This is a genomic window from Ruegeria sp. HKCCD8929 (assembly GCF_013031405.1).
GTDB lineage: Bacteria > Pseudomonadota > Alphaproteobacteria > Rhodobacterales > Rhodobacteraceae > Ruegeria.
In genome coordinates this window covers 106,327-162,516 of sequence record NZ_WPZY01000010.1, presented here as the reverse complement: position 1 = coordinate 162,516, position 56,190 = coordinate 106,327, and the positions used below count along the sequence as shown (strand labels likewise).

Sequence of the window (56,190 nt, the reverse complement as noted above, 5' to 3'; positions counted from 1 at the left end):
CTGATCAGCGGCGCGGAGATATCTGCGCGCCACAACATCCCCACACCGGTTTTGGCTGCAGCGACCGCAACCTATCAGCAGGCCCTGTTGGAAGGCCATGGCGACAAGGACAAGGGCGGCATGATCCTGGTTTATGAACGCCTGCTGGACGCCACCTTTCGCGCTGCATCGACACAAGGAGGCAAAGAATGAGTGGAGAACACGGCATTCGCGGCGGGCTGACCAACTACGGCGACAAGGATTTCGCCGAATACCTGCGCTCGTCCTTCGCGCGGTCCATGGGTTTGTCAAAGGATATGCTCCGCAAGCCGATTGTCGGCATCGCCGAAACGGGATCAGGTTTCAACAATTGCCACCGCACAATGCCCGAACTGGTCGAGGCCGTGTCGCGTGGTGTGTTGGCGGCGGGCGCGTTGCCAAGACCCTTTCCCACAACGTCCCTGGGCGAGGTGTTCCTGAACCCCACCAGCATGGTCTATCGCAATCTGATGTCCATGGACACCGAGGAAATGGTGCGCGCGCAACCCATGGATGCAGTTGTGCTGATCGGTGGCTGTGACAAAACGGTGCCCGCCCAGTTGATGGGGGCCGCATCGGCAAATATCCCAGCGGTGCAACTGGTTACAGGGCCTATGATGACAGGTCGTCACAAGGGCGAGCGGCTGGGTGCCTGCACCGATTGCCGCCGGTTCTGGGGCAAATACCGCGCGGGCGAGGTCGAGCGCGAAGAAATTGACGTTGTCGAAGGGCGTTTGGCTACGACTGCGGGTACTTGTGCCGTTATGGGTACGGCCAGCACGATGGCCTGTATTTCCGAAACGCTCGGCATGTCACTGCCCGGAAGTGCGGCGATCCCGGCGGTGCATTCGGACCGGCTGGTCGCGGCAGAATTCAGCGGAAAAACTTCGGTTGATCTGATCGCCAATCCGCGCCTGCCCAGCGAGATCATAACCGAGAAATCTGTAGAAAATGCCTTTCGGGTTCTGATGGCTGTCAGCGGCTCGACCAATGCGATTGTGCATCTGACAGCGGTGGCCGGGCGGTTGGGCATTCGCATTCCGAACGCGCGTCTAAACCAGATTTCTGACGAAACCCCGGTGCTGGTCGACCTGAAACCGGTGGGCGACGGCTATATGGAAGATTTCTTTGCAGCTGGCGGTGTGGGCGCGATCCTGCGTGAAATCCGCCATCTGCTGCATCTTGATACGGTTGACGTGACGGGTCAGGTTCTGGGGGATCGACTGGAACCTGAAATGTCTTGGGTTGATCGGCGGGTGATCCGCGAATTTGACACACCTGTTTCGGATCAGGGCGGGTTGATCGCGCTTAAAGGTAATATCGCCCCGGATGGTGCTATTTTCAAACGCGCGGCGGCCACACCGGCTCTTTTCGAAACCGAAGGTCGCGCCATTGTTTTCGAAGGTCTGGAAGACCTTGCCAAGCGGGTTGACGACCCTGACCTTGATATCGAAGCGGGCGACATCATGGTCCTGAAAGGCGCCGGCCCGATCGCCGCAGGCATGCCCGAAGCTGGTTATTTGCCGATTCCGAAAAAACTGGCGCGGGCTGGTGTGAAAGACATGGTGCGCATTTCGGACGCGCGCATGTCGGGCACCGCCTTTGGCACCATCGTTCTGCATATCTCTCCCGAGGCAGGTGCGGGCGGGCCATTGGCAGCTGTTCGAAACGGTGATCGGATCCGCCTTTCGGTGAAAGACAAATCCATCGACCTATTGGTGTCAGATCAGGAAATCGCCAGCCGGCTTGACGAATTTGCCCCAGTCGAAGGGCACAAACGTGGCTACCGCGCGCTTTATGAACAGACGGTCCTTCAGGCTCCCGATGGGTGTGATTTTGATTTCCTTACGCATTCCGGAAAATCCAGCAAGCAAGGTGATCAATGAATCTCTTCAAGAAATTGCAGGAACGTGCGGCCGCCGGGAACCCAATTCGGGTAGGCATGATCGGGGCTGGAAAATTTGGTACGATGTTTTTGGCGCAAGCCGTTCGCATCCCTGCCATCCACGTCGTGGGTGTGGTTGATCTGTATCCGGCAAACGCGAAATCCAACATGCAGCTGGTCGGCTGGTCCGATGAAGCCTGCAGCGCGGCAAGCCTTGATGACGCGGCGATCTCGGGCAAGACCTATGTGGGCGATAACTGGCAGACGCTGGTTGCCCATCCGGCAGTCGACATTGTGATCGAAGCGACCGGCAATCCGCTGGCCGCTGTGACGCACTGTCTGGCGGCCTTCGCGCAAAGCAAAAACGTGATCAACGTAACCGTCGAAGCGGATGCGTTCTGCGGTCCCGGTCTGGCGCAGAAAGCCACCGAGGCCGGTGTGATTTATTCCATGGCTTATGGGGACCAGCCTGCATTGGCCAGTGACCTGGTCGATTGGGCGCGCACCTGTGGCTTTTGCGTGGTGGCAGCCGGGCGCGGCCATAAATGGTTGCCGCATTTCCGCCAGTCCACACCTGACACGGTTTGGGATCACTGGGGCCTGACCCGTGAACAGGCCGAACGTGGGCGCCTGAACCCCAAAATGTTCAACGCCTTTCTTGACGGATCTAAACCGGCCATCGAGTCTGCCGCTATCGCCAATGCGACCGGGCTGGAAGCGCCCGAAAATGGGTTGGTGTTTCCTCCTGGTGGGATTGACGACATCCCCACCTTGATGCGTCCAAAATCTGAAGGTGGTGTGTTGGAGCGCAAAGGGCTGGTCGACGTGGTGTCCTGCCTAACCCGTGAGGGCGAGCAGATCCCCTATGACATTCGCAAAGGCGTCTGGGTCGTGTTCGAGGCCGACACCGAGTATCTGAAAAACTGTTTCGAAGAATACAAGGTCGTGACCGACCCCTCGGGCAAATATATGACGCTCTATAAACGCTGGCACATGATCGGACTGGAACTGGCTGTGTCCGTTGCCTCGGTTGCGCTCCGGGCCGAGGCGACCGGCGCCGCGATTTGCTTTAATGCTGATTGCGCCGCGATTGCCAAGCGTGATCTGGCCGTGGGCGAGATGTTGGACGGCGAAGGAGGCTATACGGTGTCGGGCGGTTTGCGGCCCGCCGATTCCTCGGTTCGACAAGGCAATGTGCCCTTGGGACTGGCCCACAACGTGCCGCTGATCCGGGCCGTGAAAGAAGGCGCTGCGATCACCTGGGATGACATCCAAATCGACAGATCCACGGATGCCTATCAGCTGCGCACCCAAATGGAAGAACAGTTGTTGAAATGAGCAAGATGCGTGCAGCGCTTATCGTGATTGAGAGAAACCATCATGGCCAATAACGCAGATATGTTCGACTACGTGGTTGTCGGTGGCGGCACTGCCGGGTCTATCATGGTGAACCGTTTGAGTGCCGATGGTGCCTCTGTCTGTCTGCTTGAGGCAGGCCCCACGGACCGGCATCCATTCATCCATATCCCTGCCGGGTACATCAAAAACATTTATTCGCCCAGATTGACCTGGGGTTTTAAATCCAAGCCTGAACCGGCAACTGCAAACCGAAGCTTCCCCCTGCCACAGGGCCGGGTGCTCGGCGGTTCAAGTTCGATCAACGGGCTGAACTATGTCCGCGGCCAGCCTGCGGACTATGACAACTGGGCGCAATTGGGCAACGCGGGTTGGAGCTACGACGAGGTACTCCCATACTTCAAACGCTCAGAGCGGCGCATTGGGCCGGGTGACGACGCGGTGCGCGGGCGCAACGGCGAGCTGCCGATCACCGATCTGGATCTGATCCATCCGGTCTGTGAGGCGTTCATTGAAGGCGCCGCGCAAATGGGTATCCCGCGCAATCCTGACTACAACAGCGGCGATCAGGCCGGGACCGGGTATTTCCAGCGCACCGTCCACAAAGGCTATCGCTACAGCGCGGCCAAGGCATTCCTGCGCCCGGCGCGCAAGCGGCCCAATGTCGATATTCGTACCGATGCGCAGGCAGCTGAAATTCTCTTTGACGGAACCCGTGCCAGCGGCGTGCGGTATCATCAGAGCAAGCAAGACAGTGCCACAATCAATGTCAACGCGCGTTGCGAAGTCGTCTTATGTGCCGGGGCGCTGAACACGCCCAAACTGCTACAATTGTCGGGCATCGGCCCTGCCGAGGTTCTGGGCGATCTGGGCATCAAGGTGCGGGCCGAACTGCGCGGCGTCGGCAACAATCTGCGCGACCACTATGGCGTGCGCATGGTGTCGACCCTGAAAGATGTCAAAACTTTCAATTCAATGGCAGAGGGTCTTCCGCTGGGTCTTGAGATAGCGAAATGGCTCTTGGGACGTCCCAGCGTCTTATCTGTCAGCCCGTCGCTAACGCACCTTTTCTGGAAGTCTTCAGACGCGCTGGAAACCCCGGATCTTGAATACGTGATGACGCCCGCCAGCTTCCGCGAAGGCACCGTTGGCCTACTGGATAAAATGCCAGGTATGACCGTTGGCGTCTGGCAGATGCGCCCTGAAAGCCATGGATATGTACGCCCGGTGTCGCGCAATCCGTTTGATCCGCCAGAGATCAATCCAAACTACCTATCCGATCCGCGCGATCAACGGGTGCTGCTGCGGTCCATCCGGCTGGGGCGAAAGCTGATGACCACGACGCCTCTACAGCCTTGGCTGACCGGCAAAACCAACCCCGATCAATGCCTGCAAAGCGATGATGAGCTGCTGGATTGGGCACGGCGCGAGGGCATCACGGTTTACCACATGATCGGAACCGCCCGGATGGGGCCAGACGGCGACCCGGGTGCGGTTGTCGACAGCCAGCTTCGCGTGCGTGGCCTGCAGGGTCTGCGTGTCGCAGATGCCTCGGTCATGCCGGTCATGCCTTCGGGCAACACCAATGCGCCTGTGATGATGGTCGCGGAAAAAGCCGCTGACATGATCCTTGGCAAAATACTGACACCCGCGGACCTCTGACGGGTTTTCAATAGGAGAGAACACATGAAAGCCTATCAGATGTATATCGACGGCGCGTGGACTGATGCCGCCAGCAAAAAAACACTCGAGAGCAAGAACCCCTACACGGGCGCGCCTTGGGCGATGATCCCTCGCGGGCAGCAAGAGGATGCAGACCGCGCCGTTGCTGCGGCCACGCGTGCCTTTCACTCGGATGATTGGGCAGGAATGACCGCCACCAACCGCGGACACCTGTTGCGCAAGCTGGGTGATCTGATTGCCGAAAACGCCGAGGCGCTGGCCCGTACCGAGGTTCAAGACAACGGCAAGCTGTTCAACGAGATGTTCTTTCAGCTGAAATACGTACCCGAGTGGTTCTATTACTATGCGGGTCTGGCCGACAAAATTGAAGGCAGCGTGATCCCGATTGATAAGCCGGACATGCTGAACTTTACCCGGTTTGAGCCGCTTGGTGTCTGTGTTGGCATCACCGCGTGGAATTCGCCTTTGCTGCTTTTGGCCTACAAACTCGCTCCGGCATTGGCCGCTGGCAACACGTTTATCGTGAAGCCGTCCGAGTTTACATCGGCCTCGACATTGGAACTGGCAAAGATCGTTGATCAGGTCGGGTTTCCCAAGGGCGTTTTCAACGTAGTGACAGGGTTTGGTGTTGAAGTGGGTGCCAGCCTTGTCGAACATGAAGGTGTGGCCAAGGTGGCCTTCACCGGCTCCGAACAAACCGGACGACATATCGCAGAGGTCGCTGCACGAACATTCAAAAAAGTGACGCTGGAACTGGGCGGCAAGTCCCCCAATATCGTATTCGCTGATGCCGAATTGGACAATGCCGTGAACGGCGTAATCTCGGGAATTTTCGCTGCCTCGGGCCAAACCTGCATCGCCGGGTCGCGCCTGCTGGTCGAGCGTAGTGTCCATGACGCGTTCCTCGACAAACTTCTCAAGCTCGCCAAAACCGCGCGGATCGGCGATCCGATGAACACCGATACCCAGGTGGGTCCGGTCACAACGGAACAACAGTTGGAAAAGGTTCTGGGCTATATCGACGTCGCCAAAGGCGAAGGCGCCGAGACCTTGATCGGCGGCGGCAGGCCGGACCGACCCGAGCTAGGCAATGGTTGGTTTGTAGAGCCCACCATCTTTGGTGACGTGCGCAACGACATGCGCATTGCACAGGAAGAGGTGTTTGGCCCGGTCCTGTCTGTCATTCCCTTTGACAGCGCTGATGAAGCGCTGAGCATCGCCAATGACAGCAAATATGGCCTTGCTGCAGGGGTGTGGACGCAGGACATTCGCAAGATCAAACACTTCGCAGAGCGACTTCAGGCGGGGACCGTTTGGGCGAATACTTACCGGGTCATCAGCTACATGGCCCCGCTCGGCGGCTACAAAAGCTCAGGGTTGGGGCGAGAAAATGGGCAGAACGCGATTTACCAATACCTACAGACAAAAAGCGTGATGATTTCAACGGCCGGCGAAGTGGCCAACCCCTTCATCATGAGATAACTCTTTTCGTAGCCAAAAAAGCCGCCTGTGTATGTGCACCGGCGGCTTTGTTTTTGTCACGCGACTTGCCTTGCCCACAGAGCTTGGCAAACCTCGAAGCGCTGACCAGTGGGCGCGGAGCTCAGTTGAGCAGAGCCCTCGGAAGCCAAAGCGCGATCTCCGGAAACAGGATCACCAGGATCAAGCCGAAAAGCTGCAAGAGAACGAAGGGGATGATGCCGCGATAAATCTGTTGGATCCTAACCTGTGGGGGGGCGACAGCCTTGAGGTAGAACAGCGCAAAGCCAAAGGGCGGCGTCAGGAACGAGGTTTGCAGGTTGATCGCAATCAGGACTGCGAACCAATAAACGACGTCAATTCGTGCGACGTGATCGCCGAAGTCCAATTGCGCAATAATGGGTGCGAACACGGGCAGAATTATCAGGGTGATTTCAATCCAGTCAAAGAAGAACCCCAGCACAAATACCAGGCCAAGCAGCAGGAACAACAGACCCCAAGGGCCAAGGCCCATCGCTTCGACAGTGCTGATTACCAGTTCATCGCCGCCAAGCGCGCGGAATATGTAGCTAAAGAAGGTCGCTCCAACAAACAGGCCAAAGATCATCGCGTTGGTTTGCGCGGTACTGTCGACCACACCGGACACCGTGCGACCAAACTGCGTCAGTTTCTTCGACAGACCTGAAGCAACAAAATTGGCGGATTGCGGGGTGGCACCCGATTCCTCAAGCGCGAATTCCTTCACCCCCATCGAAGGCAGGATCACCAAATTTAAGAACCCCAATACGATGGCGCCAAGCGCACCAACCCCAGCCGCCTCTGTTGGAGTTGCCACGCCACCAAGTATCGAACCAAGCACCATGCCGATCAGGATTACAGGTGGTACAAAACTACGCAGGATCATAACCGCCACACCGCTTCGAGTCTGCGGGCCCAGAGCGTCAGAAATAGGAGGAGCCAAAGACGGGTTAAGCTTACAGCGAATAACGATGTAAGCCATGTAAAGCGTCGCCAGAATAAGGCCCGGAAAGATCGCTGCCACAAACAAGTTGCCCACCGAGCGCGACAGCAAATCCGCCATGATCACCAGCATGATGGATGGCGGAATCAGGATGCCCAACGTCCCTGATGCTGCAATTGTACCCGTTGCAAGAGCGTGATCGTATTTGCGTTCGACCATGATCGGCAGGGCAAGCAGGCTCATCATGATAACCGAGGCGCCAATGATACCGGTGGTGGCCGCCAGAATGGTGCCCATGATGGTCACAGACAAAGCAAGGCCGCCCGGGACACGCCGCATCAGAACCTGAAGACAGTTTAACAAGTCGCGCGCAACTCCGGATTTCTCCAGCATCGTGCCCATAAAAACAAACATCGGAATTGCCGTCAGGATCAGGTTTTCCATGACACCGCCAAAAATCCGTGACGGCAGAGTAGAGAACTGAATGAAGGCAAGTTCATCTGCAGCAATGCCAATGAGACCGAATGCCAGACCGACCCCGCCCAAGATCCAGGCAACAGGAAATCCGGAGAACAGTAGAAAGGCGAGCGCTGCAAACATTAGCACCGGGAGAAGTTCGACAATATCCATCAGTGCTCGCCCCCGATAGTCGTTGGTTTCAAGTCGCCCGGTAGCCTTCCGGCCAGTCCCGCGATAGATTTGATGAGTTGGGAAATCCCGGCCAGTCCGATCAAAACGAACAGAATGATCAGCCCGCTTTTTAGGATCCACAGATCAGTCAAACCGGTTTGAGATTTCGAAATCTCGCCAGAGGTGTAGGATCGGACAACGTAGGGCCAGGACAGCCAGACGCCCAGCATGGCATAAGGGATCAAGGCCAGCAGAATGCCAGCTATTTCAATTATGTACTTTGCCCGTTCCGATAGGTTCTCGCGGATCAGGTCAATGCGCACGTGGGATTGCCTAGTATAGGCGTAACCCACCACTAGTACGATCAGGAAACTGTGCAGCCAGTATTCAGACTCCTGCAACATGGTTGAGGTCAATCCAAACACCTTAGGCACCCCCAGATATCGGGTGAACACATCGTAGGTTACAACGGCCACAAGCAGCACAGCGCACCAGGCTCCGATCTTGGCCACCGACCAAAGAAAACGGTCGATCGCGCGGCTGGCCCCCAAAGCTAAATCCATATTTTTCCCCCGGTGAATCATTTTATGTGTGCTTTTTTGGGTCTGACCGAATTCCGGTCAGGCCCCAAGTGCACGTCGGTTGGTCGACTTAGTCGAGGTAAGCCAGATCTTTCCAAACAGCGTATTCCGCGCGGAAGGCTTGGAGGTTTTCCCAAACTCTTGCAAAGTCGGGATTTTCCGCAGCCATTTCAGCGGCAATGCCGTTCCACTCGGCCTCAAGAGCATCGAGGAATTCACTGGGCCAACGGTGGGTTGTTACGCCCTCGGAGCGCATTTCAAGCAGTGCTTTGCCCTGGATCGCTTCACCCTCGGCCAGTTGCGTTGCAACATTCGCGCGGCAGGCAGTAGTGATGATCGCTTGCTGCTGCGCGCTCAAACCATCCCAGACCTCTTTGTTGATCATAAGCTCCTGAATGGTCGATTGCTGGTGCCAGCCGGGAAAATAGTTGTGCTTGGCAAGGTTGTAGAAGCCCAGGTTCTGGTCAATGGCAGGCATCGAAAACTCAGTCGCGTCAATGGTGCCGCGTTCAAGAGCAGGGTAGATATCCCCCCCCGCGAGAAGCTGGGTGTCGACGCCCATCCTTTGCATGACCAGCGCGCCAAGGCCATAGAAGCGCATCTTGAGACCTTCGAGGTCTTCCGTCGAGGTGATCTCTTCCTTGAACCAACCGGAGGTCTCCGGTGCATGAATACCACAGGCCTGCGCGTGGATGCCAACAGGGTGGTAGATCTCGTTCAACAGCCTTTCGCCATCGCCGTACCACATCCACGCCAGATACTCGCCCGCACCCGGCCCGAAGGGCACCGCCGCGAAGAGGTTGAGCGCCGAGTTCTTGGCGCCCCAGTAGCCAGACGTACCCCAACCGGCATCCACCGCGCCAGTTGACACGTTGTCGTAGATCTCCAGCGCGGGGATAAGGGCGTTTGGGTCGTAGAACTTGACCTCAATGTCACCGCCCGAAATCAGGTTCACAGTTTCTGCGAACCGCACGCCAGCAGTACCCAGCTGGGTCAGCGACCCGGCGAATGTTGAGGGCATGTTAATTTTGACCTCTTCCGCGGATGCCGAAGCGGCCAAGGCACCTGCGAGCATTGCAGCGCCGGTGATCGCCTTGATTTCTTTTCTCATGGATTTCCTCCCATAAACTACGTTCGTTGTGCAAACTATGGGTAACGCCTGTATCGCTGCTTTCAGGAGTCTTGAAATCCGAATGGGGGTATCACCGTTCGGGATGGCAATTTGCAAATACAAAAAAACCGGCCAATACAATGTACTCCGGCTGCTTTATGATGCCCCGGCTTGGCGCTTGCCCCGGATTAAAACGAGATACGTACTATTTGTCAGCCAAATTTTGGGAGATCAAATGTTCCACCAAAGCGCGGACAGGGCGCGACACTGCGTTAAGGTCTTTCACAGCGAGCTTGAGTGTCCGAACGGCCCAATCCTCGTCAATTTCCTGCATTCGTAATTGAGCACTTTCAAGGTAGGGTTCAACCGCTCCGAGGGGAAGCACCGCAACCCCCAGACCCGCTTCGACCATCCGGCGCACACCATCGAAGCTAAGTGTTTCGACACGTGTATGGAGTGTCAGCCCCTGTTCGACGGCCCGCGCTTCCAGGAACGCCTGCAGCGAACTGCCCGCTTGCAAACCCACCATATCAAGCTTGGCGAACTCAGCGAATTTCACTGGATGGTCGGGCCGGTAAGGATGATACTTCCCCATGACCACGACCAATGTGTCGCGACGATAGGTGAGAACTTCCAGTTCCGGTTCTTCGACCAAGCCCGAGAATATTCCAAGATCCGCCAATCCATCCCGCACGGCCGTAAGTATTTCGTCAGAGGTCTGCTCGCTGAGGTCGATCCGCACATCTGGGTAATCCTCTACGAAACCGGCCAGATCCTCGGGGAGAAACTGCGTAATTGCCGATGTATTCGCCGCGATGCGAACCGATCCTTTTGCTCCGGATGCGAAATCGAGCATCTGGGTTTCCATGCGCTCTACCAAACTGAGCACATTCGAGGAATGTCGGGCGAGTTCACGACCCGCCGGCGTTAGCTCTACGCCACGCGTTTGCCGATAAAATAACGGCGTTCCGATCTTATCTTCCAAATCCGAAATGCGTTTGCTGATGGCGGATGCCGCGACGTTTTCCAATTCAGAAGCCTGCGCAATGCTGCCGGATCGGGCGACGGTCAGAAACATCTTCAATGTTATCAGGTTATACGACATGGCCCTCCCACAAAGATTTGCGAAAATTGGGACTGGCTCAAACGCTTGAGACATTCCAGGCAGCAAAGCTGGCGGCCTGATCTCACCCTACACCTGTTTGGATCTTTGTGCGCAAAAAAGTCTTAGAGCTTGCTTCCGATATACCCACAGATTTCGAATTGCACTTATATGTGCGGCTCGTTTGCCGTTATGCGACCGCGCTCGGCTCGCCTGTCGCCAATGCAATCTCAACGATACTCAGACCCGCATCCGTTATTCTTGATGGGTAATAGCCGGGCAAGCGCTCCTCGTGCGCAGCGATGACACGTTTGCGATCACCGCCCACTGCTTTCACCATCCGATCCATCGTCATCAGAATGTTGGTTTGTGAGCCAGTCGCCAATCCGACGGGAATGTAGTGCGGGTCGTCCGGGTCGCCACCTGTAAGATTTTCATCCCGGTACACCAAATCGCCAGCCAGAACATAACCGTCAGAGCTTTCACGCAAGCCATCATTGCGGACCACCACATATTGCGACCCAGGCGTGTGGGATTCCTTGGACAGCATGACATCAACTCCCGGAAACAGGTCTTCGTGATCGCCCGACAGGCTGACAAGACGTCCCTGTTCAGCCAAAGCCACGCAGCGCAGGATATCTGCCGGATCCGTGGCGACCATCAGCCAGCGGAATTGCCGGGGAAGCGACATGATCTGGATCCATTTGGACAATTCCCGTTCCTGAATATAGAACGTCGCATTCGGGAAAAACTGAATGCCGCCCATATGGTCGAAATGCGCGTGGGTTATGATGACATCGGTAATGTCCGCAGGTGTCACATCCACTTCGGCCAATACGTCCGCCGGGCTGCGCCAGTTGATTACGCCGAACCGGTCCGACAATGTTTTCCCGTATGCCGCATAGTCATGGCCACAATCGACAAGGATGTTGTGCCCGTTGCCCTTGATCAGGACATACCCATAAGGCAGCTTGCAGGTTCCCTGATTGTGTGCGCCATAGACGAGTCCACTCAACGGGAATTCTTCAACAAAAGCATATTCCAGCACATGAATTGAGTATTTACTCATAAGATAGCTCCCGGTCCGGATTTTCGGTTGAGGTCAGCATCGGGAAGTGCACAGCACGCACAGGTTAAGTCCACCATTGACAGACCCGGGGTCATGGACGCCGCGAACCGCAGTTCCCGAATGGCTGCCGCAAGCGCGTTTTTGCAACTTTCAGCACCAGAAAACAGGTCATCTGAAAGAGCGTCCATTGAGATTTGTAACAGGGAGACTGCCCGGTCGATATGCGACAGAGCATGCTGATCCGAACTGTTCGCGTCGTCGAGGGATGCCCTTTGCGATTTGATTTGATCGAAGGTCTCCTGGCAGGCCGATCTCAAGGGCTGGAGAGGGACCTTGCCTTTCATGACCGAAGACCTCGCCAGAAGCAGACCGCCAATCTGGGTTGCCAGATGTCGGCATTCGTCAAAGCACCGGTCATATCGATGCAAGTGGTCCAGTTCGGTTTCAAACAGCGTTTTTTCCATAGTCCCCCACGTCAGCGCATGTCTTTCCGCCGCGCATAGATTGCGACGGCGCAGATTACGACAACACCCTTCATGATCAGCTGAAAATGAATGGGAATGCCGAGTTGCAGGATAAAATTGGACAGAAGCACCAGCACCGCAGCGCCAAGAAGCGCCCCAATGGTTCCGCCCACGCCGCCGGTCAGGGCCACGCCGCCAATCACTGCCGCGACGATGGAATCGAGCTCGTATCCCTTGCCAACCCAATTATCGACCTGGTTCAAATATCCTGCCAGCACCATGCCGGCGATGCCCGCAAAAATGGAACAAAACACATAGCAGCTGATCGTGATCCTGTCGGTATTGATCCCGACCAGACGGGCTGCCTGTTCGTTTGATCCAACCAGATAGACCTGACGCCCAACGATGACCCGCTGCAGAACAAATGCCGAAGCAATGCCCAGACCCAGCAACAATACGGTGTTGATCGGAACGATGTCCCAGATCATGCCCCGGCCAAGGTCACGGATAAACTGAGGTGTGTCGCCCAGGGGCGCACCCCGTGTGATCGCAGACCGGATGCCTTGGACAACAATCAGCATCGCCAGCGTGCACAGAAAGGGTTCAATGTTGCGTTTGGTGATCAGCAATCCATTGATCAGACCGATCCCCCCCGACACGACAATGACGGTTGGGACCACTAGGAGCAGCGCCGAAGGTTCTGAGCCGAAAGAGGCGGAAATGACTGCGGCGGTTGCCATCACGGTCGCCACTGATAGGTCCAACCCGCGCACCAGAATGACAAAAGCCTGACCCATCGCCACGACGCCCAATGGACCCAGCTGCACCAGCATGTTTTGGATGCTGCGGGCCGTAAACATGGCAGGTGCCAATACCGCGACAACCAACAGCAATCCGGCCACAACACCGGTGACAATGAGTTTTCGTGGGATGTTGCGCGCCGGGCCTGACTTCGAAGTGAGTTGTATTTGATCGGCCATCACGCGCGCTTTCTGTGCGAAAATGTCGAGACGGCGACCAGAATAATGACCCCCTGAATGACCCATTGGTAGAAGGTCGAAACCTGAAGGAAATTCAGCAGACTGTTCAGAAGCGCCATAAAGAACACCGCGAGCAATGTGCCGCCAACCCCGCCGGATCCACCTGCCAGCAATGTGCCGCCAAGAACGACCGGCGCGATGGATGTCAGCTCGTAACCCTGACCCATGATCGGGCTGCCGCTTCCGAGCAGCCCAACCATGTAGATACCGGCAAAGCCCGCGCATCCCGCCGAAAACACAAACGCAATGCAGACAACGAATGTGGTGTTGATCCCCATGATCCGGGCTGCATGTTCATCGCCGCCCACAGCGTATATGCGTGCTCCGATCGGAAATTTGCGTAAGGCCAACAGAGTGACTGCAAATAGCGCGAGCGCCAGCAATGTGCCGTTCGGAATGCCCAACGTGTCCTCAAATGCGAGATTTTCCAGCTGATACGGACCAAGTTTCGGTACAGGGGCGATCAGCAGGGCGCACCCCTGAACGATCGCCGAGGTTCCGAGTGTACAGATAATGGGGTGAACCTTGAGCTGCGTAACGATCAACCCGTTGATCAGCCCAACCGACATACAGATCACCATGACGGTCGGAATGACCCACCAAAGCCGCGTTGCATCCTGTTCGGCCAACACCGCAGTCAGCACCCCCGAAAGGCTGATGACAGAGCCAATCGAAAGGTCAATTGCGGAAGTCAGCACAACAACGGTTTGCCCGATCCCGATCAGCAGCGGCACAACTGCGGCACGCGCCACGTTGAGCATGTTTGATGTGCTGGCAAAACGGTCAGTATAAACTGCCCCCAATCCGATCAAGGCAAGGATCAGAACAAGCAGCCCAACATGAACCAGATTGATCCGGGATCGGCGCCAAAGCGGTTTATCGTCGAAAGGAATGATTGCTTCTGTGTTCATGCCATGTCCTCAGGTGCCAGTTGACGTAGCCAGATGGACAATCGCTTCTTCCGCAATGTTCTCACCTTTTAATTCACCCGAAACCTGCCCCTCCCTCATCACGAGCACACGGTCACTCATGCCGACAATTTCCTGCATTTCAGAACTAATCAGCAATATGCTCACACCGTTCTGCGCGCATTCGCGGACCAGGCGGTAAATTTCGGATTTTGCGCCGATATCGACACCACGTGTCGGCTCGTCCAGGATCAATATCTTGTCACTGATGTGGCGCCAGCGCGCGATCAGCACTTTTTGCTGATTGCCCCCCGACAAGTTGCCGACACGTGTGGCGGGTTGGGCGCCCGCAATCGACAGCGCATCAATTTCAGATGTCGCAAGTGCGGTTTCAGCCTGAAGGCTGATTACATTCGACGAAGACAGCGATTTCAGCCGCGGCGCACTGATGTTGGCCGCCACGCTGAGGTTCAGCATCAATCCCTGCCGCTTGCGATCCTCGGTCAGAAAGCCAACACCTTCAGAGATCGATTTGGCCGGTGTAGGATCAAAGGGATGCCCATTGATTTCAATGGAGCCGTCGGCCGGTTTGCGCAGACCGAAAATCATTTCCGCAAGCTCACTGCGTCCGGATCCGACCATGCCGGCAATCCCGAGGATCTCTCCGGCCCTGAGTTGCAGATCCACCGATTTGACCATGCGCTGGTCCGAAAGACCGTCGATTTTCAGAACGATCTGGTCGGCTGGATTTGGCTGTTTGGCGGGGTAGAGATCGGAAATCTGGCGGCCGACCATCATAGACACCAGCCCGTCGTGGGTCACGTCCGCAACATTTTGATGCCCGACAAGTTGGCCATCCTTGAGCACGGTCACCTCGTCAGCAATCTCGAAAATCTCATCCAGACGGTGCGAGATATAGACAATCGCAACACCCTGTTTCCTGAGTTGCGCCAGCCGCTCAAACAGCAGATCAACCTCTTGTCCGGAAATCACAGCGGTGGGTTCGTCCAGAAACAACACCTTGACCTTTCCGATCAGCGCACGCGCAATCTCGACCATTTGCTGATCGGCAACAGTCAGATCCCTGACCTTCTGGTCGACATCGATATGCGTCCCGAGATCGGACAAAATCGCGGCGCTGCGCCGACGCATCTCGCGCGCGTCCACCATGCCCAGCCGGGTTCGCGGCTCTTCCCCCAGAAATATATTCTCTGCAACGGTCATATCGGGAAACAGGATCAGTTCCTGATGCACCACGTGTATCCCCGCTTCGCGGGCCACACGGGCGGAATTCATTTCTTTGGGAACGCCATCCATAAACACGGCGCCAGAGTCGGGCTGAACCGCGCCGGACAATACACCCACCAACGTAGATTTCCCGGCCCCATTTTCGCCCACCAAGGCGTGAATGGAGCCGGGTGCAATCTCTATCCCGACATCATCAAGAGATTTGACGCCGGGATAGGATTTACAGATTCCTTCGCAAGAAAGAACTGCGGTCATAGGTTGGAGGCATCGAAGGTCGCAGGATCGTAATCCGGCCCAAGCCCTCCAGACAATAGGAAGTCATTCGGTTTGTCGGGCCGAATATAGTCATCAGCCCATTGATCGGCATGAACCGACGTTGTTTCGTCTCCTCGGGTCAACGTCATCATGTTGTTGATCGAGTGGATTTTGGCGACCGGAAGACCCTGAAGCGTGTTCAGCGCGATCTGCACCGCTTCCCCGCCCATCGCAGGCGGATAGTCGAAGTTGAACAGCGGGAACCCGTGCTCAATCGCCAGCTTCATTGGCCCGTTATAGTCGGTTGACGTGTGTGCCGGAATTTCTCCATGCCCATAACCCGCATCAAGGAATGCTTCGATGGAACCTGACACCTGTCCACCGAACTGCCCAAACACACCGTCGATCTGATCGCCGTATTTCTGGATCATTGCGGCCATGACGGTCTTGCCCTTGGCCGAACTGAAATCGCTGTAGACCCGATCCAACACGTTGATCTCCGGATATTGGTCAAAGATCTGCATGGCGGGAATGACACGATTGGTGTCAGGGCTGGCGCCAGCTGCACCTGAAAGGATGATAACATTGCCTTGATAGTCGAGCTTTTCCACCAGCCATTGAGCCATCATCCGCCCGATCGGGGCGTCGGCCGCTGTAGCAAATGAAACGTAATTGCCCGAGGTCACCGACCGATCGGTCATAACAACTGGAATGCCCCGGCGCATGGCGCGGGACACAACCGGATCGAGCGCGTCAGAGGTGTTCGCGGACACGATCAAAAGGTCCACACCCTGTGAGATCAGGTCTTCGACGTCTGAAACTTGCTTGGCGTCGTTGTGGTTCGCATCCGTTACGATGAAATCGCTGACCAGATCCTTGTTCCGGGCAACGGCGGCCTGCATTGAATGCAGCATCACGACGCGCCATGTGTCCCCCAGACCTGCATTCGAAAACCCGATCTTGTACGGACCATCCTTTTTATATTGTGTCGTGTCGGTGAATTCGATGTCGTTTGGCGACCACAGGTTCGGCCTCGGAATCCCATGATAGCCATTTTTCACACAACCGGTCTTTGTATCGGCCATGGCGGCGCCGCCGGCGGCGGCGGTCGCGACAAGCGCCCCGACGCCTGTCGCTGCCGTATTTTTGAAGAAATCTCGTCTGCTTTGGCGTGTGATCGACATCCCAGTCCTCCCAAATGTTCGAATCTGGTTTGATCTTATCCACGCCTCCCAGACCCCGAAGCACCGAATGGTTATGCTTGGCATCTCGGATCGCGATGGCTGTTGTAAAAGCAGCCGATCCTGCGAATACGCCGATATGTGCCGTCATCACTGCAGTCGTGCCAACGCCTGCCGGCCCAGAAACACAGGGTAGCGCAAACCCTTTTTAACCGCCGGAAGTCGGTTGTTCGAACCCGATAATGGGAGAAACGTTTGTCGCAAAAAGCGGACAGTAGCCGTTAAGTCTTTCGCAGTGAATTGGTGCTTTGTCCACGCTGCATGATTTCATCGTTTCGGATTTGCCGCACGCTGCATCAATGGCCGCAGTCTCTGCCGCACTGCAGATCAGATTTTGATGCCAGCGCAGAAAAATTCTCGCTGCGTGCACTCGCAGCAAGATTTTGACACTTCCGCTCAGGGCTCTCCTGACACCTTCGCCGCGCGGTGCATGAGCGCCCGCTTTGCCCGATGGGTCAGCGACACTGCCGGAAAAAGTCAATCTATTTGGCCATAAGGGTCAAAATGCTGGCCATAGGTGTCAAACTATGTGTCACGCAAGAGTTTGGGTCTGGTGGAGCCTAGGGGAGTCGAACCCCTGACCTCTTGCATGCCATGCAAGCGCTCTCCCAACTGAGCTAAGGCCCCGATCCGGTGCCGCTGTTGCGGCGGTGGACGGACGTTTATGAAACACTGCCGCCGAGCGCAAGCCCAAAATCCGGTTCAGACAAAAATATTCTGGTCAGATATTTGCCGCCGCCGGTAGGTCGGCAGCTGACAGGCAAGCGGAGCGGACACGCCCCGGTAAGGATCAGGACTCGTCTTCCGATGCTACATCGGTGATTTCGTCGAGCGAGACGTTATCCTCGTCGTCGTCATCGAGTATGTCGTCGTCGAGCTCAACATCGACATCGTCGTCGTCGAGGACAATATCGTCATCTGAGCTTGCTTCGCGTGCCTTGGCCGATGCCGCGTCCTCGGCATCTGCGGCGATCATCCGGCTCTTGCCGGTTTCCAGTTCTACGATCTCGCCGGTGTACGGGCTAACAATCGGGTTCTTGTTCAGGTCATAAAACCGCTTGCCGGTGGTCGGGCAAACGCGCTTTACGCCCCATTCTTCCTTGGGCATGTCAAATCCCCTTGATATCTGGTGAGTCTTAGCGACGATTCAGGTCACCTGCCATATGCAGTGGGGACTGTCAAAGCCTTTGCGCAAGAGGGAGCAGCACCATGGGAGGACACGCATTGCCGGGCCGGCCGCCGGTGCCGCTGACTCTGCGCCGTTCGGCCCGGGCGCGCAGGATCAGCCTGCGGATTTCCCAACTGGACGGGCGGGTTACGTTGACTTTGCCGCCCGGAGTACCAGAAGCCGAAGCGCTGGATTTTGCACGAACAAAGGAGGACTGGATTCGCCACCACCTAAACACCCGACCGGAGGATGCGCAGGTGGGTTTCGGCCAGCGTATTCCAATTGAAGGTGAAGTGCGGCGAATCGTGCGGGCCGAGGGGCGCAGGGTTGCGTTGCGCACGGATGAGGTGGCTGTTCCCGAAGGTGCCGAAGCGCAGCGATTGCGGAGTTTTCTAAAGGAGCTGGCGCGTGATCGGTTGACTGCGGCGTGCGATTATTACTCTGGGCAACTGGAGCAGTCCTACACCCGTATGACTTTGCGCGACACGCGCTCTCGCTGGGGGTCGTGCAGTTCGGCGGGGGCGTTGATGTTCTCCTGGAGGCTGATCCTTGCCCCGCCCGAGGTGCTGCGTTACGTCGCGGCGCATGAGGTCGCGCATCTGGTCGAGATGAATCATTCGCCCGCTTTTTGGGCGCAGGTTGAACGGATTCACGGGCCTTACGATAATGCGCGCCATTGGTTGCGAGAGCGCGGGGGCGGGCTGCACCGGTATCGGTTTGATGGCGCGCCGAGTTGACCTCGCTGAAATTTGTGATCACATGAGGGCATGTTGACTGCGCGCGCCACAGACACCCATTCGGCGACCCATGATCGGGTCTACCGTGCCTTGCGGTCCCGGATCATGCATGGCGAGATGGCGCCGGGGCAGCCGTTGACGCTGCGCGGTATCGGCAAGGATTTCGACGTATCGATGACACCTGCGCGCGAAGCGGTCCGCCGCCTGGCCGCGGAGGGGGCGCTGTTTCTGTCGTCATCAGGCCGGGTGTCGACGCCAGAGCTGACCAATGACCGGATCGAGGAACTGGCGGCATTGCGCGCGCTGTTGGAGGTCGAGTTGGCCAGCCGCGCCTTGCCACGGGCGCATATCGCGCTGATAGACCGGCTGCAGAGTATCAACATGACCGTGGCCGAGATGGTCACCAAGCGGGATGCGGTGGGGTATATCCGGGCCAATCTGGAATTTCACCGCACGCTTTATCTTCGGGCGCAGGCTCCGGCGATGCTGGCCATGGCCGAAACCGTTTGGCTGCAGTTGGGGCCGACGATGCGGGCGCTTTACGGGCGTCTGCGGCGCACCGATCCGCCGCATTTCCACAAGCTGATCATTGCGGCGCTGAAGGCGGGGGATGAGCCCGGGCTGCGTCTGGCGGTGCGGTCGGATGTGACGCAGGGGTTGCGGTTGCTGGTGACCTGAGCGCCTGTGGCGCGGGCGGGATTTGCGTATTTTTGGCAAGAAGAAGCAGTTGGGGTCTGGATTGAGCGGCGATGCCATCGAGATCTTGAGCGGCTTTTTGCCGGGGCGGTGATCTCTTCCGCGATGATCGGATCAACAGGCCGGATTGCCGCCGGGTTGGAGAAACGTCTGCTGGTGTCGTGCGGCTGATCGGAGTACCGTCAGGCAGGGCAAGAAGAGCAGGTTTCAGTCATGATCAATCGACGTGTATTTTCCGTTGGGCTTGGCGCAGCGCTGGTGTCGGCATGCAGCGGCGGGGGGGTGTCGCAAAGTGCGCCCAAGACGCGAATGCAGGCGGTTCCCAACGCAGGCTGGGACACCTGGGTTGCGGGGTTCAAGGGGCGTGCTGCGGCGCAGGGCATCTCGGCATCCACCATCGACCGCGCCTTTCGCGGGGCGGGATATCTGCCCGGTGTGATCGAACGCGACCGCAACCAGACCGAATTTAAGCGCTCGCTTGAGGATTATCTGGCCATCGCTGCCTCGGATGAGCGGGTGAGCACCGGTAAGGCGAAGCTGCGCCAGTATGGCGCGACGCTCAATCAGATCGAGGCGCGCTATGGGGTCGAACCCCAATATGTAACGGCGGTCTGGGGGCTGGAGAGCCGCTATGGTGCCCGGCGCGGTGATATTCAGGTGGTCTCGGCCCTGTCGACGCTGGCCTATGACGGGCGGCGAGGGGCGTTCTTTGAAAAGCAGCTCGTGGCGGCGCTGAGAATCCTGCAGAACGGCGACACAACTCCCGACCGGATGACCGGCAGCTGGGCCGGGGCAATGGGGCACACGCAGTTCATTCCGACCTCGTATCTGGCCTATGCGGTTGATTTTACCGGGGACGGGCGGCGTGATATCTGGGCGGACGATCCGACCGACGCGCTGGCCTCGGCCGCGGCGTATCTCAAGCGATCAGGCTGGACCTATGGCCAGCCCTGGGGCGTTGAGGTGCGGTTGCCGAACGGGTTCAATCGGGGGCTGGTGGGGCGCAGCATCCGGCGCAGCCCGGCGGATTGGGCGAGCCTTGGCGTTCGGGACGTGCGCGGGGGCAGAGTGCCCAATCACGGTGCGGCGTCGATCATCACGCCTGCAGGGACAAGCGGTCCAGCCTTCATGATCTTCAACAACTTCACCGTGATCACGCGCTACAACAATTCCGAAAGCTATGTGATCGGGATCGGGCATCTGGCCGATCGGATCATGGGCGGGCCGCCGATCCAGGGCCGCTTTCCGCCCGACGCGCAGGGCATGACGCTGGATGACCGCAAGGAGTTGCAGGAGCGGCTGACCAAGGCCGGGTTCGACACGCAGGGGTCCGACGGGGTGATCGGCTCGAACAGCCGGGCGGCGATCAGTGCCTATCAACGCGCGTCAGGGCTGCCGGTAACTGGGGAGCCGACGATGGAACTATTGCAAAGGCTGCGGCGCGGATAGGCCCCAAGGGCCTACCGCGACCAACGCGTTTGCAAACGGCTTAAGCCGCTTGCAAGCGGCTTGGTCCCTGGTCTCGATGCCGGTGCAGAGTAGCCCTGATCAGGCCGCCAGCCCCTTGGACCCGATATCAAGGAATTTCTGCCGACGGTCTTTGACTAGTGCGGCGCCGTCCTTGCCCTCAAGCTGGCCCAACATTGCAGCAATGGCCTTTCGAACCGAGTCGATCGTCGCGATCCGGTCGCGATGGGCGCCGCCCTTCGGCTCAGGAATTATCCGGTCGATCACCCCCAGTTTTTGCAGATCCTGCGCAGTCAGGCGCAGCGCCTCGGCGGCCTCGCGCATCTTCTCGGCATCCTTCCACAGGATCGAGGCGCAGCCCTCGGGCGAGATCACCGAATAAACCGAATGCTCCAGCATCGCCACGCGGTTGGCGGTCGCGAACGCCACAGCCCCGCCAGAGCCACCCTCGCCGATGATCACCGACACCAGCGGCACGCCGATCTTCAGGCACATCTCGGTCGAACGGGCGATGGCCTCGGACTGGCCGCGCTCTTCGGCGCCCTTGCCGGGATAGGCGCCGGCAGTATCGATCAGGGTGATTACCGGTAGGCCGAACCGTCCTGCCATCTCCATCAGGCGCACAGCTTTGCGATAGCCTTCGGGCCGGGCCATGCCGAAATTCCGCTCGATCCGCGATTTGGTGTCCGAGCCCTTTTCGTGCCCAATCACCATCACCGGCTGATCGTTGAACCGCGCCAGACCGCCCATCACTGCAAGATCGTCGGCAAAGTTCCGGTCGCCCGCCAACGGCGTGTATTCCGAGAACAGAGCCTCAATGTAATCCTTGCAATGGGGCCGCTCGGGATGCCGCGCCACCTGGCATTTCCGCCAAGGCGTCAGGTCTTTATAAAGCTCTTCCAGCAGCGAGGCCGCTTTGGCATCCAGCGCCGCGGCCTCGTCGGCCACATCCATCTCTTCATTGGCCCGGGCCAGTGCCCGCAACTCCTCCGCCTTGCCTTCGATCTCGGCCAGCGGTTTTTCGAAATCCAGATACTGGGTCATGGCGCCTCACGTGAGCGGAATTTCACGCTATATGACGTTCTCGCCCCCGGAATGCAACATCGCGGCCCCGCTGGCGGGGGTCATCCGATGCGGGTCCCGATTCACCTTATTTGGAAGGCACGTAACTGGCGGGGTTTCCATCGTCGCCTTGGTTGACCATGTAATACTGGCTCTCGCCGTCGTCCCAGACCAGGAAGGCGTCCTGCCCGGCAGGCTTGGTCTGCTCGCCCCAGGGCGCCTGGATGGTCAGCGCGTCGGATTGTGGATAGCCCAGCGCGCTGGCGCGGATCATTTCGACCGGAGTGGTCTTGAGCGCGCCCACCAGCCCCTCGGCACCGGAGTCGAACATGGCCTTGACCTCGGGCGCCATGTCCAGCCGTTCGATCAGGCGCGTGTTTTTCTCGGCCACATCGGCCAGCGGAACCAGTTCGTACTTATTGTCGAACGTATCCTTGCCGATGATGTAGAAATCGGTCCCGTCCTTCTGCATCTGCAAGGCGATGATTGAGCCCTTGTTGGCGGTCAGATAGGCCTGATCGTAACCGGTGGCATCCACGCTCCCCAACGCGGCGCGGATGGCGTCGGGGATATCCTCGAACCGGTCGCTGGTCAGGTGCCAGCCCAGAATCGGGCGGTCCTTGATGTAGCTTTCTTTGGTAGGGCTGTGTTCGCTCACCCGGGTGTTCAGCATGTCCTGGGTCTGCACCGGCAGATCCTCGCCCAGAACCGGGGCCGCGCAGGCTAGCGCAAGCCCGGTGGCGGCGAGGGTACGGCGGAGTTTGCGGGCGATCTTTTTCATGGCTGTCCTCCAATGGTCTCCCAGTCCAGAATGAGACGGGTTTGGTGCTGTCACGGTCCAGTCTAACAGGGGTGCGCGACGCAGGTAGGGGCAAAACCGCAAGATTTGCAAAGACCGGATGTGCGATCCGGGTGGGGCGAAAGGGCAAGGATGGAGCACCAGCAATGACAGCCAGCTACGAAGACCGCGTCCTGCGGGTTCTCAACCACATTCACGACAATCCCGCAGGCGATCTGTCGCTGGATGCGCTGGCCGATGTCGCCGCGATGTCCCGGTTCCACTGGCACCGGGTATTCCGGGCCGTGACTGGCGAGACCTGTGCGCAGGCGGTCCGGCGGATCAGGCTGCACCGGGCCGCCAACTGGCTGGTAAAAGGCGACAAGCCGCTGGCGAAAGTGGCGTCTGACGCGGGCTATTCCAATCTCAGCTCTTTCACGCGGGCCTTTGCCGAGGCCTATGGCGCCAGCCCCGCCGCCTTTCGCAAGGCGGGCCGACTGTTGCCACCTTACCCAGAGTTCAAAACCGGAGGATACCCCATGCATCCCGTCACCACCCGCACCGAACCCGCCCGTCGCATCGTCGGTCTGGCCCACAAGGGCGCCTATATGGAGATCGGCAAGAGTTTTGAGGCGTTCGGCGCCATCTGCGAAACCCGCCAGCTCTGGCAGCAGATGGGGCCGATGCTGGCCATCTATTTCGACAGTCCCGAGGACGTGCCCGAGCCCGATCTGCGCAGTTTTGCCGGGGGCGAGTATCGCGGCGAAGATGTGCCCGAGGGGTTGGAGGAACGGCAGATTCCCGGCGGCAAGACTGCCGTGCTGACCTACAAGGGGCCGTATTCTGGTATTCACGGCGCCTATCAATCACTCTTCGGCAACTGGCTGCCGCAATCGGGCGAGGAACCGGCGGACGTGCCCTGCTACGAGGTCTATCTCAACAATCCGCGTGAAACAGCGCCTGAGGATCTGCTGACCGAGATCTGCTTGCCGCTCAAATAGTCAGGCAGGCCAGAGCACCGGATAGAGCGAGGCCACAAGCAGCGCCGCCATGGTCCAGTTGAACATTGTTAGCCGACGCGGATTCGTCAGGAACCGCGCCATCTGCTGCCCCAGCACGGTCCAGGTGCTGACCGAGGGCAGGTTGATCGCGCCAAACACCGCCGCTACGACCAGAATGGCGCTTAGCGACTGGGTGGGGGCATAGGCGGTGGTGGCGGTCAGCGCCATCGCCCAGGCCTTGGGGTTCACCCATTGGAATGCGGCCGCCTGCAGGAAATTCATGGGCCGCCCCTCGGCCTCATGTTCCCGGATCGGCGCGGCGTTGGCGATTTTCCACGCCAGATAGAGCAGGTAGGCCACCGAGGCCGCCTTGAGCACCGTGTAACTCACCGGATAGGCGTCGAAAACCTGCACTAGCCCGGCGCCCACCATCAGCACCATGAAGGTGAAGCCCAACCCGATCCCTAGCATGTGCGGAATGGTGCGGCGAAAGCCGAAATTGGCGCCCGAGGCCATCAGCATCAGGTTGTTGGGCCCCGGCGTGATCGATGAGACAAAGGCAAAGGTCACCAGTGCGAGGAGCAGGTCATGGGTCATGGCGCAGAGAATCGGCGCAAATGGCCCAAATGAAATTGCGTTCTGGTGCGCGATGCGGCAGTTTGCGCAACAAATGGCGAAGATGGATGAGATAAACCACCGGATATTGCGTGAGCTCACCCGCGATGGGCGGGTCAGCAATCTGGAACTGGCCGACCGTGTTGGTCTGTCGCCCTCGGCCTGCCTGCGCCGGGTGCAGGAGCTGGAGCGCGCAGGCGTTATCGCGGGCTATCGCGCGGTGCTGAACCCGGCGGCGATGGGGGTGGGGTTCGTGGCCTATATCGGCGTTGGGCTGGGGGAGCACACCAAGGCGGCGCAGGAGGGGTTCGAGCGTGCATTGCAACAGGCGCCGGAAGTGGTCGAGTGCCACAACATCACAGGCACCATCGAATACCTGCTGCGCGTCGAATGCGCCGACCTGCCGTCGTACAAAACCTTCCACACCGAGGTGCTGGGCACGCTGCCCCATGTGACCTCGATCACCTCTTATGTGGTCATGGGCTCGCCCAAGGATATGCGGGCCTGATGGGGTAATTGTGATCCGCGCCGGGCTTGCCGCACAAAAATTTGAAGCCTAGGCTCATCACGATTTCGTTGCACAAGACCGGCATCAGACCGGCAGCGATGCGACCAACAGGGAGAAACGTATGAAATCCATTTTGACCGGAGCGGTTACCGCGCTGGGGCTGATGCTGGCCTCGGCTGGCATGGCCCAGACATTGAAGCTGAAACCCGCCAGTCCACAGCCCTCCAGTGTAAAACCGGGTCTGTCGGTGAAATACGCCTGGGGCGGACGGCCACCCGCAGCGATCAACAATCTTAAGATGGCTCGGAAGCTTCTGCAGAAAGAGGCCGAGCCGGGGCAGCCATTGAAGGGGCTGGACTACCGGGACACCGACAAGGGCGATCCGGTGATGACCTACAAGCAGCATTACAACGTGGCGGCGGACATCCGCGGCTATATCCGCTTCGATGCGCCGGGCGTGTATGAGCTCGAGACCTGGTCAAATGACGGGATCGACGCGCGGGTGTCGGGGCAGCAGATCGGGTTCGTGCGTGGGCGCCAGCCCTGCGAGGCCAATCAGCGGGTGACGGTCGAGGTTCCAAAGGCCGGCTGGTACGACCTGAGCATCCTCTATTACCAGAAATACGGCACCTCTTGCCTGATGATGAAATGGGGCAAGCAGGGGGAAAAGATGAAATGGGTGCCAAACGGGGCCTTCGGGCGCTGAACCCGACACTTTCCTGTCTGACGACTGCTTTACCGCCAAAAAGAAGAAGGGCGCCCCTTGGGCGCCCTTCTTCCGGATTTGCCAAACGGCATCAGCCGTTCGCGGCGATCAACTCGGCCTGTGCCACGATCACTTCGGCCTGCTTGATCGAGGCGATGTCGACCAGACGGCCCTTATAAACCGTCGCGCCTTCGCCGTTGGCCTTGGCCTGCTCCATTGCGGCCAGAATTTCGCGCGCCTCGCCTACGGCTTCATCCGACGGAGTAAAGACTTGATTGGCCAGCGCGATCTGTTTGGGATGGATCGCCCATTTGCCCACCATGCCCAACGTGGCCGAACGTTTGGCCTGCGCGATATAGCCTTCGTCATCCGAGAAGTCGCCAAACGGCCCGTCCACTGGCAGCACACCGTGGGTGCGGCAGGCGGCGACGATGGTGGCCTGCGCCCAGTGCCAGGGGTCCGACCAGTGCTTTTCGCCCTCGCGCAGCATATAGTAGTTTTCCTGCGTGCCGCCGATGCCGGTGGTCTGCATCCCCATCGAGGCGGCGAAGTCCGCCGCGCCCAGGCTCATCGCCTGCATGCGCGGGGACGATGCGGCGATTTCCTCGACATGGGCGATGCCGGCTGCGGATTCGATGATCACCTCGAAACTGACCGGCTTGGTCCGGCCCTTGGCGCGCTCGATGGCGGTGACCAGCGCGTCCACGGCATAGACATCCGCCGCGCAGCCCACCTTTGGGATCATGATCTGGTCCAGCCGGTCGCCCGCCTGTTCCAGCACATCCACCACGTCGCGGTACCAATAGGGCGTATCCAGCCCGTTGATCCGCACCGACATGTATTTGTTGCCCCAATCGACGGTATTCAGCGCCTCGATCACATTGGCGCGGGCCACGTCCTTGTCGCTGGGTGCCACCGAGTCTTCGAGATCGAGATTGATCACATCCGCCGCCGAGGCCGCCATTTTCGGGAACAGCTTGGTGTTCGAGCCGGGGCCGAACAGCTGGCAGCGGTTGGGGCGCGCGGGGGCAGCGGGCTGGGTGCGGAAACTCATGGGTGGTCCTCTCGCGGGTAAGGAAATTGCGATTTTGTCCTGAGATGGGGTATTAAATTGCGCGAGTCTGCGCAAGCGTCTTTGTGCACATGCAGCATTGGCGGCGCAGCATCTTCGCGATGGGCGCCGTTTGAGGCGATTAAAGATTAATCAGTTTGAAAACTTCGAAGGATTTTGCGCGAGCTAACAGGTATGCGCGAAATTCTTCCGTCCGGGCCGCGCGAGGCCGGAAAAAACGCGAAACGCTCGTCAGGGCCGTTCAATACCTTACGCCGGAATCAAAGGAGTGCACCGCAATGATCGAGACACCGTATCTGTTGTTTTTGGGCGATGCGCCCGACCAGCTGGCGGCCAAGGTGGCCCAGGGCATCAAGGACTGGCGTCCGGAAAACGCCGTGGGTCAGTTCCGCATGGACGGTTGCAAGGCCGATCTGGGGCTCAAAGACATGGATCTGGTCGAGGCCCGCGAGGCCGGTGCCAAGACGCTGGTGATCGGCGTTGCCAACCGTGGCGGCGTGATCAGCCAGGAATGGAAGAAGGTGCTGGTGATGGCGCTGGAGGAAGGGTTCGACTTGGCCAGCGGTTTACACAACCTGCTGCGCGACGAACCCGATCTGGTGGCCGTGGCCGAAGCGACCGGGCGCACGCTGCACGATGTGCGGGTGCCGTCGGTGGATTACCCGATTGCCAACGGCATCAAGCGCAGGGGCAAACGGTGTCTTGCGGTGGGCACTGATTGTTCGGTGGGCAAGATGTACACCGCGCTGGCGATGGATGCCGAGATGCGCAAGCGGGGGATGAAATCCACCTTCCGCGCCACCGGCCAGACCGGCATCCTGATCACCGGCGACGGTGTGCCGCTGGACGCGGTGATCGCCGATTTCATGGCCGGGTCGGTGGAATGGCTGACCCCGGACAACGAAGACGATCATTGGGATCTGATCGAGGGTCAGGGCTCGCTGTTCCATGTCTCTTACTCGGGCGTGACCATGGCGCTGATCCATGGCGGCCAGCCGGACGCGCTGATCCTGAGCCATGAACCGACCCGCGAGCATATGCGGGGTCTGCCGACCTATCAGTTGCCGTCGCTGGAAACGCTGCGTGACACCGCGCTGAGTCTGGCGTTGGTGGCAAACCCCGACTGCAAGGTGGTGGGCATCTCGGTGAACACTCAGCACATGAGCGAAGAGGACGCCAGTGCCTATCTGGCCAAGGCTGAGGCCGAGATGGGCCTGCCCGCGACCGACCCGTTCCGGTTCGGGCCGGACAAGCTGGTGGATGCGCTGGCCGCGATGTGATCTAAGCTCGGCGCCGGTGGCGGGGTGGTGCGCCTCCGGCGGGAGTATTTGAAAAAAGATGAAGGAGCGGGCGCGTGCAGGTTGAGATCTCTCGCGATGTGTTCCGGCTGGCGCAGGTATTCACTATCTCGCGCGGGTCGCGGACCGAGGCAAAGGTGTTGACGGTTCGGGTGTCGGACGGGGCGCATCAGGGCTGGGGCGAGTGTGTGCCTTATGCCCGCTATGACGAGACCCTGGAGTCGGTCGAGGCAGAGATTGCCGGGCTGCCTGCGGAGTTCACCCGCGAGGGGCTGATGGAGTTGCTGCCTGCGGGTGCTGCGCGCAACGCGGTGGATTGCGCACTGTGGGATCTGGAGGCCAAGCGGGCGGGCAAGCGCGCGTGGGAGTTGGCCGGGCTGCCAGTGCCAGAGCCGGAGATCACCGCCTATACCCTGTCGCTGGATACGCCCGATGCAATGCGGGAACAGGCGGCGAAAAATGCGCATCGGCCTCTGCTCAAGATCAAGCTGGGAACGCCGGATGACATGCCGCGCTTGGAAGCAGTGCGCGCGGGCGCACCCGATGCCAAGGTCATCATCGATGCCAATGAAGGCTGGTCGGCGGAGGTGTATGCCGATCTGGCGCCGCATCTGATGCGGTTGGGCGTGGCGCTGGTCGAACAGCCCTTGCCTGCCGGGGACGATGAGGCGCTGATCGGGATGGAGCGCCCGGTGCCGGTTTGTGCCGACGAGAGCTGCCATGACCGGGCCAGTCTGCCGGGGCTCAAGGGTAAATACGATGTGGTCAACATCAAGCTCGACAAGACCGGCGGTCTGACCGAGGCGCTGAAGCTGCGCGAGGCGGCGCTGGCCGAGGGCTATGGCATCATGGTGGGCTGCATGGTCGGCTCGTCGCTCGCCATGGCTCCGGCGACGCTGGTGGCGCAGGGTGCGATGGTGACGGACCTTGACGGCCCGCTTCTGTTGGCCGAAGACCGCGATGAGCCGCTGATTTTTGACGACGCCGGAGTGCATCCGCCCAAGGCGGCACTTTGGGGTTAAGCCCCTTACCCCGAACCTCTCCCCTGAGGAGAGAGGGGGCGCAATTGGAAAGGACTGTGAGACGCATGACCCGTACCGTGTATGTGAATGGCGAGTATCTGCCTGAGACCGAGGCCAAGGTTTCGATCTTTGACCGTGGGTTCCTGATGGCTGATGCGGTGTACGAGGTGACCAGTGTGCTGGATGGCAAGCTGATTGACTTCGAGGGCCACGCGGTGCGCCTGAAGCGCTCGCTGGACGAGTTGGACATGGCCGAGCCGTGCAGCAAGGAGCAGCTGCTGGAGGTTCACCGCAAGCTGGTGGAGCTGAACGGCATCGAAGAGGGGCTGGTTTATCTGCAGGTCTCGCGCGGCTCCGATGGTGATCGGGATTTCGTGTTTCCTTCGGCGGATACCAAGCCGACCATCGTGCTCTTCACTCAGAACAAGCCCGGCCTGGCCGACAGTCCGGCGGCTGCGAAGGGCAACAGGATCATCTCGATCGAGGATATCCGCTGGGGCCGTCGCGACATCAAGACGACGCAGTTGCTTTACCCTTCCATGGGCAAGATGATGGCTAAGGCGGCGGGCTGTGACGATGCATGGCTGATCGAGGATGGTTATGTGACCGAGGGCACCTCGAACAACGCCTATTTCGTCAAGAACGGCAAGATCGTCACCCGTCCGTTGTCGACCGATATCCTGCACGGCATCACCCGCAAGGCGGTGCTGCGGATGGCGGCGGAGGCACAGATGGAGATCGAAGAGCGTCTGTTCACCATCGACGAGGCGAAAGAGGCGGATGAGGCGTTCACCACCTCGGCCAGCGCCTTCGTGATGCCGGTGGTCGAGATCGACGGGGTGACACTTGGCGACGGCACGCCGGGCCCCGTCGCGAAACGTTTGCGCGAGATCTATCTGGACGAAAGCCGCAAGGCGGCGGTCTGAAGCGGCAAAACCGACCCCAACCTGACGAAAACGGACCGTTTTCCAATCCTCCCGCTGCTAGCCTGCCGGTGGGAGGATTTTTCATGCGACCATTCGAGGGGCTGCGAGTTCTGGATCTGACACATGTCTTTGCCGGGCCGTTCTGCGCTTATCAGCTGGGCGTGTTGGGTGCCAAGGTGATCAAGATCGAGCCGGTGGACCGGCCCGACATGACGCGTGCGGATGGAGCCGATGCGGAGCTGAACGCGGCCGGAATGGGGCTCTCCTTTCAGGCGCAGGGAGGCGGCAAGCGGGCACTGGCGCTGGATCTGAAATCCGACGCAGGGCGAGCAATCTTCGACCGGTTGCTGGCGACGGCGGATGTGGTGGTGCAGAACTATACCGCGCACGCGGTCGAGGAGTTGGGGCTGGGTTATGACCGGCTGGCGGCGCTTAAACCCGATCTGATCTATTGCGCCATCAGCGGGTTCGGGGCGACCGGTCCCAAGGCGGCGCATCCCGCCTACGACGTTGTGATTCAGGCCTATGCGGGCGTGATGGCCGCCAATGGCGAGGCCGGGAGCGATCCGGTCAGGGTCGGTCCGGCCATGGTCGACTACGGCACCGGCGCGCAGGCGGCGCTGGCGATCTCGGCGGCGCTTTATGGCCGGGCGCTGACAGGGCAGGGGCGGCGGATCGACGTTGCGATGGCCGATTGTGCGCTGATGCTAATGAACTCGCACACCGCAACGACGCTGGCGACCGGAGTGGCGCCCAGGCCGCACGGTAATCGGGATCCGTCGCTGGCGGGTTATGCGACCTATGAGACCGCTGAAGGCACTCTGATGATCGGGGCCCATACCAACGCTCAGATGGCGAACCTGATGCGGGCGGTTGGAGAGGATGCGGTGGCCGATGAGTTGGCCGCGACACCACGCGCAGAGATTGCCGGGCGCAGGGAAGGCGACGCTGCGCTACTGGCCGGTGTTTTGCGCGGCAAAACGGCGGCGGAGTGGGAGGAGATCCTGAACACTCATCACGTTCCCGCCGCGCGGGTGAGGGGGCTGTCCGAAGCGCTGGATGAGCCGCAATTTGGGGCCCGCAACGTGGTGCAGCAGGTCGGGCAGGACCGGTTCGCGGTGGCCGGCTTTACTTATGACCGCGGCACGCCTTCGCTGGACAGCGCGCCCCGCGCCCATGGGGCCGACAGCCGGGCGGTGCTGGAAGAGTTGGGCATCGACGCGGCCACATTCAACGATCTGGCCGCGCGGGGAGTAGTGTTCAGCCCTTCTTGTGCACGTTTTCCTCGAACGCGACCTTAAAGGCGGCCTGTTTCTCGGCACTCGCCTCGGTCTGATAATTGGCTTTCCACTCGTCCATGGTCATGCCGTAGAAAACCTCGCGGGCCGTATTCTTGTCCATCTCGATGCCCTTGTCGTTGGCCGCCTCCTGATACCAGCGCGCCAGGCAGTTGCGGCAAAAGCCGGCCAAATTCATCATGTCGATGTTCTGCACATCCGTCCGGTCCTCCATCAGGTGTTTCTGAAGGCGGCGAAAGGCGGCGGCCTGGAGTTCGATTTCGGTCTGCTGGTCCATGTCTTGGCTCCGAAGTGAGTATTTGGCGTCCCTGTGCCCGAGGTAGCAATCAACGCCCCCGGTTACAACAAAAGAGGGGGCCGGCAGGCCCCCTGCGGTTGGTTTCAGGCCATAGGATCAGGCCAGTTTCAGCGCCAGCCAGGGCATCAGGCAGAACACCAGCGTCAGCACCTTGTAGTTGGCGAGGTACTTGAAATACGCCTTGCGCACATCCGCCGGCTCCATCTGGAACATCCGGCCATGCACGCGCACGGCCCAGTCCTGCAGAACCAGCACCATCAGCGTGCTGAAGATCAGCAGGCCAAGGTTCAGCACGGTCATCCATCCGAAGACGGCAGTCAGGGTTTCATGGGTCATCTGCGCCTCCTGTTCGTGGAATTTCCTGTTGGGCCTTCCCTATTTATATGGGGTCGCAAGAGCGCCCTCACAAGAATGTGAGGGTCGAATTGGGGAGCATATGACCCCGCGTCAGACGCCTGAGTCTTCCAGGGCCGCTTCCAGAATCGGGGCCAGGCGTTCGGCCCAGGCGCGCTGACCGGCGTGGTCGGCGATCAGGTCATTACGCAATTCGATGAGGGCATTTGGGCGGTTATGCGCCGTGCCGTGCTTGTCGATGGCGTCGCCGGGCAGATAGCCGGTATAGGGCTCGTTCTCGCCCACCGTCAGATCGCCCTCGGCCCTCAGCCGTTCGATGAACGGGCGTGAGAAGCGTTCGTCCTGCGTATAGAGCACTCCGATCTCCCACGGGCGCGGATCGCGGCCCCGCAACTGGCGCGTAAAGGAGTGCATCGAAACGATCACCGCGTGCGGCAGGGCGGCCATCCGCGCCAGCGCCTCGTGATAGGGGCGATAGCACATGTTCAGCCGCCGCTCGCGCTCGGTCGCGTTGGCATGGCGGTTGCCGGGAATGATCGAGCCGTCATAGAGCTTCATAAGCAAGGTCGGATCGTCCTCACCGCGGTTGGGATCGATCACCAGACGCGAGAAATTGGCGGCGATCACCGGGGCGTTCAGGATTTCGCCCAGATGTTTCGACACTTCATAGGCGCCGACATCATAGGCGATATGGCGCTCCATATCCTCACGCGGCAGGCCAAGGTCGCCGCCGTTGACTTCGGGCGGTACGGTATTGGTTGCATGATCGCATGTGATCAGCCAGCGGGACGGCCTGTCCTCGCCGTGAATGAAGAACGGAGAATATGTCATCAGCCTGTCATCTTGTTTGCCGCAGGTGTAGGGCAGTTGCCTGCGAAAGGGAATTGCGCGATAAGCGGCCTCAAGCGCTGTTTGCGGTAACATTTGCGAATTGAGGAGATCAGGGACGTGCGACGCCTGAGAAATGTGAAAATCGTGGCGACGCTGGGACCGGCGTCGGAAGACTATGACGTGATCCGCGCGCTGCACGAGGCCGGGGCGGACGTTTTCCGTCTGAACATGAGCCACGGCAGCCATGACGAGATTCGCGAAAAGCACCGCATCATCCGGCAGGTGGAAAAGGATCTGGACAGCACGATTGCGATTCTGGCCGATCTTCAGGGTCCCAAGCTGCGCGTGGGTGTCTTTGCCAATGACGCCGAAGAGCTGGAAGAGGGCGCGGCATTCCGGCTGGATCTGGACGAAGCACCCGGCGATGCCTCGCGCGTGTGCCTGCCGCATCGCGAGATTTTCGAGGCGCTGGAAACCGGTGCGCATCTGCTGGTCAATGACGGCAAGATCCGTCTGCGCGTCGAAAGCTGTGGCGCGGATTTCGCCGATTGTGTGGTGGTGACCGGTGGCACGATCTCGAACCGCAAGGGGGTGAACGTGCCGGATGTTGTGCTGCCCCTGGCGGCGCTGTCGGACAAGGACCGTTCTGATCTGGAATTCGTGTGCCAGTTGGGTGTGGACTGGCTGGCACTGAGTTTCGTGCAGCGGGCCAAGGACGTGTTCGAGGCGCGCTCGCTCGCCGATGGCCGTGCCGCGATCCTGTCGAAGATCGAGAAACCGGCGGCGGTCGAGGCGTTTGATGAAATCCTCGATGCCTCGGACGGGATCATGGTGGCACGGGGCGATCTGGGAGTGGAATTGCCGGTCTCGGCAGTGCCGCCGATCCAGAAGCGGCTGGTGCGGCGCTGCCGGGCGGCGGCCAAACCTGTGATCGTGGCGACCCAGATGCTGGAAAGCATGATCGAAAGCCCGATGCCCACGCGCGCCGAGGTTTCGGACGTGGCCACTGCCATCTATGAAGGAACGGATGCCATCATGCTCAGCGCGGAATCGGCGGCTGGCGGGTATCCGATCGAAGCCGTACAAACGATGGACAAAGTGGCGACCGAGGTCGAGGCCGATCCGACCTATACCCAGATCATCGCCGCGTCCCGCAGCGCGATGGGCACCACGATCGCCGACGGTATCGTGGCCGCTGCGCGCGAGATCGCGGAAAAGACCGATATCAAGGCGATCTGCTGTTTCACCCAGAGCGGTACGACCGCCCTGCTGACCGCGCGCGAACGGCCCGGCGTGCCGATCATCGCCATGACCTCGCTGCAGGGCACCGCGCGCAGGCTATGCCTGAGCTGGGGTTGCAACTGCGTGATGACGCCCGAGCTGGAGCGGTTCAAAAGCGCGGTGGTCAGCGCTGCGCGGGCGGCGCGGGCCGGTGGGTTTGCCATCGAGACGGATCAGATCGTGGTGACCGCCGGTGTGCCCTTCAACGTGCCCGGCACCACCAACATTCTGCGGATCGCGCCCTGTGACGAGCGCCTGATCTATAACACTGATCCGGGCTGATGGTCGCCTGACATTTCAATAGCTGACGGCCTTCACTCCGACAGGTTCCTTGACGGTCTCCATGACGGTGAAGGAGCTTGTCTGATGAATGCCGGGTAGCTTGTTGATTTTCTCTCCGAGCACCATGCGGAAATGCGCGATGTCGCGGGTTCTCACCGTCAGGAGATAGTCGAAAGAGCCTGCAACCATCAGGCAGCTTTCAATCTCGGGCACTTTGCGAACGGCTTCGTTGAATTTGTCCAGCGACTGTTCGGCGGTTGCCGCAAGGGACACCTGAACGACCGTCAGATGCGCCAGCCCCAGCCGCTCCTTGTCGACAACCGCGCTGTAGCCGGTGATATAGCCGGTCCGCTCCAGCCGTTTGACCCGTTCCGAGCATGGCGTATTCGTCAGATTGACGCGCGCGGCAAGCTCGACAATTGGCAGGCGGCCATTGGCCTCAAGCTCCTGCAGGATGCGTTGATCGATCTTATCCAAATCTCTGTCTATCAGTAAAAATCCCTGCATTAATACCAAGAAACGACAGTTATCACTGATAATAGCCCAAAAAAATCTCCATTTCCTAGTGATTTTTCCTGATACTTCCGTAAGGGCAGTCTTCAAGTCGAGTTCCCAAATCTGGCTGCCCTGTCGGGGAACAACATCCCCGATCAAATGAAAAAACGGAGGAAGGACATGACAGCTAAAATTGTCATAGGACTTGACGGGACAGAAGCCGGCGAACGGGCGATTGCCTTTGCCAAGGATCTGGCAGGACGGATCGACGGCAGTGAATTGCTGGTGGTTTATGTCATTGAGTGGTCCCCATTCACATTCCAGACCCCTGAGGAGAACGCTCAACGGCACAAGCGGAGGGAAGAAGAAATCGAAACGGCGATGACGCGGGTCGTTACCCCGGCGGTCGAGTCGCTCAAGGCGGCGGGTTTCAGCGCGCAAGGTGTCGTGCGTCATGGCGACGTGGCCGAAACGCTGAACGCCATAACGGTGGAAAACAACGGGTCGCAGATCGTGGTCGGACGATCCTCGGCAGATGGCTTTACCAAACGCATCTTTGGCAGCGCGACGCAGAACCTGGTCATGCATGCCGATGTTCCGGTCACCGTTGTGAAATAGGAGAGGGACGATGAAACAGACATGCAAATTCGGACTGGCGGGTGCGGCGACCGCGCTGCTGGCCAGCTCCGCCGCCGCGCAGGAGGCGCCGGGCCTCGACGAAACAATCAATCAGGCCTTTGCCGATCTGACCGGGCCTTTCGTAAGCTTCATCTTTGCACCGTTCCCGGGAACCGGCTTCCCGTGGATCGTGATGTGGCTGGTGATCGCCGCGTCGGTGTTCACGCTCTACTTTGCCTTCGTGCAGATGCGCTTTTTCAGCCACGCCATCAGCCTGGTCAAAGGGGACTACTCCGATCCCAATGACGCGGGCGAGGTCAGCCACTTTCAGGCGCTGGCGACCGCGCTTTCGGGGACGGTTGGCCTTGGCAACATCGCTGGTGTGGCCGTCGCGGTCGGTATCGGCGGGCCGGGGGCAACGTTCTGGATGATCCTTGCCGGTCTTCTGGGAATGGCGTCGAAATTCACCGAATGTACGCTGGGCGTGAAATACCGCAACGAGTATGACGACGGCACCGTATCCGGTGGTCCGATGTATTACATGTCCAAGGGCTTTAACGAACTGGGCCTGCCAGGCGGTAAAATCCTCGCGGTTCTGTTCTCGATCTTCTGTATCCTGGGTGCCCTTGGCGGCGGCAACATGTTCCAGGCCAACCAGGCCCATCAGCAGATCGCCGGCATTGTCGGTGACTATCCGGGCTGGATCACCGGTCTGGTCTTTGCTGCGGTCGTGTTCCTGGTGATTGTTGGTGGCCTCAAGTCCATCGCCCGCGTGACGGAAAAAGTCGTGCCGTTCATGGGCGTGATGTACGTGGTAACGGCCTTGGTCATCATCGGCATGAACGCCGACAAGATCGGCTGGGCCTTTGGCCAGATCTTTGCCGGTGCCTTTACCGGCCTGGGTGTCGCGGGCGGCATGGTCGGTGCGCTGATCCAGGGCTTCAAGCGCGCCGCATTCTCGAACGAGGCGGGCGTTGGCTCGGCGGCCATCGCACACTCGGCCGTGCGGACCAAGGAGCCGATCACCGAAGGGTTCGTCTCGCTGCTTGAACCGTTCATCGACACGGTCGTGATCTGCACCATGACCGCCCTGGTTATCATCATCACCCAGCAGATGATCATCGACCCGGAAACCGGTAATTATATGCTGAACGAAGCCGGCACGGCGATTGCCACAGTAGACGGCAACTCCGGCGTCAGCCTGACCTCGGCCGCCTTCGGCAGTGCCTTCAGCTGGTTCCCGTATATCCTTGCGATCGCGGTGATCCTGTTTGCCTTCTCGACCATGATCAGCTGGTCCTATTACGGCCTCAAGGCCTGGACCTATCTGTTCGGTGAAGGTCACACCAAGGAATTGGTGTTCAAGATCATCTTCTGCATCTTCGTGGTCATCGGTGCCGCCGCCAATCTTGGTCCGGTCATCGACTTCTCGGATGCGGCGATCTTTGCCATGGCGGTTGTGAACGTCTTCGCGCTCTACTTCCTGATGAAAGTTGTGCGTGAGGAGCTTGCATCCTACGCCTCGCGGCTGAAAAGCGGTGAAATCCGCAAGTTTGCGGGCTAAGTGACAACTCGCCGGGGCGGCCAGATCGCCCCGGTGACCGACCGGCGCTTGAAAAGCGCAGATTCCGGTCCAAACCCCCTTGCCAGTATGACCGAACTTGCGTAAACGGCGCTTCTGATCGCGTGACCGGCCAGTGTGGCATGCCGAGTCGCGTTTTGTACCGAACCTTTGAAAGGAGCCGGAAATGCCCAAGATGAAGACAAAGTCGAGCGCCAAGAAGCGCTTTAAGGTGACTGCGACCGGTAAGGTCATGTCGGCTCAGGCCGGCAAGCGTCACGGCATGATCAAGCGGACCAAGAAATTCATCCGCGACGCCCGTGGCACCACCACCCTGTCCGCCCCCGACGCAAAGATCGTCAAGGGCTACATGCCCTACGACCGCTAAGAGGAGATTTGAGAGATGTCCCGCGTTAAAGGTGGAACCGTAACTCACGCCCGTCACAAGAAGGTCATCAAGGCCGCCAAAGGTTACTATGGCCGCCGCAAGAGCACCTTCAAGGTTGCCCGTCAGGCCGTAGACAAGGCCAATCAGTACGCAACCCGCGACCGCAAGAACCGCAAGCGCAACTTCCGCGCGCTGTGGATCCAGCGGATCAACGCTGCTGTCCGTTCGCACGACGAGGCCCTGACCTATTCCCGCTTCATCAACGGCCTGAACCTGGCCGGCATCGAAGTGGACCGTAAGGTTTTGGCCGATCTGGCCGTGCACGAGCCCGAAGCGTTCGGCGCAATCGTTGCCAAGGCACAGGCCGCTCTGACCGCCTGATCAGGCTCAGATCCCGAGATTTCCTGAAACCGCCGTCCCAACCGGGGCGGCGGTTTTCGTATTGAATTCCACCATCGTCAGAACGGGGTTGTTATGGCAGATTGCCCGAGATTGTGAGGCAGGGGACGACCGTGAAACTCATTCGGGACATCATCGAACAGCTGGAAACACCGCGCGATCAGCGACCTTTGGGCAGCGGCTGGCTGTCCGGCACCATGGCGTTGCTGGCTGCGCTGACCGGGCTGCTGCTGGTGCTGTTGCGCTGGTACCCCGAAACTTTTTCGTATCCACAGATCGCATTCGTTCATTCCAGTGGATACGTCACCGCCTTTCTGCGCTTTGTGCTGCTGGCGGGATACGCGCTGTCGCTGCTCAGCCTGATCCTGAGCCGCCGCAAGGCGCTGGGCTGGGCCGCGCTGGGGCTATCGGTCATCGCCTCGCTGATGGCGACCACCCAGCCGCAGCATGCGGGCGAAGCGCCGCAGAGCCTGTATTTCGGGCTGGACTATTTCATCGTCAACGTCTTGCTCGTGGGGTTCCTGTTCGTGCCGCTCGAACGCTTCTTCCCTGCGCGCGGCGATCAGACCGTGTTCCGCGCCGAATGGCAGGAGGACATGTTCTATTACCTCGTCAGCTCGATGCTGGTGCAGGTGCTGTCCTTTGTCACGCTGGCCCCTGCCAATTTCGTCAACGCACAGATCCCGCTGGACGATATCCGCATGCATATCACCAACCTGCCCTTCTTCGTGCAGGTGGCGATCATCATGGCGGCCACCGATTTCGTGCAATACTGGGTGCATCGGGCGTTCCACACCTTCCCCGCGCTCTGGCATTTCCACGCCATTCACCACTCCACCAAAAAGATGGACTGGCTGGCGGGCGCCCGCATGCATTTCATCGAAATCGCTGTCCTGCGTAGCCTGACAGCGCTGCCGATGTTCACGCTGGGCTTCAAGCCCGAGGCGATTCAGGCCTATCTGCTGATCGTCTATTTCTACTCCAGCTTCATCCACGCCAATATTGGTTGGAAGCTGGGCTTTATCGAACGCTTCTTCGTCACCCCGCGCTTTCACCACTGGCACCACGGCAGCGACCGTGAGGCGATCGACATCAATTATGCCTCGCATTTCCCGATCTATGACTGGCTGTTTGGCACCCACCATCTGCCCGATGAGGCATGGCCTGAGAACTATGGTGTCGTAGGGGATTCGGTGCCGCGCGGCTACTGGCGGCAGTTTCTATACCCCTTCAACCACCAGCGTTGGAAAAAGGCGCCCGATGGCGCCTCGAACCCCGACACGTAAGGCGCGCGGGCTTGAAGCCTGCCTTGTGCCGGGGTAGCAGGGGGCAAGGATGCAAAAGGGCACGGCCGATGGACGATCTTAAGGCGAAATATCTGGGACAGATTGCGGATGCGGGCGACGAGTCCGCGCTTGAGGCGATCCGTGTGGCCGCTGTGGGCAAAAAAGGCGAGGTCGCGCTGAAAATGCGCGAGCTGGGCAAGATGACCCCCGAGGAACGCCAGGTCGCCGGCCCCGCGCTGAACGCGCTGAAGGATGAGATCAACTCGGCGCTGTCCGCCAGGAAGGCCGCCTTGGCCGACGCCGCGCTGGATGAGCGTCTGCGCACCGAATGGCTGGACGTGACACTGCCCTCGCGCCCGCGCCGTCAGGGCACGCTGCACCCGATCAGCCAGGCCAGCGAAGAGTTGACGGCGATCTTTGCCGAGCTGGGCTTCTCGGTCGCCGAAGGCCCGCGGATTGAGACCGACTGGTACAATTTTGACGCGCTGAACATCCCCGGCCACCATCCCGCGCGGGCCGAGATGGACACGTTCTACATGCACCGCGCACCGGGCGACAATCGTCCGCCGCATGTGCTGCGCACCCATACCTCGCCGGTGCAGATCCGGTCGATGGAAAAGCAGGGCGCGCCGATCCGGGTGATCTGTCCGGGCGGTGTATATCGCGCCGACTACGACCAGACCCACACGCCGATGTTCCATCAGGTCGAGGGGCTGGCCATCGACAAGGATATCTCGATGGCGAACCTGAAATGGGTTCTGGAAGAGTTCGTGAAGGCGTTCTTCGAGGTCGATGACGTCGAGCTGCGCTTCCGCGCCTCGCATTTCCCGTTCACCGAGCCGTCGGCCGAGGTCGACATCCGCTGCTCGTGGGAGGGCGGTCAACTCAAGATCGGCGAGGGCGACGACTGGATGGAGATCCTCGGCTCGGGCATGGTGCATCCCAAGGTAATCGAGGCCGGTGGCATCGACCCCGAGGTCTATCAGGGCTTTGCCTTTGGCATCGGCATCGACCGTCTGGCGATGCTGAAATACGGCATCCCGGATTTGCGGGCGTTCTTCGATAGCGACCTGCGCTGGCTGCGGCACTACGGGTTCGCGGCGCTGGATTTGCCGAACCTGCATGGTGGTTTGTCTCGGTGATCTCCTCTGCTCCCACAACAATGGATTGGCTACAATTGGCTGCTCCATTTGTCGCGGCTGCATTTGGTGTGCTCGTTTATGGTAGGCAGAAAAGAATAGACCGGAAAGAAGCTCTGATCGAGGCGAGGCGCCGCGTCTATAAGCACTTCCTAGACGCGGTTTTTGAACACGCGGAGAGGCGTTCTGAAGAAAGTCGGTACGCATATGACAAGTCTAAAACTGAGCTGATTCTAGTCGCTTCGAACGAGGTGCTGGAAGAGTTGGTCATGCTTCAGGAAGCGAGTGTTATGGACGATATCGCTCTTGGGGAGTGGGACGTACATGAGCGAATTTTGCCCGTCATTTCAGCCATGCGTGCTGACTGCTTCGAAATCACTGAGATTTCTGAAGATAAGCTCAGCTACTTGACCCCAATTGGGAAACCAACACCGCTTCATCCCAGGTCGGAAGGTCACTTTGAACCTCAATGAGACCAGAAAACTAGATAGTCGCGGCGATAAGAGCGCGGAATCAAGGCCGATAGGCCGCCGCGCAATCGCCAGACCGCCCGCACGGGCTGGCGATATGGCTCCAGCAGCCCCACGCTCGACCTTCACACGGATTTGGCTGCCATAAAGTGACCTGCTCCGAGTTCGGATCGCCATCCCGCGGTCTGGCGATTGCGCGGCTTGTCTCCTCTTGGTCACCCACAGATATGTGACGTGACACTTGCCCCCAAGCCTTTAGGCTCCGGCTCATGATCTACCGATTGATTTGCATCTTTCTGCTCACCGCCTCCCCAGCCCTCGCGGTTGATACCTGCCACGGCGATACCGCGTGCCAGCTTGGCGACCGCTCGTATCACATCCTCGAACCCGACGGTTGGGACGGAGAAACCCCGCTGCCGGTGTTGCTGCATTTCCACGGCTGGGCGCGGCAGGGGAACGTCGTGGTGAACCACACGCGCATCGCGGGTGCGACCAGACGGCGGGGCGTACTGCTGGTGGCCCCGAATGGGCGGCATCGAAGCTGGGATTTCTGGACGTCCGAGACCGATGATGTGGAGTTCGCCAACCGGGTGCTGACGGATGTCGCGAAACGCTATCCCGTGGACCCGCAGCGCACTTATGTCTCGGGCTATTCCTACGGCTCGGCCATGGCCTGGCGCTACGCGTGCCAGTCCGGCAACAGCGCCGCGGCCTTGCTCGCCATCGCAGGCACCCTCAGCCAGACCGAGGCCTGTCCCCAAGGCCCCGCCGAGGTTCGCCATGTGCACGGGCTGGATGACACGGTGATGGATTTCCCTTTCGGCCCCGGTGCTGACACCACCTATCCGGTGGCCCTCTGGCGGGAGAAATACGGCTGCGCCGACCCCACGCCCGGCGGTGACTGGCAGGCAAAACCGTTCCTTACCCTCACCCGCACCGAATGGACCGATTGCGCCGCAGGCAAGGTCACTCTGGACGTCCATCCGGGCGGGCATTTCATCCCGCATGGCTGGATCGCGCGGCAGTTGGATGAGCTTTTGGGCCTCACCCCCAGCTATCCGTGACGCCGCTCTGGCCCAAGACTTGCACCTTGGTCCATTCTTTGTCATTGCCTCTGGCAACCGCATGTTTTTGCCAAAAGGCCCCGCGCAATGAAATTCACTCTGTCCTGGTTGAAAGATCACCTTGAAACCGATGCGTCGGTCGAGGAAATCGTCGAGGCGCTCACCGATCTTGGCCTTGAGGTCGAAGAGGTGGTGAACCCCGCCGACCGGTTGAAGGATTTCACCCTCGGCAAGGTCATACATGCCGAGAAGCATCCCGATGCCGACAAGCTGCGCGTCTGCAAGGTGGACACCGATGAGGGTGAGATGCAGATCATCTGCGGCGCTCCCAACGCGCGCGAGGGGATCACTGTCGTGGTCTGCAAGCCGGGCATGTATATTCCCGGCCTCGATATCACCATCGGTGTGGGCAAGATCCGGGGCGTGGACAGCTATGGTATGATGGCCTCCGAACGCGAACTGGAGCTGAGTGACGAGCATGACGGCATCATCGAGCTGCCGTCGGGCGAGGTGGGCGACCGGTTCGTGGACTGGCTGGCCGAGAATGACCCGGCCAAGGTCGATCCGGTGATCGATATCGCGATCACGCCGAACCGCCCTGATGCGCTGGGCGTGGCGGGCATCGCCCGCGATCTGGCGGCGCGCGGTCTGGGGGCGCTCAAGATCCGCGATTACACACCGGTTCCGGGTGAGTACGAAAGCCCGATCAAGGTGACCATCGACGAGGATACGCTGGACGGCTGCCCTCTGTTCACCGGTCGGGTGATCCGGGGGGTGAAAAACGGCCCCAGCCCGCAATGGCTGCAGGATCAGCTCAAGGCCATCGGTTTGCGTCCGATCTCGGCGCTGGTCGATATCACCAACTACATGACCTACGACCACAACCGCCCGCTGCACGTCTTCGACGTGGACAAGGTGGCGGGCCATCTGCGGGTGCATCGCGCGGCGGGTGGCGAGACGCTGACCGCGCTGGATGAGAAGGAATACACCCTGCAGCCCGGCATGATGGCGATTTCGGACGACAATGGGCCGGAGTCCATCGCCGGGATCATGGGCGGTGAGGAAACGGGCTGCACCGGGGAAACCGTGAATGTATTCCTCGAAAGCGCCTATTGGAACCATGTGCAGATCGCGCTGGCGGGCCGGGCGCTCAAGATCAATTCGGATGCGCGGTACCGGTTCGAGCGCGGGGTGGACCCGGAATACACGCTCGAGGGGCTGGAGCACGCGACCCAGATGATCCTCGATATCTGTGGTGGCGAGGCGTCCAAAGTCGTCGTTGCGGGCAAGGTCCCGGATCACTCCCGCGCCTACAAGCTGGATGCCGAACGGGTGCAGTCGCTGGTGGGCATGGACATTCCCGAAAGCGATCAGCGCCAGACCCTGACCCGGCTGGGCTTCCGGCTTGAGGGCAACATGGCGCATGTGCCGAGCTGGCGCCCGGATGTCATGGGTGAAGCCGATCTGGTGGAAGAGGTGGCGCGCGTCGCGTCGCTCACCAAGCTCGAAGGCAAACCGCTGTCGCGTTTGACCGCTGGTATTCCGAAACCGGTGATGACCCCCAAGCAACGTCGTCAGGCGATGGCACGCCGTACCTGTGCCGCGCTGGGCTACAACGAATGCGTGACCTACACCTTCATCGACAAGGCGGCAGCGGCGCTGTTTGGCGGTGGCGACGATGCCACCATGCTGGAGAACCCGATCTCGTCCGAGATGAGCCATATGCGCCCGGCGCTACTGCCCGGCTTGTTGCAGGCCGCCGCCCGCAACCAGGCGCGCGGCTTCATGGATCTGGCGCTGTTCGAGGCCGGGCCTGCCTTCCATGGCGGCGAGCCGGGTGAACAGCACAGCCTGATCTCGGGCCTGCTGGTCGGCCGCACCGGACCCAAGGACGTTCAAGGCGCCTCGCGCCCCGTGGATGTCTATGACGTCAAGGCCGATGCCGAGGCGGTACTGGCCGCCATCAGTGCGCCGGCCAAGGTGCAGATCCTGCGCGGTGCGCGCGAGTGGTGGCATCCGGGCCGCCACGGCAAGATCTGTCTCGGCCCGAAAAAGGTGCTGGGCGTTTTCGGCGAACTACACCCGCGTGTGTTGCAGGCCATGGACATCAAAGGCCCGGCAATGGCGTTCACCATCTGGCCGGACGAGGTGCCGCTGCCGCGCAAATCCGGTGCGACCCGGCAGGCGCTGGAGCTGCGTGATTTGCAGGCGGTCGAGCGTGACTTTGCCTTTGTGGTCGACGCGGAAATCGAGGCGCTGACGCTGGTCAATGCCGCCGCCGGGGCCGACAAGGTGCTGATCGAGGATGTGCGCGTTTTCGACGAATTCATCGGTGGCAGTGTGGGTGAGGGCAAGAAGTCTCTGGCCATCACCGTGCGTTTGCAACCGACCGAGAAGACGCTGAAGGAACAGGATATCGAGGCAGTCAGCGCCCGGATCGTCGAAAAGGTGGCCAAGGCCACTGGCGGCGTTCTGCGCGGCTGAGGCCCGGTTTCCCGAATGGATGGGCCGGATCAACCGGCCCATTTCCTCAGACGTTTCGATAAATGACCGGGAACGTGTCGCTGGCAAAAACCTGACCGGCGGTCATGCCGGGATCGTGCAACCACTCGGTCACACTGTCGCGCGGATTATAGGTCGCGCCATCCACGGCGAAACGGATTGCGTATCCCCGCCGTCTCCGTGTGGAGGTGCGGTTGCCCATTGCCGAGTGCACGATCATCCCGTCAAAGGCCAGCGCGTCGCCCGGGTCCATGTTGTAGTGGGCGATATCATATTTCTCGCGGTCCGCCTCGAAATCCGGCATGTCGATATAGTCCGGATTGTCCTCCTCAAGATAATGCAGAAAGCCACCCAGCTGATCTGTCTTGAAGGGGCGATAGTTGGCGCCCCAGGCGTGCGAGCCGCGCACGAATTCCAGCGCGCCGTTGTCCTCGTCAACCGGGTCCAGTGCGATCCACATTGTCATGATCGGTCCCTTGACCGGCCAGTAGGGCTGATCGGTGTGCCACCCTGTCTGCGTCTTCGTGCCCGGCTCCTTCACGAAGATCTGGTCATAGATCAGCGATGCCCAGCTTGATCCGGCGACCTCGGCCACACGCTGGCCGATGTCGGAGGTCAGGCAAAAATCCTGGAAGGCGCCCGGTTCCTTGCGCATGTTCTTGTAGGCGAAATACCGGTCGCCTTTCTGTACCTCGGCGTCGATGGCCGCGCGCAGAGTTTCCAGCCATTCATCGGTCAGAATGCCCTTCAGATGAACGACCCCTTCGGTGCGGTAGCTGGCCCGCACGGTTTCCAGGTCCGGTGTAAGTGTCATGGTTTGATCTCCCAACAATTGCTTAGGTCCCGCGATATGCGGGGCGGTTGTCAATTGTCAGGTGGCCGGAGAGCTGCGGTTATTGATAATGAAATTCGGCCAGCAGGACCGGCAACTCCAGGTTCCGGTCAAACGGTGTACGAATTGTTGCAGGCGCATCTTCATGGATCGAGATTGCACCCGATCGCCGATTGGAGCAAGAATATCCTGTCCCGACTTGCGGGCAGTCCCCATCACAGCAGCAGGAACGCACGATGACCCTTTCCGTTTACCTCTCCGGCGAGATCCACACCGACTGGCGCGAACAGATCGTTGAAGGAGCAGCCGGGCTGGATGTGGCATTCAACAGCCCGGTGACCGACCACGGTGCTTCGGACGATTGCGGCGTGTCGATCCTGGGGGCCGAGCCGAACAAATACTGGCATGACCACAAGGGCGCGATGGTGAACGCGATCCGGACCCGCAAGGGGATTGCCGACGCCGACGTCGTCGTTGTGCGCTTCGGCGACAAGTACAAGCAATGGAACGCCGCCTTTGATGCGGGCTATGCCGCGGCACTCGGCAAGTCGATCATCGTGCTGAATCCGCCCGAGCATCAGCACGCGCTGAAGGAGGTGCACGCCGCCGCGCTGGCCGTCGCCGAAGAGCCGCGTCAGGTGGTCGAAATCCTGCGCTACGTGTTGACCGGTAGCCTGCCGGGCTGAGCGCCGTCACGTCATTCTTGTCTGCTCGCGGGGTGCCTCCTACCGTCACATGGCAGAGCTTGGGGAGATGCTCGTGACGGAATTCGATTATGTGATTGTCGGCGGCGGGTCCGCCGGTTGTGTGCTGGCCGCGCGACTCAGCGAGGTACCGGATGTTTCGGTCTGCCTGATCGAGGCGGGCGGTAAGGGCGAGGATTTTGTGATCCGGGCGCCGGCGATGGTGGCGGCGATGATCTCGGGCCGACCAAAGATCAACAACTGGGCGTTCCACACCGTGCCGCAGCCCAGCCTGAACGGGCGCAAGGGCTATCAGCCAAGGGGCAAGGCATTGGGCGGCTCGTCGGCGATCAACGCCATGCTCTATGTGCGCGGTCACCCCTCTGACTACGACGGCTGGGCCGATCTGGGCTGCGAAGGCTGGGACTGGCAGAGCGTTCTGCCCTATTTTCGCAAGGCCGAGGGGAATATGCGCGGCGCCGACGATCTGCATGGCGGCGACGGTCCGTTGCAAGTCGCGGATCAGTCCGAACCGCGTGCAATCTCCCATGCCTTTGTCGAGGCCTGTGGCCAGCAGCAAATCCGCATCAACCCGGACTTCAATGGTGCCGAGCAGGAGGGCGCCGGCCTCTATCAGGTCACGCAGTTCCACTCCGGCAAGGCCCGGGGTGAGCGGTGCTCCGCCGCCGCGGCTTATCTGCGCGGCAATCTGAACCGCCCCAACCTGACCGTCCTGACCCGCGCCGCCGCCCAGCGCGTTCTGTTCGACGGCAAACGGGCAATTGGTGTGGAGCTTCGCCGCAAGGGCCAGCCCGAGCAGGTCAGGGCGCGGCGTGAGGTGATCCTGTCGGGCGGGGCGTTCGGCTCTCCACAACTGCTGATGCTGTCGGGGATCGGTCCGGCGGATGAGTTGGCGCAACATGGGATCGCGCCGGTTCACGAACTGCCCGGAGTGGGGCAGAACCTGCAGGATCATCTGGATTACGTGATCAGCTATCACTCCAAACGCAGGGACGTGGTCGGGCTGACGCCGGGCGGGTTGTGGGATCTGACCAAGGCCGGGCTGAAATGGCGCAAGGACGGGCGCGGGATGTTTGCGACGCCCTTTGCCGAGGGCGGCGCCTTCGTCAAATCCGACCCGTCCCAGCCGCGCCCCGATCTGCAATTGCATTTCGTTGTCGGGATCGTCGACGATCACATGCGCAAGATCCACTTTCGGCACGGGTTCTCATGCCATGCCTGCGTGCTGCGACCCTTCTCGCGCGGGCATGTCGGCCTAGCCTCGGCCCGCGCCTCGGACGCTCCACGGATCGATCCGGCCTTCCTGAGCGATGCTCGCGATCTGGATCTGCTGAAGACCGGCGCGCGGCAGATGGAGGCGATCCTGCAGACGTCCCCGCTGGAGCCGTGGCGCGGCAAGCGGCTTTATCCTCTGGACGGGAGCGATGCGGCGCTCGAGGCTGATATCCGCGCCCGGGCGGATACCATCTATCACCCGGTGGGCACCTGCAAGATGGGACAGGATGAAATGGCCGTGGTGGACCATCAGGCGCGGGTGCACGGGGTCGAGGGGCTGCGGGTCGTCGATGCCTCGATCATGCCCACGCTGGTTGGCGGGAACACGAATGCCCCCACCATCATGATCGCCGAAAAGATCGCCGACGAGATCAGTCGCGCGGCGGCGTGACCAGCCCCGTCTGAACCGCCGGGCGGTCGAGGAACCGGTCGAGATAGGCGGTGACGTTCTTGTTGTCGTCCCAACCGACAACCTCTCGGGCCTCGTAGAAATCCAGCCCGCGTAGCCAGGGTGCGATGGCGATGTCGGCGATGGAATACTCTCCCGCAATCCAGTCGCGCCCGGCCAACTGACCCTCAAGCACGGCCAGCAGGCGTTTGGCCTCGTTGACATAGCGTTCACGCGGGCGCGGATCTTCGATGTCGGCGCCTGCGAATTTGTAGAAGAATCCAAGCTGCCCGAACATCGGACCGATACCGCCCATCTGGAACATCAGCCATTGCGTGATATGCGCCTTGTCGCTGGCGGTCTGGCCGATGAACTTGCCGGTCTTTTCGCCCAGATACAGCAGGATCGCGCCGCTTTCGAACAGGCCGATGGGCGCGCCGTCCGGGCCGTTCGGGTCGATGATCGCGGGGATCTTGTTATTGGGGTTCAGCGACAGGAACTCGGGGCTTTTGACGTCCGCATCGGCCAGCGTGACCTTGTGCGCCTCATAAGGCAGCCCGGTTTCTTCAAGCATGATCGAAGCCTTCACCCCATTGGGCGTCGGAAAGGAGTAAAGCTGAATGACGGACGGATCGGCGGCAGGCCACCGTTTGGTGATCGGAAAGCTCGAAAGGTCTGGCATGGTGTCTCCTGAAATCGACTGGTTGGGGAAAAATAAGCACGCTTTCCCATAAAACCATTCTCCCGTTCATGCGAATTGCGCACATTGAATCTGCGCAGATGCGGAAACCACTCACCGCATGGCGGTTGGAAATAGGGAGAACAGAGCCATGATAAACGAGTTCAAGGACTTCATTGCCAAGGGCAATGTGATGGATATGGCCGTCGGGATCATCATTGGCGCGGCCTTTACGGCCATCGTGACGTCGCTGGTTGGGGATCTGATCAATCCGATCATCGGTTTGTTCACAGGTGGCGTCGATTTCACCAACAACTATGCCGTTCTGGCGGGCGAGGTGCCTGCGGGTGCGAGCCTTGAAGCCGCGCGCGAGACCGGGGCTTCGGTCTTTGCCTATGGTGCCTTCATCATGGCCATTATCAACTTTCTGATCATCGCATGGGTCGTCTTTATGCTCGTCAAGATGGTCAACCGCGTGAAGGAAGCGGCAGAGAAAGAGGAAGAGCAGGCCGAAGAGGCACCGGCAGGGCCCAGCGAGTTGGACATCCTCATGGAAATTCGCGACGCGTTGAAGAAGTAACCGCAGTCGTCGAGAATGAGCGGGGCCTGTGGCAGTTCGCAGGTCCCTTTTTCTTGGGTGCCGCACCAAGGCTCGTGTGGCGAATGATCAGGATTTGATATGGAACAGGTTGTAGAACTGACAAACGGTGCATGGCCGCTGTTGTTGAATGCGGGCAAGGCGCTCATCGTCCTTGTGCTGGGGTGGATCGCCGCTGGTGCAATCAGCGGTATGGTTCGTCGGCGGATAAACGCGACGCCTCAGATCGACCCCACGCTGGGCAATTTTGTTGCCAGCCTGGTGAAATGGGTTGTCCTGGCCATGGTCCTGGTGGCTGTGTTGGGCATTTTCGGAATCCAAGCCACAAGTATTGTCGCCATTCTGGGTGCGGCCTCGCTGGCCATCGGTCTGGCTTTGCAGGGCACGCTCAGTGATCTGGCAGCCGGTGTGATGCTGGTGGTGTTTAGGCCCTACAAGCTGGGCCAGTATGTGGATATCGGCGGGACTGCGGGAACGGTGAAGGACCTGAACCTGTTCACCACCGAGCTTGTGACCCCGGACAACGTACAAATCATCGTGCCGAACGGGCAGTCCTGGGGCTCGGTCATCACCAACTATTCCGCCCACGAGACACGGCGCGTGGATCTGGTGTTCGGGATCGACTACGGCGACAGCGCGGATAAGGCGATCGAAATCATCCATAGTGTGACAAGTGCAGACAAACGCGTGTTGGCCGATCCCGAGCCTTGGGTGAAGGTTACCAATCTCGGGGACAGCTCGGTCGATCTGACGGCCCGTGTCTGGTGTGCGGCAGATGACTATTGGGATGTGAAGTTCGAACTGACCAAGGCCGTGAAAGAGGCGTTTGACGCCAAGGGTATCTCGATCCCCTATCCGCATTCGGTGGAGATCAAGAAAGAGGCGTGACAAGCGCTCCCGCCCGTCGTTCGGGCATTTTGCAATGCCCTCCTCCCGTTGGGCCCAGCGCCGCGCTTTCAGCGCGGCGCTGCTGCGTTTTGAACAGAGGCTGGGCACTGGTGTTTCCAGCCGCGCCTTTGGCGCGGCGCTGGGCCCAACTCTGTAAAGCGCCCTCGACAGAGGGCGCTTTCAGGGGCGGGAGCACCTCGTCTCTCAGGCTTTCACCACCACGCCCGGCGACACCACGTCGATGCCGAGTGCCTTGCCGACAGCGTAGTAGGTGAGTTGACCGGCATGCACGTTCAGACCGGCCAGCAGGTGCGGGTCGTCCTGGCAGGCCTGTTTCCAGCCCTTGTCGGCCAGTGCCAGCATGAACGGCATGGTGGCGTTGCCCAGTGCGATGGTCGAGGTGCGCGCCACTGCGCCCGGCATGTTGGCCACGCAGTAGTGCATGATCCCGTCCACGTCATAGATCGGGTCCGCATGGGTGGTGGCACGCGAGGTTTCGAAACAGCCGCCCTGGTCGATGGCAACGTCCACGAGCGCCGCGCCCGGCTTCATGGTCGAAAGCTGTTCGCGGGTGATCAGTTTGGGGGCGGCGGCACCCGGGATCAGCACCGCACCGATCACCATGTCCGCTTCGGCCACAAGCTCGGCGGTGTTGCCCTTGGAGGCATACGAGGTCTTGAACTCGCTGCGCATGGTGTCGTCGAGATAACGCAGACGGGGTAGACTCATGTCCAGCACGGTTACTTCCGCGCCCATGCCGGCCGCGACGCGCGCCGCATGCGTGCCCACCACGCCGCCGCCGATCACGACGACCTTGGCCGGTCCCACGCCGGGAACCCCGCCCATCAGCACGCCACGGCCGCCATTGGCTTTTTGCAGCGTCCAGGCGCCCACCTGCGGTGCCAGTTTGCCCGCCACTTCGGACATGGGCGCCAGCAGAGGCAGACCGCCGTTGCGGTCGGTCACGGTCTCGTAGGCGATGGCAGTGCAGCCCGAGGCCAGCAGGTCATGGGTCTGATCCGGGTCCGGCGCCAGGTGCAGGTAGGTGAACAGCAACTGCCCCTCGCGCAGCATCTTGCGCTCGACCGCCTGCGGTTCCTTCACCTTGACGATCATGTCGGCGGTGGCGAACACCTCCTCGGCGGTCTCGACGATGCGGGCCCCGGCCTCGACATAGGCCGCGTCATCGAACCCGGCGCCAAGCCCGGCCTTGGTCTCGATGATCACCTCATGCCCACGCACAACCGCTTCCTGGGCCGCGTTGGGGGTCATGCCCACGCGGAACTCCTGAGGTTTGATTTCCTTTGGACACCCGATTTTCATTGTCCATCCTCTCCATTCATAAACTGCCTAAATTATGTGCAAAATGGGGCGCAATTTCTGTGAAACTCCACTCGTCTTTACTGTGAATTGCGGGATAGAATTCTACGGTATGCCAATTCTCTGCAATGGATGTGCGTGAATGAGCCTCGATGCAACAGATCGAAAGATTCTGGCCGCGCTTCAGAACAAGGGCCGGATGTCGAATGCCGAGCTGTCAGAGCAGGTCAATCTGTCTCCCTCAGCCTGCCACCGACGCGTACAGCGGCTTGAGGCGGACGGCTATATTCGCAATTACGTGGCGTTGCTGGATGCGCGCAAGATGGGCGTGCCCACCACGGTCTTTGTCGAGATCACACTGCAGGGTCAGGCTGAAGAGGTGCTGGACGCGTTCGAGCGGGCAGTGGCGCGGATACCGGATGTGCTGGAATGCCATCTGATGGCGGGAACGGCGGACTATATCCTCAAGGTCGTGGCCGAAAACACCGAGGATTTCGCCCGCATTCACAAGCAATACCTGTCGCGGCTGCCGGGGGTGGCGCAGATGCAAAGCTCGTTTGCGCTGCGGACGGTTTTCAAAACCACGGCCCTGCCGGTCTGAACGGCGGAAATCCGCACCGGGCTTGCGTCAAAGTTGTCGCTTGTAAACCCGGGACATACATAGGATTTTAGAGTGATCCCGCGTCTCCTGCCTGCACATCGGGCATCCCGCCCGAATACTCCGTTCAAACGGGGGGTGCCGGATTTGTTGCAGGCGGCGATATCGCGCGGATGACGCCTGAAATTTACAATACTCCGGTAACGGAGTGCGACGCATTGGACGAGAAGGAGCAGATCTTGAACTACGACGCTGAAGACCCGAACAAGGACTGGCTGGCTGCCGAATTGGAGGACACGCTGGACGAGGATTTCGAGATCGAGTTCAGCGAGCCGATGCTGTCGATGGAAGTCCGCAAGATCTACAGGAACCAGCACCCGAACATGCTGGACCGCAAGGTCTATTTCCGCAACCTGCTGCGGCTGCAGGCCGAACTGATCAGGGTGCAGGACTGGGTGATGCATACCGGTGCCAAGGTCTGCATCCTGTTCGAAGGCCGCGACAGCGCAGGCAAAGGCGGTGTGATCAAGCGGATCACCCAGCGTCTGAACCCGCGTGTGGCCCGTGTCGTGGCCCTGCCGGCCCCCAGCCGCCGCGAGCAGAGCCAGTGGTATTTCCAGCGTTACGTGCCGCATCTGCCGGCAGCAGGTGAGATCGTGCTCTTCGACCGCTCATGGTACAACCGCGCAGGCGTCGAGCGGGTAATGGGGTTCGCATCAGACGATCAGGTCGAGCAGTTCTTTCAGGACGTTCCCGAATTCGAACGCATGCTGGTGCGGTCAGGGATCATCCTGTTGAAATACTGGTTCTCGATCACGGATGAAGAGCAGCAGTTGCGATTCCTCATGCGGATCCATGATCCGATGAAGCAATGGAAACTGTCGCCTATGGACCTGGAGTCCCGCATCCGGTGGGAGTCCTATACCAAAGCTAAGGAGGATATGTTCTTTCGCACCAACATCCCCGAGGCGCCGTGGTATATCGTCGAAGGCAACGACAAGAAGCGCGAGCGCCTGAACTGCATCGAGCACCTGTTGACGCGGATACCATATGACGACGTACCGCAGGAAAAGGTCACGCTGCCGGACCGCAAATACAACCCGGACTACGAGCGGCGGGTTCTGCCGGACGAGCTTTACGTTCCCAAGGTCTACTAAGAAAAAACGCCCCGTCTCGACGGGGCGTTTTCTTGAGCGGGTTGATTGCCTGGATCAGAACAGGAAGTCGCCAGCGTTCAGATCGGAAAGCAGGGTGTTTTCCAACAGCATGGTGTGACCCGCGCCGTCGTCAATAAGGACATTTCCGCCCGACTGGGTCATGTGGTTGGCGCTCAGATCCGAGAAATTGGTGATCTGCGCCGAGGATCGCAGGTCAATACGATCAAGGCCCTCGAAGTCCTTAACCGTGTCGATCCCTTTGCCAAAGATGAACGTATCAGCGCCGGCGCCGCCGTGCAGGACATTGGTGCCGGTCCCTCCGGCAATGATATCATTTCCATTGCCTCCCCAAACAAGATCATCCCCGTCTCCGGCAAAGATCTTGTCCCAGCCATTGTCACCATACATCCTGTCGGCACCGCCATGGCCTTCTAGAACGTCATTGCCGTTCATTCCGCGCATCGTGTCGTTTCCGGCACCGCCATAGGCAAAGTCATTTCCGATACCGGAGTAGATTACATCGTTTCCGTTTCCGCCTCTGGAACGGTCATGGCCATCACCGGCAAAAATCTTGTCGTTGCCATTGTTGCCGAAAATTCTGTCGGCACCAGCATGGCCTTCCAAAATGTCATCGCCGTTCATGCCGTGCATGGCGTCATGCCCTGCGCCGCCATAGACAAAGTCATTTCCGATGCCGGCGTAGATTATGTCGTTTCCGTCTCCCCCCCATGCGCGATCATGGCCGTCTCCGGCAAAGATCCTGTCATGTCCGCCATTGCCATGAATTCTGTCCGCTCCATCGTTACCCTCAAGAGTGTTGTTTGCTGAGGATCCCTCCAGGATATCGTTGCCCTCACGGCCTACCAGCTTTCCGGGTGCGGCAGCAGCAAGAACAAGCCAGTCCGCGGCATCCGTCCCTTCGGTGCCGGCAGGAACCACTTTTCTGACCGGGCCTCCACCCCCGCCGCCACCGCCGGTATCCAGTTGCACAGCCGCAGAGGTCTTCGCAAAGTTCTGGGTGACCATGATCGCGTCGTAGCCCTGGAACCTTCCGGTCTCGATCCCGATGCCGATCACCGTGACGTCAGGATTGAGAATGTTCGCCCGGTGGCCTGAGCTGTTCATCAGGCTGTCGTGCAGGTTCTCCACATCGTCGCTCAGACCCGGAGCGCCCCTCAAGCTTTGCCAGGCAATGTTCTCGGCCCAGGTCCAACTGCCTGAAAACACAAATCCCGCGTCGCGCATCCGGTCGCCGGCGGATGACCCTCCGCTGCCGGTATGCGAGAAATTACCGGATCGCAGCATCCAGTCGCTGTGGTCTTCGGATGAATCGTTCAGCCTGAGTTCCAGCTGGACCGGGTTGAGCCCGCGCGATGCGCGCTCGGCGTTGATTAAGTCCAGCATTTGCCGTTCGAGTGAGCTGGCTACGGACATGTGAGTGACTCCTGTGAGTGGTGCTATTATCCCCACCCCCCTTTAGTGGCAGCAATAAGGCAGAGAAAAGGAGCCACGCGGTTGTTACCGGTCGGCGGCAGATTGCAGCCGGATTTGTAACGCAAGATGTGCGGGAAGCTGCACGGCAAACAGCGTTTCCGAAAGGCGGCAGAAAGCTGCGCAGGCCTGCCCTCACGGATGGCGGTTCTTCACGCAGAATTTTGGTTTGCCCGGGTCCGGAAACGACTCGGTTGTCGCGGATCTGCAAGATCGCTCCGCCCGATCGGGCAGCCTTGAGCAATTCTCACGCGCGGAGTTGGACATGGTTGCAACCGACCCCAACACAATGGCGCGAGGCGGTGGAACGTCCGAGTCGCGCCCCTTGTTCGGCATCCTGTGGCTGTTGCTGGCCACCACCCTGTTTCCTGTGCAGGACGTCATCATCAAAAGCCTCAGCGGCGATCTTGCGGTGCACCAGATCGTCTTTTGGCGCGGCCTGTTTGCCTTGCCGCTGGTGGTTGCAATCGCCTGGTACGAAGGATCGCTCTGGCCCTTGAAGCTGGGTTCGGTGCCACTGCAATTGCTGCGGGCAGGGGCGGCATTCTGCTCTTATCTGGTCTACTACATGGCGCTGGCGGCGATCGGCATGGCTGAAACAGCGTCAATCACCTTTTCGACGCCGATCTTCGTCACCATCCTTGCCACCATCTTTTTGGGCGAGCGGATCGGTTGGTACCGCTGGCTGGCCGTTTTTATGGGGTTGGCAGGGGTGGTGGTGATCGTGCAGCCCGGCGCCGCGGTGTTCGAACCGGCGGCGGTGCTGGCACTGCTGGCGGCGATGGCCTATGCAATCTCGATCATCTGCACCCGCCGTCTGGGCAGCCGTAGCAATGGCGGCACGATGACGCTGTTCTCGGTGATCTTCTTCATCCTGGGCGGAGGCGTTCTGGGGCTGATCTTCTCGGGGCTGCAAACCGCGTCGCCGCATCCGAGCCTTGCCTTCCTCTACCGGGACTGGGTGGCGCCGGGTGCAATGGGCTGGCTGTTGCTGATGGTTCTGGGCTGTACCTCTGGCGTCGGGTTCTTTGCGCTGAGCCAGACCTATCGGCTGGCCGAGGCCAGCGTGGTCACCCCGTTCGAATACACCTACCTGCCATGGGCGATCCTGTGGGGGTATCTGATGTTCGGCGCGTTGCCGGGGGTATCCACATGGATCGGCCTGACCCTGATCGTGGGGGCCGGGCTGCTGATCGTGTTCCGCGAAACCTTGCGGGGCCGCAGTGTGGTGCGCCGCCGGGGGCTGGGGGTGCTGCGGCAGAGGTGAGCCGCAGCGCCGCTACATTTCGTCGATCAGATCCAGCATCTCGGGCGAGAGCTGGTCCTCGCGCAGTTCGAATACCCGGGGTTCCCCGTCCTCTCCGGTCACCACGATGCGATAGGTGATCATGTCCGCCCCGACGCCCTCGAAACCTTCGGTCTCTGCGGCGATCTTGCCAAGCTGTTCGGGATCGAACGCCGTGCAATAGGTTTGCGCCAGTTCCGGCGGCTGGCTGGAAGGGTCGAACCGCTTGTCTATGCCAGCCGCTGCCAGTCCGGCAAAGCCGCCACTTGAGGTGATTTCGATAATCATTGCAAGACATCCTGCTATGGCATCGGGCGTTCCCAACGGCGGCTCCTCGTGCTCAGACCGAGATACCCACAAGCCGCCAGGCCCGGCGAAGCATCATCATCTCATAGCTGCCGACCCCGTGCAAATCGATTGCCGCGTCCAGGGTCTGCGCCGCCCAGTCGCCGAACGTGGCCAGGGGGTTGTTGAGGTTCTGCAAGGCCCGGTACCAGATATGGCCCGGCTTCTCCCAGGCATTTCCGCCCAGATACATGCAGTAGAGATAGAAGGCGTGATTGGGAATGCCCGAGTTGATGTGGACGCCGCCATTGTCGTCGGTGGTGTTGACGAACAGGTC

The 56,190-nt window shown here is 60.0% G+C and carries 57 protein-coding genes and 1 tRNA gene (2 of these 58 cut by a window edge); 32 read left to right on the top strand and 26 right to left on the bottom strand.

Annotation, left to right across the window (positions count from 1 at the left end; translation table 11 throughout):
* The 5 genes in view from GOX53_RS16455 to GOX53_RS16435 are tightly spaced (at most 42 nt apart) and all read left to right on the top strand, a layout consistent with a single transcriptional unit that may run on beyond the window.
* Window positions 1-192, top strand: the 3' portion of a protein-coding gene (locus GOX53_RS16455) for an NAD(P)-dependent oxidoreductase (protein WP_371810336.1). 756 nt of this gene lie to the left of the window's left edge; the window shows 192 of its 948 coding nt (coding positions 757-948); its start codon lies beyond the left edge, outside the window; its stop codon occupies window positions 190-192.
* Entirely contained in the window at window positions 189-1,904 is a 1,716-nt protein-coding gene (locus GOX53_RS16450) for a dihydroxy-acid dehydratase (RefSeq protein ID WP_171178188.1), read from the top strand. Before GOX53_RS16455 ends, GOX53_RS16450 begins: the two co-directional genes overlap by 4 nt.
* The gene (locus GOX53_RS16445; protein ID WP_171178186.1) at window positions 1,901-3,241 is read left to right on the top strand and encodes a Gfo/Idh/MocA family oxidoreductase; all 1,341 of its coding nucleotides are present in this window, start codon (window positions 1,901-1,903) and stop codon (window positions 3,239-3,241) included. The genes GOX53_RS16450 and GOX53_RS16445 overlap by 4 nt, the downstream gene beginning before the upstream one ends.
* A gap of 42 nt (window positions 3,242-3,283) precedes the next feature.
* Entirely contained in the window at window positions 3,284-4,921 is a 1,638-nt protein-coding gene (locus tag GOX53_RS16440) for a GMC family oxidoreductase (RefSeq protein ID WP_171178184.1), read from the top strand.
* Window positions 4,922-4,945: 24 nt separating this feature from the next.
* Window positions 4,946-6,424: an aldehyde dehydrogenase gene (locus GOX53_RS16435; protein WP_171178182.1), complete on the top strand. Its 1,479-nt coding sequence runs from the start codon at window positions 4,946-4,948 to the stop codon at window positions 6,422-6,424.
* 121 nt (window positions 6,425-6,545) lie between these two features.
* Here GOX53_RS16435 and GOX53_RS16430 read toward each other — a convergent pair whose 3' ends face one another.
* The 12 genes from GOX53_RS16430 to GOX53_RS16375 form a co-directional block, all read right to left on the bottom strand.
* Window positions 6,546-8,012: a TRAP transporter large permease subunit gene (locus GOX53_RS16430; RefSeq protein ID WP_171178180.1), complete on the bottom strand. Its 1,467-nt coding sequence runs from the start codon at window positions 8,010-8,012 to the stop codon at window positions 6,546-6,548.
* Window positions 8,012-8,575: a TRAP transporter small permease subunit gene (locus tag GOX53_RS16425; protein ID WP_171178178.1), complete on the bottom strand. Its 564-nt coding sequence runs from the start codon at window positions 8,573-8,575 to the stop codon at window positions 8,012-8,014. The genes GOX53_RS16430 and GOX53_RS16425 overlap by 1 nt, the downstream gene beginning before the upstream one ends.
* 88 nt (window positions 8,576-8,663) lie before the next feature.
* Window positions 8,664-9,845: a TRAP transporter substrate-binding protein gene (locus GOX53_RS16420; RefSeq protein WP_371810334.1), complete on the bottom strand. Its 1,182-nt coding sequence runs from the start codon at window positions 9,843-9,845 to the stop codon at window positions 8,664-8,666.
* 64 nt (window positions 9,846-9,909) lie between these two features.
* On the bottom strand, window positions 9,910-10,809 hold the full coding sequence (locus GOX53_RS16415) for a LysR family transcriptional regulator (RefSeq protein WP_171178176.1): 900 nt from the start codon (window positions 10,807-10,809) through the stop codon (window positions 9,910-9,912).
* Between the two features lie 187 nt (window positions 10,810-10,996).
* Entirely contained in the window at window positions 10,997-11,875 is an 879-nt protein-coding gene (locus tag GOX53_RS16410) for an N-acyl homoserine lactonase family protein (protein ID WP_171178174.1), read from the bottom strand.
* Window positions 11,872-12,339, bottom strand: a complete 468-nt coding sequence (locus GOX53_RS16405; protein ID WP_171178172.1) for a hypothetical protein — start codon at window positions 12,337-12,339, stop codon at window positions 11,872-11,874. The genes GOX53_RS16410 and GOX53_RS16405 overlap by 4 nt, the downstream gene beginning before the upstream one ends.
* Window positions 12,340-12,350: 11 nt before the next feature.
* Window positions 12,351-13,319 (bottom strand): ABC transporter permease, encoded by a 969-nt coding sequence (locus GOX53_RS16400; protein WP_171178171.1) that lies wholly within the window; start codon window positions 13,317-13,319, stop codon window positions 12,351-12,353.
* A complete protein-coding gene (locus tag GOX53_RS16395) occupies window positions 13,319-14,290 on the bottom strand; it encodes an ABC transporter permease (protein WP_171178169.1) in 972 nt (323 codons plus the stop codon). Before GOX53_RS16395 ends, GOX53_RS16400 begins: the two co-directional genes overlap by 1 nt.
* A 9-nt stretch (window positions 14,291-14,299) precedes the next feature.
* Window positions 14,300-15,790, bottom strand: coding sequence for a sugar ABC transporter ATP-binding protein (locus GOX53_RS16390; protein WP_171178167.1), 1,491 nt, complete (start codon window positions 15,788-15,790; stop codon window positions 14,300-14,302).
* Window positions 15,787-16,974, bottom strand: coding sequence for an ABC transporter substrate-binding protein (locus GOX53_RS16385; RefSeq protein WP_171178166.1), 1,188 nt, complete (start codon window positions 16,972-16,974; stop codon window positions 15,787-15,789). The genes GOX53_RS16390 and GOX53_RS16385 overlap by 4 nt, the downstream gene beginning before the upstream one ends.
* A 608-nt stretch (window positions 16,975-17,582) precedes the next feature.
* Window positions 17,583-17,658 (bottom strand) — tRNA-Ala (locus GOX53_RS16380).
* 163 nt (window positions 17,659-17,821) lie between these two features.
* The gene (locus GOX53_RS16375) at window positions 17,822-18,139 is read right to left on the bottom strand and encodes a TIGR02300 family protein (protein WP_171178165.1); all 318 of its coding nucleotides are present in this window, start codon (window positions 18,137-18,139) and stop codon (window positions 17,822-17,824) included.
* 101 nt (window positions 18,140-18,240) lie between these two features.
* Between GOX53_RS16375 and GOX53_RS16370 the strand changes: the two genes are divergently transcribed.
* The 3 genes from GOX53_RS16370 (at window position 18,241) to GOX53_RS16360 (ending at window position 21,081) form a co-directional block, all read left to right on the top strand.
* Window positions 18,241-18,936, top strand: coding sequence for a M48 family metallopeptidase (locus GOX53_RS16370; RefSeq protein WP_171178164.1), 696 nt, complete (start codon window positions 18,241-18,243; stop codon window positions 18,934-18,936).
* 30 nt (window positions 18,937-18,966) lie between these two features.
* Window positions 18,967-19,614: a GntR family transcriptional regulator gene (locus tag GOX53_RS16365; RefSeq protein ID WP_171178163.1), complete on the top strand. Its 648-nt coding sequence runs from the start codon at window positions 18,967-18,969 to the stop codon at window positions 19,612-19,614.
* Between the two features lie 231 nt (window positions 19,615-19,845).
* A complete protein-coding gene (locus tag GOX53_RS16360) occupies window positions 19,846-21,081 on the top strand; it encodes a lytic murein transglycosylase (protein ID WP_171178162.1) in 1,236 nt (411 codons plus the stop codon).
* A gap of 99 nt (window positions 21,082-21,180) precedes the next feature.
* Here GOX53_RS16360 and GOX53_RS16355 read toward each other — a convergent pair whose 3' ends face one another.
* Both GOX53_RS16355 and GOX53_RS16350 read right to left on the bottom strand, forming a co-directional pair.
* Window positions 21,181-22,143 carry an acetyl-CoA carboxylase carboxyltransferase subunit alpha gene (locus tag GOX53_RS16355; protein ID WP_171178161.1) on the bottom strand — a complete coding sequence of 321 codons (963 nt, stop codon included), beginning with the start codon at window positions 22,141-22,143 and terminating at the stop codon, window positions 21,181-21,183.
* Between the two features lie 106 nt (window positions 22,144-22,249).
* Window positions 22,250-22,942 carry a hypothetical protein gene (locus GOX53_RS16350; protein WP_171178160.1) on the bottom strand — a complete coding sequence of 231 codons (693 nt, stop codon included), beginning with the start codon at window positions 22,940-22,942 and terminating at the stop codon, window positions 22,250-22,252.
* A gap of 164 nt (window positions 22,943-23,106) precedes the next feature.
* On the opposite strand from GOX53_RS16350, the gene GOX53_RS16345 reads away from it, so the two are divergent.
* Window positions 23,107-23,940 (top strand): GyrI-like domain-containing protein, encoded by an 834-nt coding sequence (locus GOX53_RS16345; RefSeq protein WP_171178159.1) that lies wholly within the window; start codon window positions 23,107-23,109, stop codon window positions 23,938-23,940.
* On the opposite strand, the gene GOX53_RS16340 is transcribed toward GOX53_RS16345, so the two are convergent.
* Window positions 23,941-24,537, bottom strand: coding sequence for a LysE family translocator (locus GOX53_RS16340; protein WP_171178158.1), 597 nt, complete (start codon window positions 24,535-24,537; stop codon window positions 23,941-23,943). It lies immediately after the preceding gene.
* Between the two features lie 73 nt (window positions 24,538-24,610).
* Between GOX53_RS16340 and GOX53_RS16335 the strand changes: the two genes are divergently transcribed.
* Window positions 24,611-25,063 carry an Lrp/AsnC family transcriptional regulator gene (locus GOX53_RS16335; RefSeq protein WP_171178207.1) on the top strand — a complete coding sequence of 151 codons (453 nt, stop codon included), beginning with the start codon at window positions 24,611-24,613 and terminating at the stop codon, window positions 25,061-25,063.
* 121 nt (window positions 25,064-25,184) lie between these two features.
* Complete coding sequence (locus tag GOX53_RS16330; protein WP_171178156.1) at window positions 25,185-25,769, top strand: PA14 domain-containing protein; 585 nt, start codon at window positions 25,185-25,187, stop codon at window positions 25,767-25,769.
* Between the two features lie 91 nt (window positions 25,770-25,860).
* On the opposite strand, the gene GOX53_RS16325 is transcribed toward GOX53_RS16330, so the two are convergent.
* Window positions 25,861-26,823, bottom strand: coding sequence for an L-malyl-CoA/beta-methylmalyl-CoA lyase (locus GOX53_RS16325; RefSeq protein WP_171178154.1), 963 nt, complete (start codon window positions 26,821-26,823; stop codon window positions 25,861-25,863).
* A 296-nt stretch (window positions 26,824-27,119) separates the two neighbouring features.
* Here GOX53_RS16325 and dgcN point away from each other — a divergent pair, with 296 nt between their 5' ends.
* From dgcN to GOX53_RS16305, 4 genes are all read left to right on the top strand, one after another.
* Entirely contained in the window at window positions 27,120-28,121 is a 1,002-nt protein-coding gene (gene dgcN / locus GOX53_RS16320) for an N-acetyltransferase DgcN (RefSeq protein ID WP_171178152.1), read from the top strand.
* 74 nt (window positions 28,122-28,195) lie between these two features.
* Window positions 28,196-29,161, top strand: a complete 966-nt coding sequence (gene dgcA, locus GOX53_RS16315; protein ID WP_171178150.1) for an N-acetyl-D-Glu racemase DgcA — start codon at window positions 28,196-28,198, stop codon at window positions 29,159-29,161.
* Between the two features lie 65 nt (window positions 29,162-29,226).
* Window positions 29,227-30,087 (top strand): D-amino-acid transaminase, encoded by an 861-nt coding sequence (locus tag GOX53_RS16310; protein WP_171178148.1) that lies wholly within the window; start codon window positions 29,227-29,229, stop codon window positions 30,085-30,087.
* Window positions 30,088-30,170: 83 nt separating this feature from the next.
* Window positions 30,171-31,388 carry a CaiB/BaiF CoA-transferase family protein gene (locus GOX53_RS16305; RefSeq protein WP_171178146.1) on the top strand — a complete coding sequence of 406 codons (1,218 nt, stop codon included), beginning with the start codon at window positions 30,171-30,173 and terminating at the stop codon, window positions 31,386-31,388.
* On the opposite strand, the gene GOX53_RS16300 is transcribed toward GOX53_RS16305, so the two are convergent.
* From GOX53_RS16300 to GOX53_RS16290, 3 genes are all read right to left on the bottom strand, one after another.
* On the bottom strand, window positions 31,348-31,662 hold the full coding sequence (locus GOX53_RS16300) for a DUF1244 domain-containing protein (protein ID WP_171178144.1): 315 nt from the start codon (window positions 31,660-31,662) through the stop codon (window positions 31,348-31,350). The two genes, GOX53_RS16305 and GOX53_RS16300, sit on opposite strands and share 41 nt — an antisense overlap.
* 117 nt (window positions 31,663-31,779) lie before the next feature.
* Window positions 31,780-32,019 carry a DUF6868 family protein gene (locus tag GOX53_RS16295; RefSeq protein ID WP_171178142.1) on the bottom strand — a complete coding sequence of 80 codons (240 nt, stop codon included), beginning with the start codon at window positions 32,017-32,019 and terminating at the stop codon, window positions 31,780-31,782.
* Between the two features lie 111 nt (window positions 32,020-32,130).
* Window positions 32,131-32,868, bottom strand: a complete 738-nt coding sequence (locus tag GOX53_RS16290) for an N-formylglutamate amidohydrolase (protein ID WP_171178140.1) — start codon at window positions 32,866-32,868, stop codon at window positions 32,131-32,133.
* 117 nt (window positions 32,869-32,985) lie between these two features.
* On the opposite strand from GOX53_RS16290, the gene pyk reads away from it, so the two are divergent.
* Entirely contained in the window at window positions 32,986-34,431 is a 1,446-nt protein-coding gene (gene pyk / locus GOX53_RS16285) for a pyruvate kinase (protein ID WP_171178138.1), read from the top strand.
* Window positions 34,432-34,446: 15 nt separating this feature from the next.
* Here the strand turns inward: pyk and GOX53_RS16280 are convergent, their stop codons facing one another.
* Window positions 34,447-34,920 carry an Lrp/AsnC family transcriptional regulator gene (locus GOX53_RS16280; RefSeq protein ID WP_367936661.1) on the bottom strand — a complete coding sequence of 158 codons (474 nt, stop codon included), beginning with the start codon at window positions 34,918-34,920 and terminating at the stop codon, window positions 34,447-34,449.
* Between the two features lie 186 nt (window positions 34,921-35,106).
* On the opposite strand from GOX53_RS16280, the gene GOX53_RS16275 reads away from it, so the two are divergent.
* From GOX53_RS16275 to pheT, 9 genes are all read left to right on the top strand, one after another.
* Entirely contained in the window at window positions 35,107-35,544 is a 438-nt protein-coding gene (locus GOX53_RS16275) for a universal stress protein (protein ID WP_171178136.1), read from the top strand.
* Window positions 35,545-35,554: 10 nt separating this feature from the next.
* A complete protein-coding gene (locus tag GOX53_RS16270) occupies window positions 35,555-37,108 on the top strand; it encodes a sodium:alanine symporter family protein (protein WP_171178134.1) in 1,554 nt (517 codons plus the stop codon).
* 184 nt (window positions 37,109-37,292) lie between these two features.
* Window positions 37,293-37,493 (top strand): 50S ribosomal protein L35, encoded by a 201-nt coding sequence (gene rpmI / locus GOX53_RS16265; RefSeq protein WP_039523697.1) that lies wholly within the window; start codon window positions 37,293-37,295, stop codon window positions 37,491-37,493.
* A 15-nt stretch (window positions 37,494-37,508) separates the two neighbouring features.
* Entirely contained in the window at window positions 37,509-37,874 is a 366-nt protein-coding gene (gene rplT / locus GOX53_RS16260) for a 50S ribosomal protein L20 (RefSeq protein ID WP_152457001.1), read from the top strand.
* Window positions 37,875-38,005: 131 nt separating this feature from the next.
* Complete coding sequence (locus tag GOX53_RS16255; protein WP_371810331.1) at window positions 38,006-39,178, top strand: sterol desaturase family protein; 1,173 nt, start codon at window positions 38,006-38,008, stop codon at window positions 39,176-39,178.
* 68 nt (window positions 39,179-39,246) lie between these two features.
* The gene (gene pheS / locus GOX53_RS16250) at window positions 39,247-40,320 is read left to right on the top strand and encodes a phenylalanine--tRNA ligase subunit alpha (RefSeq protein ID WP_171178131.1); all 1,074 of its coding nucleotides are present in this window, start codon (window positions 39,247-39,249) and stop codon (window positions 40,318-40,320) included.
* 35 nt (window positions 40,321-40,355) lie between these two features.
* On the top strand, window positions 40,356-40,790 hold the full coding sequence (locus GOX53_RS16245; protein ID WP_171178128.1) for a hypothetical protein: 435 nt from the start codon (window positions 40,356-40,358) through the stop codon (window positions 40,788-40,790).
* Between the two features lie 266 nt (window positions 40,791-41,056).
* Complete coding sequence (locus tag GOX53_RS16240) at window positions 41,057-41,851, top strand: PHB depolymerase family esterase (protein WP_171178126.1); 795 nt, start codon at window positions 41,057-41,059, stop codon at window positions 41,849-41,851.
* An 87-nt stretch (window positions 41,852-41,938) separates the two neighbouring features.
* Window positions 41,939-44,335 carry a phenylalanine--tRNA ligase subunit beta gene (gene pheT, locus GOX53_RS16235; protein ID WP_171178124.1) on the top strand — a complete coding sequence of 799 codons (2,397 nt, stop codon included), beginning with the start codon at window positions 41,939-41,941 and terminating at the stop codon, window positions 44,333-44,335.
* Window positions 44,336-44,381: 46 nt separating this feature from the next.
* Here pheT and GOX53_RS16230 read toward each other — a convergent pair whose 3' ends face one another.
* Window positions 44,382-45,167 (bottom strand): phytanoyl-CoA dioxygenase family protein, encoded by a 786-nt coding sequence (locus GOX53_RS16230; RefSeq protein ID WP_171178123.1) that lies wholly within the window; start codon window positions 45,165-45,167, stop codon window positions 44,382-44,384.
* Between the two features lie 254 nt (window positions 45,168-45,421).
* Here GOX53_RS16230 and GOX53_RS16225 point away from each other — a divergent pair, with 254 nt between their 5' ends.
* A complete protein-coding gene (locus GOX53_RS16225) occupies window positions 45,422-45,871 on the top strand; it encodes a YtoQ family protein (protein WP_171178121.1) in 450 nt (149 codons plus the stop codon).
* A 73-nt stretch (window positions 45,872-45,944) separates the two neighbouring features.
* Complete coding sequence (locus GOX53_RS16220) at window positions 45,945-47,555, top strand: GMC family oxidoreductase (RefSeq protein ID WP_371810329.1); 1,611 nt, start codon at window positions 45,945-45,947, stop codon at window positions 47,553-47,555.
* Here the strand turns inward: GOX53_RS16220 and GOX53_RS16215 are convergent.
* Window positions 47,536-48,234 carry a glutathione S-transferase family protein gene (locus GOX53_RS16215; protein WP_171178118.1) on the bottom strand — a complete coding sequence of 233 codons (699 nt, stop codon included), beginning with the start codon at window positions 48,232-48,234 and terminating at the stop codon, window positions 47,536-47,538. The two genes, GOX53_RS16220 and GOX53_RS16215, sit on opposite strands and share 20 nt — an antisense overlap.
* 148 nt (window positions 48,235-48,382) lie before the next feature.
* Here GOX53_RS16215 and mscL point away from each other — a divergent pair, with 148 nt between their 5' ends.
* Window positions 48,383-48,811, top strand: a complete 429-nt coding sequence (gene mscL, locus GOX53_RS16210; RefSeq protein WP_171178117.1) for a large conductance mechanosensitive channel protein MscL — start codon at window positions 48,383-48,385, stop codon at window positions 48,809-48,811.
* 99 nt (window positions 48,812-48,910) lie between these two features.
* Window positions 48,911-49,717, top strand: coding sequence for a mechanosensitive ion channel family protein (locus GOX53_RS16205; RefSeq protein WP_171178116.1), 807 nt, complete (start codon window positions 48,911-48,913; stop codon window positions 49,715-49,717).
* A gap of 204 nt (window positions 49,718-49,921) precedes the next feature.
* Here GOX53_RS16205 and ald read toward each other — a convergent pair whose 3' ends face one another.
* Complete coding sequence (ald, locus tag GOX53_RS16200; RefSeq protein WP_171178115.1) at window positions 49,922-51,040, bottom strand: alanine dehydrogenase; 1,119 nt, start codon at window positions 51,038-51,040, stop codon at window positions 49,922-49,924.
* Window positions 51,041-51,179: 139 nt separating this feature from the next.
* Between ald and GOX53_RS16195 the strand changes: the two genes are divergently transcribed.
* Window positions 51,180-51,638, top strand: coding sequence for an Lrp/AsnC family transcriptional regulator (locus GOX53_RS16195; RefSeq protein ID WP_171178114.1), 459 nt, complete (start codon window positions 51,180-51,182; stop codon window positions 51,636-51,638).
* Between the two features lie 236 nt (window positions 51,639-51,874).
* A complete protein-coding gene (gene ppk2 / locus GOX53_RS16190) occupies window positions 51,875-52,792 on the top strand; it encodes a polyphosphate kinase 2 (RefSeq protein ID WP_171178113.1) in 918 nt (305 codons plus the stop codon).
* A gap of 54 nt (window positions 52,793-52,846) precedes the next feature.
* Here the strand turns inward: ppk2 and GOX53_RS16185 are convergent, their stop codons facing one another.
* Window positions 52,847-54,226 (bottom strand): CAP domain-containing protein, encoded by a 1,380-nt coding sequence (locus GOX53_RS16185; RefSeq protein WP_171178112.1) that lies wholly within the window; start codon window positions 54,224-54,226, stop codon window positions 52,847-52,849.
* Window positions 54,227-54,548: 322 nt separating this feature from the next.
* Between GOX53_RS16185 and GOX53_RS16180 the strand changes: the two genes are divergently transcribed.
* Window positions 54,549-55,550 carry a DMT family transporter gene (locus GOX53_RS16180; protein ID WP_171178111.1) on the top strand — a complete coding sequence of 334 codons (1,002 nt, stop codon included), beginning with the start codon at window positions 54,549-54,551 and terminating at the stop codon, window positions 55,548-55,550.
* Window positions 55,551-55,562: 12 nt separating this feature from the next.
* Here GOX53_RS16180 and GOX53_RS16175 read toward each other — a convergent pair whose 3' ends face one another.
* Both GOX53_RS16175 and GOX53_RS16170 read right to left on the bottom strand, forming a co-directional pair.
* Window positions 55,563-55,856, bottom strand: a complete 294-nt coding sequence (locus GOX53_RS16175) for a protealysin inhibitor emfourin (protein WP_171178110.1) — start codon at window positions 55,854-55,856, stop codon at window positions 55,563-55,565.
* Between the two features lie 52 nt (window positions 55,857-55,908).
* Window positions 55,909-56,190 carry the 3' end of a M4 family metallopeptidase gene (locus tag GOX53_RS16170; RefSeq protein WP_171178108.1) on the bottom strand. The gene runs 807 nt beyond the window's last position, so only the last 282 of its 1,089 coding nucleotides appear in the window; the start codon falls outside the window, past its right edge; it ends in the stop codon at window positions 55,909-55,911.

Bases quoted from the DNA above. Each gene is read 5' to 3' on its own strand.
- GOX53_RS16345 (WP_171178159.1), top strand. From the start codon at position 23,107: ATGACAGCCAGCTACGAAGACCGCGTCCTGCGGGTTCTCAACCACATT.
- GOX53_RS16355 (WP_171178161.1), bottom strand. From the start codon at position 22,143: ATGACCCAGTATCTGGATTTCGAAAAACCGCTGGCCGAGATCGAAGGC.
- GOX53_RS16440 (WP_171178184.1), top strand. From the start codon at position 3,284: ATGGCCAATAACGCAGATATGTTCGACTACGTGGTTGTCGGTGGCGGC.
- GOX53_RS16205 (WP_171178116.1), top strand. From the start codon at position 48,911: ATGGAACAGGTTGTAGAACTGACAAACGGTGCATGGCCGCTGTTGTTG.
- GOX53_RS16350 (WP_171178160.1), bottom strand. From the start codon at position 22,942: ATGAAAAAGATCGCCCGCAAACTCCGCCGTACCCTCGCCGCCACCGGG.
- ald (WP_171178115.1), bottom strand. From the start codon at position 51,040: ATGAAAATCGGGTGTCCAAAGGAAATCAAACCTCAGGAGTTCCGCGTG.
- GOX53_RS16385 (WP_171178166.1), bottom strand. From the start codon at position 16,974: ATGTCGATCACACGCCAAAGCAGACGAGATTTCTTCAAAAATACGGCA.
- pheT (WP_171178124.1), top strand. From the start codon at position 41,939: ATGAAATTCACTCTGTCCTGGTTGAAAGATCACCTTGAAACCGATGCG.
- GOX53_RS16400 (WP_171178171.1), bottom strand. From the start codon at position 13,319: ATGGCCGATCAAATACAACTCACTTCGAAGTCAGGCCCGGCGCGCAAC.
- GOX53_RS16295 (WP_171178142.1), bottom strand. From the start codon at position 32,019: ATGACCCATGAAACCCTGACTGCCGTCTTCGGATGGATGACCGTGCTG.
- GOX53_RS16290 (WP_171178140.1), bottom strand. From the start codon at position 32,868: ATGACATATTCTCCGTTCTTCATTCACGGCGAGGACAGGCCGTCCCGC.
- GOX53_RS16185 (WP_171178112.1), bottom strand. From the start codon at position 54,226: ATGTCCGTAGCCAGCTCACTCGAACGGCAAATGCTGGACTTAATCAAC.
- GOX53_RS16395 (WP_171178169.1), bottom strand. From the start codon at position 14,290: ATGAACACAGAAGCAATCATTCCTTTCGACGATAAACCGCTTTGGCGC.
- mscL (WP_171178117.1), top strand. From the start codon at position 48,383: ATGATAAACGAGTTCAAGGACTTCATTGCCAAGGGCAATGTGATGGAT.
- rplT (WP_152457001.1), top strand. From the start codon at position 37,509: ATGTCCCGCGTTAAAGGTGGAACCGTAACTCACGCCCGTCACAAGAAG.
- GOX53_RS16300 (WP_171178144.1), bottom strand. From the start codon at position 31,662: ATGGACCAGCAGACCGAAATCGAACTCCAGGCCGCCGCCTTTCGCCGC.
- GOX53_RS16435 (WP_171178182.1), top strand. From the start codon at position 4,946: ATGAAAGCCTATCAGATGTATATCGACGGCGCGTGGACTGATGCCGCC.
- GOX53_RS16415 (WP_171178176.1), bottom strand. From the start codon at position 10,809: ATGTCGTATAACCTGATAACATTGAAGATGTTTCTGACCGTCGCCCGA.
- GOX53_RS16450 (WP_171178188.1), top strand. From the start codon at position 189: ATGAGTGGAGAACACGGCATTCGCGGCGGGCTGACCAACTACGGCGAC.
- GOX53_RS16405 (WP_171178172.1), bottom strand. From the start codon at position 12,339: ATGGAAAAAACGCTGTTTGAAACCGAACTGGACCACTTGCATCGATAT.
- GOX53_RS16225 (WP_171178121.1), top strand. From the start codon at position 45,422: ATGACCCTTTCCGTTTACCTCTCCGGCGAGATCCACACCGACTGGCGC.
- GOX53_RS16430 (WP_171178180.1), bottom strand. From the start codon at position 8,012: ATGGATATTGTCGAACTTCTCCCGGTGCTAATGTTTGCAGCGCTCGCC.
- GOX53_RS16230 (WP_171178123.1), bottom strand. From the start codon at position 45,167: ATGACACTTACACCGGACCTGGAAACCGTGCGGGCCAGCTACCGCACC.
- GOX53_RS16375 (WP_171178165.1), bottom strand. From the start codon at position 18,139: ATGCCCAAGGAAGAATGGGGCGTAAAGCGCGTTTGCCCGACCACCGGC.
- GOX53_RS16425 (WP_171178178.1), bottom strand. From the start codon at position 8,575: ATGGATTTAGCTTTGGGGGCCAGCCGCGCGATCGACCGTTTTCTTTGG.
- GOX53_RS16310 (WP_171178148.1), top strand. From the start codon at position 29,227: ATGACCCGTACCGTGTATGTGAATGGCGAGTATCTGCCTGAGACCGAG.
- GOX53_RS16445 (WP_171178186.1), top strand. From the start codon at position 1,901: ATGAATCTCTTCAAGAAATTGCAGGAACGTGCGGCCGCCGGGAACCCA.
- GOX53_RS16390 (WP_171178167.1), bottom strand. From the start codon at position 15,790: ATGACCGCAGTTCTTTCTTGCGAAGGAATCTGTAAATCCTATCCCGGC.
- pheS (WP_171178131.1), top strand. From the start codon at position 39,247: ATGGACGATCTTAAGGCGAAATATCTGGGACAGATTGCGGATGCGGGC.
- rpmI (WP_039523697.1), top strand. From the start codon at position 37,293: ATGCCCAAGATGAAGACAAAGTCGAGCGCCAAGAAGCGCTTTAAGGTG.
- GOX53_RS16240 (WP_171178126.1), top strand. From the start codon at position 41,057: ATGATCTACCGATTGATTTGCATCTTTCTGCTCACCGCCTCCCCAGCC.
- GOX53_RS16340 (WP_171178158.1), bottom strand. From the start codon at position 24,537: ATGACCCATGACCTGCTCCTCGCACTGGTGACCTTTGCCTTTGTCTCA.
- GOX53_RS16175 (WP_171178110.1), bottom strand. From the start codon at position 55,856: ATGATTATCGAAATCACCTCAAGTGGCGGCTTTGCCGGACTGGCAGCG.
- GOX53_RS16330 (WP_171178156.1), top strand. From the start codon at position 25,185: ATGAAATCCATTTTGACCGGAGCGGTTACCGCGCTGGGGCTGATGCTG.
- GOX53_RS16215 (WP_171178118.1), bottom strand. From the start codon at position 48,234: ATGCCAGACCTTTCGAGCTTTCCGATCACCAAACGGTGGCCTGCCGCC.
- GOX53_RS16325 (WP_171178154.1), bottom strand. From the start codon at position 26,823: ATGAGTTTCCGCACCCAGCCCGCTGCCCCCGCGCGCCCCAACCGCTGC.
- GOX53_RS16370 (WP_171178164.1), top strand. From the start codon at position 18,241: ATGGGAGGACACGCATTGCCGGGCCGGCCGCCGGTGCCGCTGACTCTG.
- GOX53_RS16195 (WP_171178114.1), top strand. From the start codon at position 51,180: ATGAGCCTCGATGCAACAGATCGAAAGATTCTGGCCGCGCTTCAGAAC.
- GOX53_RS16365 (WP_171178163.1), top strand. From the start codon at position 18,967: ATGTTGACTGCGCGCGCCACAGACACCCATTCGGCGACCCATGATCGG.
- GOX53_RS16335 (WP_171178207.1), top strand. From the start codon at position 24,611: ATGGCGAAGATGGATGAGATAAACCACCGGATATTGCGTGAGCTCACC.
- GOX53_RS16410 (WP_171178174.1), bottom strand. From the start codon at position 11,875: ATGAGTAAATACTCAATTCATGTGCTGGAATATGCTTTTGTTGAAGAA.
- GOX53_RS16275 (WP_171178136.1), top strand. From the start codon at position 35,107: ATGACAGCTAAAATTGTCATAGGACTTGACGGGACAGAAGCCGGCGAA.
- GOX53_RS16360 (WP_171178162.1), top strand. From the start codon at position 19,846: ATGATCAATCGACGTGTATTTTCCGTTGGGCTTGGCGCAGCGCTGGTG.
- GOX53_RS16180 (WP_171178111.1), top strand. From the start codon at position 54,549: ATGGTTGCAACCGACCCCAACACAATGGCGCGAGGCGGTGGAACGTCC.
- GOX53_RS16305 (WP_171178146.1), top strand. From the start codon at position 30,171: ATGCGACCATTCGAGGGGCTGCGAGTTCTGGATCTGACACATGTCTTT.
- GOX53_RS16270 (WP_171178134.1), top strand. From the start codon at position 35,555: ATGAAACAGACATGCAAATTCGGACTGGCGGGTGCGGCGACCGCGCTG.
- dgcN (WP_171178152.1), top strand. From the start codon at position 27,120: ATGATCGAGACACCGTATCTGTTGTTTTTGGGCGATGCGCCCGACCAG.